Raw genomic sequence first — 54,563 nt, forward strand, 5'->3', positions numbered from 1 at the left:
GCCGCTGCCGCAAGGCGCCCCCCGGCTCGTTCTTCCCCGCGTGAACATACACCGCTCGCCACTCCGCCTTCAGCCGGTGCGCGATGCGAAAGCCGCGGCGGAGAAGCCGCTCCGCCCCCTCGCCGGCCGTCACCGCGACGAAGATGCTCTCCCGGCGTCCCCAGGATCCCCGCAGCGAAGCGTTGCGCTCCCAGGACTCGAGCCGTTCGTCCACGTCGTCCGCGATTTCCCGCAGCGCCAGCTCACGGAGCGCGATCAGATTCCCCGTCCGGAAAAAATGCCCCAGCGCCTGCTCGACCTTCTCCATCGCGTAGATTTTGCCGGCGCGCATCCGCTCCTGCAGCGCTTTGGGCGCGACGTCGATCAACTCGACCTCGTCGGCCAGGCGGAGCAGGGAGTCCGGCACGGTTTCCCGCACGCGCACACCGGTTATCTGCTCGACGGCGTCGTTCAGGCTCTCCAGATGCTGCACGTTGACGGTCGTGACGACCGAAATGCCGGCCTCGAGAATTTCCATGACATCCTCGTAGCGTTTGCGGTGGCGGCTGCCCGGCACGTTCGTATGCGCCAGCTCGTCGATGAGCGCGACTTCCGGATTGCGGGCGAGAATGGCCGGAACGTCCATTTCCTCGAGCGTCGCGCCCTGGTATGCGATCTTAGCCCGCTCTATCACCGGGAGCGATCCGAGCTGCGCGCGCGTCTCCGCCCGCCCGTGCGTCTCCAGCAGCCCCACGACCGCATCGATCCCTTTGGCCCGCATGTCGTTGCCCTCGCGCAGCATCGCGTACGTCTTGCCCACCCCCGGCGCGGCGCCGACGTAGACCTTGAAGCGGCCGCGCCGGATGCGGTCGATCTTGCGCTCGACCTCCTGCTCCGTGAGCCGCTTGTAAGGGGTCGCCGTCTGCTCGCTCCTCGACCGCGCGGGCAAAATCCGCTCCCCCTCCTGGTCGGCGCGGTCCGCGACGAAAAACACGTCGATGCCCCGGACCCGCCGCAGCACGCCGCTTGTGATCGAGCCCCTGAGCCGCTCCTGCCAGGGGCTCATCTTCGAATGCCCGAGCACGATGCGCGTCGCGCCTTGGCGGGCGGCATAGCCGACCAGGGCGGCGGCCAGCCTGCGGCGGCCCGGCAGCGGCAGCTCCTCGAAGCGCGCCCCGACTTTGTCCGCCAGCTTCCGTATGGAGCGCTTGAACGCGGCGGCTTCCTTGGAAAGCGGCTTCGCGGCGTTCGCAAAGGCGACGACGAGCAGCTCGCCGTTCAGCCTCCGGGCGATCTGCTGCCCTCTGCGGATGTAGATCGAGCCGTTCCAGTGATACTGGGCGGACACGAGGATGCGCTCCGTTGCGCCGGAAGGGCCGACAAGGCCTTCCGACTCGCGATGCCGCTCCAGGGAGCCGTTCACGTCTTCGGCCATCATGCGGAGCGCCAGCTCGCGCAGCTTGCCGAGCTGGCCGCGGCGCATGCGCTTCGCGTCGGCGTCCTTCAGATTGCAGAGCCGCCCTTCGTCGAGCCGCTGCAAGATCGTTTCCGGGGACACGTCGATGAGGCGGACTTCGTCCGCCCCCTCGATCGCTTCCGCCGGCACCGTCTCCCGCGTTTCGATGCCTGTCAGTTTTTGCGCCAGCTCGGTGACGCCTTCGATTTCGTAGACGTTCACCGTCGTGAGCACGCTGATGCCTCGCGCGAGCAGCTGCCGGATATCGTCCAGCCGGGTCTTCTGCTCCGCCTCCGGACGATTCCGATGGGCGAGGCCGTCGACGAGGACGACCTCCGGATTGCGGGCCAGGATCGCGGCCATGTCGAGATCCTTCCGCTCTTCGCCGTCCCGCTGCCAGCGAATGCTCGGAATGCGCTCCAGGCCTTCGAGCTGGGCGGCCGTTTCCGGGCGGCGTTTCGTCGATACGGCGCACGCGACGACATCGACGCCTTGCTCCCGGAGGGCATGGCCCTCGCGCAGCATGTGGTACGTTTTGCCGGCGCCGCCGATCGCGCCGATGAAGATTTTCAGCCGCCCCCGATGCAGCTGAAAGATGGCATGCAGCATCTCCTCCGGGGTTTTGCGCCGGTAGCTCTCCATTCGCATCCCTCCCGGGACCGGTCGATCGTCGTTATTTTCCCAACATCTCTTGCAGCGCGAGATTCAGCTTCAGCACGTTGACGCGCGGTTCGCCGAAGACGCCCAGGTCGCGTCCCTCGGTGTGATCCTCGATCAAGGCGCGAAGCCGTCCGGCGGGGATGCCCGTCAGCTTGCTGATTCGCGGAACCTGGACCTCGGCCGACGCCGGGGAGATCTGCGGATCGAGGCCCGAGGCGGAGTTCGTCAGCAGACCGATCGGCACCCGATCGACCGGCACGTCGGGATTGGCTGCCTTCCAGGCGTCGATGGAAGCCTGCGTGCGCTTCAGCAGCTCCGGATTGGACGGGGCGTAGTTGTTCGATCCCGACGCCTCCGCCTGATAAGAAATACTCGACACGCGTCCTTGAAAGTACTTCGGATCGGCGAAATTCTGGCCGATCAGCGCCGAGCCGACGACATGGCCGGATGCGTCCTTCACGAGACTACCGTTCGCCGTATGGGGCATGATCGCCTGCGAGATCCCCGTCGTGACGAGCGGATAAACGATGCCGCATACGAGCAGAAAGACGATGCCGGCTCGCAGCGCCACCCAGAATATCGAAGCGCCGGACGATCCGGACGCATGGTCAGCGTGATTCATGGCGATAACCTTCCTTTCGGGTTTAGACCCACAGATGAACGACGAGATCGATGAGCTTGATGCCGACGAACGGCGCGACGATGCCGCCCAGCCCGTAGACGAGCAAGTTGCGCGATAGCAGCTTGGCCGCGCCCATCGGGCGGTATGCGACGCCCTTCATCGCGATCGGAATGAGCAGCGGGATGATGACGGCGTTGAAGATGAGCGCGGACAGAATCGCCGACAAGGGCGAGCCGAGATGCATGACGTTCAGAGCGCGCATCTCCGGGATCGCCAGGATGAACATGGCGGGGATGATGGCGAAATATTTGGCGATGTCGTTGGCGACGCTGAACGTCGTCAGCGCGCCTCGCGTCATGAGCAGCTGCTTGCCGATCGAGACGACCTCGATGATCTTGGACGGATCGGAGTCGAGGTCGACCATGTTGGCCGCTTCCTTGGCCGCCGCCGTTCCGCTGTTCATCGCGAGGCCGACGTCGGCCTGCGCGAGCGCCGGCGCGTCGTTCGTCCCGTCGCCGGTCATCGCGACGAGCTTGCCTTCGGCTTGCTCCCGCCGGATGACCGCGATCTTGTCCTCGGGCTTGCTCTCCGCGATGAAGTCGTCGACGCCGGCTTGGCGGGCGATCGTCGCCGCGGTCAGCGGGTTGTCGCCGGTGCACATGATCGTCTTGATGCCCATTTTGCGCAGCTGCTCGAAGCGCTCGCGCATGCCGGGCTTCACCGTATCCTTCAAGTAGATGAGGCCGTAGACGACGCCGTCGACCGCGACGGCGAGCGGCGTGCCGCCCTCCGTCGCGATGGCGTTGCCTTTGGCGTCGAGATCGGCTGGAACGGAGCCGCCCTGCGCGACGACCCACTTCTTGACGGCGTCGACGGCGCCTTTGCGGACCTGGCGTCCGTCCTTCAGGTCGATGCCGCTCAAACGCGTCTCGGCCTTGAACTCGACGAACGTCCCGCCCTCGGCAAGGGCGTCGTCGTAGCGGATCGCGTCCCGCTTCATCAGCTCCAGCACCGAGCGCCCTTCGGGCGTCTCGTCGCGCAGCGATCCGATCGCGGCCCAAGCGGCCAGCGTCTGGACGTCGTGTGCGCCAACGGGGATGAACGCGCTCGCCATCCGGTTGCCGTACGTAATCGTCCCCGTCTTGTCGAGGATCATCGTGTTGATGTCGCCCGCAGCTTCGACGGCTTTGCCGGACATGGCCAGCACGTTGAACCGGGTGACCCGGTCCATCCCCGCGATGCCGATGGCAGACAGCAGGCCGCCGATCGTCGTCGGAATGAGGCAGACGAGCAGCGCGATCAGCACGGGCACCTGCAGCTCGATGCCGACGAACTTCGCCAGCGGAGCGAGCGTGACGACGACGATCAGGAAGATGATCGTCAGACTCGTCAGCAGCGTGTTCAGCGCGAGTTCGTTCGGAGTTTTCTGGCGCTTCGCGCCTTCTACGAGCGAGATCATCCGGTCAATAAACGATTCCCCCGGATCCGTGGTGATCCGGACGACGATGCGGTCGCTGACGACCCGCGTCCCCCCGGTGACGGAGCTGAAGTCGCCGCCCGCTTCCTTGATGACCGGCGCGGACTCGCCCGTAATGGCCGATTCGTCGACGGACGCGAGGCCCTCGATCACTTCGCCGTCGCCGGGGATCGTCTCGCCCTGGGCGACGACGACAACGTCGCCTTTGCGCAGCTCGGTGGACGAGACCGCCTTGATGCCGCTGCCGGCCACCTGATGGGCGGTGATTTCGTTTTTCGTCTTTTTCAGCGCGCCGGCCTGCGCCTTGCCGCGCCCTTCGGCCAGCGCCTCCGCGAAGTTGGCGAACAACAAGGTGAACAGCAGGACGACGAATACCGTCCCATTAAACCCCATGTCATTCCGAGTGCCGAAATAACCGGGGAATACCGTCATGAGCAGCACGACAAACGTGCCGAGCTCCACGACGAATAGGACGGGATTTTTCATCATCGTGACGGGGTTTAGCTTGACGAAGCTGGTCTTCAACGCTTGTTGGACCAGCGGCCTGGTCAGCATCGATTGACGTTTCGGATTCATATGGCATTCCTCTCTTCGTTAGCGGAGCGTCAAATGCTCGGCGATCGGTCCCAGAACGACGGCTGGCAGGAACGTGAGCGCTCCGATGATCAGAACGGTGCCGATCAGGATGCCCCAGAACAGCGCGTTGTCCGTCCGGAACGTGCCGACCGTTTCCGGCACCCACGTTTTGCGGACAAGCGAGCCGGCGACCGCCAGCATCGCGATCATCGAGACGTAGCGGCCGAGCAGCATCACGATACCGGTGGAAATGTTCCAAAACGGCGTGTTGTCGGCGAGCCCCTCGAAGCCCGACCCGTTGTTGGCGGCGGAGGACGTCATCTCGTACAGCGCCTGGGAGATGCCGTGGAAGCCCGGGTTCGTCACCCCGGCCCGGCCTGCGTCCGTCAGCAAGGCGATGGCCGTCGGCACAAGGATGATGAACGGGTGCGCCAAAATCGCGATGGCGATCAGCTTCATCTCCCTCGGCTCGATCTTGCGGCCGAGAAATTCCGGCGTACGGCCGACCATGAGCCCGGCCAGGAAGACACCCAGGATCGCGTACATGAGCATGTTCACGAGCCCGACGCCTTTGCCCCCGAACACGCAGTTCAGCATCATCTCGGCGAGCGGAGCGAGTCCGCCGAGCGGCGTCAACGTGTCGTGCATGTTGTTGACCGAGCCGGTCGTCGCTGCCGTCGTCACGGCCGTGAACAACACGGATTGGGCGATGCCGAAGCGCGTTTCTTTGCCCTCCATGCTGCCTTGGGAGGCGTCCATTCCGAGCGCGTTCAGCGCGGGGTTGCCCCGCAGCTCGGACGCGTAGATCAGCGCCAGGAACGCAAGGAACAGCGTCATCATCGCGCCGAAGACGACCCAGCCCTGCTTTTGGTTCTTGGCGAATTTCCCGTACACGAAAGGAAGCGAAGCCGGCAGCGTCCACATCGACCATATTTCGATGACGTTCGTGAGCGGGGTCGGATTCTCGAACGGATGCGACGAGTTGGTCCCGAAAAAGCCGCCGCCGTTCGTGCCCAGATGCTTGATCGATTCGAGCGCCGCGACCGGCCCGATCGCGATATGCTGGGCCGCGCCTTCGATCGTCGTAACGGTTAAGGTCGGATCCAGCGTTTGCGGAACGCCCAGCGCCACCAGGACGAGCGCAACGATCGTCGCCAGCGGAAGGAAAATCCGCGTGATCGCCTTGACGAAGTCTTCGAAAAAGTTGCCGATCGTCCGCCCCCGGCTCGTCAAGCCGCGGACGAAGGCGATCGCGACCGAAAAGCCGGTCGCCGCGGAAGTGAACATCATCATCATGATGACGGCCATCTGGGAAAAGTAAGAGAGTCCCGTTTCCCCGCTGTAATGCTGCAGGTTCGTGTTGGTGATGAAGCTGACGACCGTGTTGAAGCTCAGCGTTTCTTCCATGCCTTCGATCTTGTTCGGATTCAGCGGCAGCAGATTTTGCAAGCGCAGGATCAGATAGCTCAAGGCGACGAGCACGATATTCGTCAGCAGAAAGCTGAGCGCGTACCGCCGCCAGGTCATGCCGTCCCGCCGCTTCAGTCCGATCAGCCGGTAAACGGCCCGTTCGACCGGGCCGAACAGCCGGTCCGTCCGGTTCGGTTCGTTCGAGAATACGTGATACACATAGGTGCCCAGCGGCTTGACCAAAAGGACCAGCACCGCCAGGACGAGGACGATCTGCAAGACTCCCATTCGTCCGATTCCTCCTCCGTTCGTTTGAAGCGCGTTTCGCTAAAATTTTTCCGGATGAATCAAGGCGTAGATCAAATACAGAAACGCCAGCCCCGCGAAGATCAGGACGACCGTCATGGCCGATCGCCCTCCGATCCTTCCACGACCCGGTCGCACCAGACCGCAAAGCCGTAAAAGACGGCGAAAAGGGCGGCCAGCAAAAGTACCATATAAATGTCCGGCATGTCGTTTCCCTCCTAATGGCTTTTTAGGGGACTAGATCCTGAATGAGAAAGGCGACGTCGCCGCTGCTGGAATGAATGACGTGGTTCGCGCCGAGTCCTTTGTAGACCAGCCTGGGATTGGAGCTTCCCGTGATGACGTAGATCGGCTTGGACGTCCAGGCCCGGCAAATCTGGATATAGCGGCAGCAGAGATTGAGGCTCTTCTCGAATAGGAACACGCGGCCGATCTCGAGATCCGGAACCGCCCATGTCTGAATCTGGGTCGTATCGACCGAGATCCGGTGCGTGACGCCCAACTCGCCGAGCCGTTCGAAGTCGATCTTGTTGTTCGCGATCGCCGCGAACGGAATCCCGCGCCGGACGAGGTGCTTGATAAACTGCTCGCCTGCGACGTTGGGAGCGGAGACGAGTACAAATTCTTGCGCGTTCATGGGCCTGTTATCCTCCTGAAGGTCGGAGAAGGCAACAAAAAAAGAAGCCGCGGGCGAAGAGGAACTCTTCTCGCGGCTTCCAGGCACAGTCGGAAATAAACCGTGTCCGTTCACGATCGTCGTTGCCTCTCTCGGTACGCTTACGAGGTTAGCTGACGGATTCGGGCGTGAGAGTCGCCCTACCTCGGGGAAGCTTCCGCTTCCCCTTGGATTCACCCCATGGCCGCCGGATGAGGACGGCCGTTGGTTCCCCCGTTCCCTGCATGCGCAGGGACTCAGCGATAAAGAGCAATTTGGTTGTTGTGAGTGTTGCGGGTGTTGCGGGTGTTGCGGTGTTGCGGTGTTGCGGTGTTGCGGGTGTTGCGGTGTTGCGGTGTTGCGGGTGTTGCTGGTGTTGCGGTGTGTTGCGGTGTTGCGGGTGTTCCGGGTGTTCCGGGTGTTGCGGGTGTTGCGGACGGGTTCGGGCGGTGAGAGTCGCCCTACCCGATGGCGCGGCTCCTAGGTGCCGCGCCTCGGGATTCACCCTGCGGCGTCCGCCGGCTCTCACACCGGACGGCCGCGCGCGTTCGATTTCCTCGCTTCCCCGGCATTCCGGGGATTCGCCGATTGGCGAGTTGCCGAATGGCTGAATCGAATATTACGCCTCGGCTCCCGCTTTGTAAATGCAAGCCGAAAACCAGGTTCTGCCTAATTTCGCCGAGGGCGCCGTTCGTACCGCTTACAATCGGATCGAACTCGATCAAGCTCTTTGCCGCTCTCTCATTCTCGCATTTATGGAAGTTCCGCCACGCTTGAGAGCGACGCGTAAAGCCGTTGGAAAGCTGCCGGAAAGCTGGAATGCGATCGCGCGCGAATGAGCGAGCAACCCTTGTCGGACCGGGAGAAAAAGACGATTTTTCATCGCGAAAACGGCAATATTTGCCGATTTGGCGCTTAGGCGCGTCTTGCCGACGGCAGCACGATTTTACAAAAGCCGCGTTAGGCTTTATAGTCAAATATCATTGGTTGGGTCGTTTGGGAAGGAGTGCAGCAGGGGTGGTCGAGCTTCATTTGACGGGAATCGAGGTTTTCGCGTTTGCCGAACGCGGTGTGGAAGGACAAGCGCTCCCCGTCCGCCGGGGCGTGCTGAAGCTGAGCTGCGGGCGCGCGTCGGGATGGAGCGAGTGCACGCTCTGCGGCGCGGCGGCTGCCTTCGATCTGGTGCGGTGGAGCGCCTTTCTCGTGCGGCTGCGCCGGCTGACCGTCGAGCAGGCGTTCCTGCTCGCCGCGCTCGAACGGGCGCGGTGGGGCGCCCAGCGGGCGGCGCTCGTCGAGACCGCGCTGCGCTCGCTCGAGGCGAGCTTGGGGCTGCAAGCCGGCCAGCGGGCGGCGCTTGCGGAACCGGCGCTGCTGGCGCGTGAGGCGAGTGTGGGGCTGCGGGCCGGCGAGCGGGCGGCGCTCGGCGAGGCCGAGCTGCAAGCACGTGAGGCGAGTGTGGGGCTGCGGGCCGGCGAGCGGGCGGCGCTCGGCGAGGTCGAGCTGCGAGCGCGTGAGGCGAGTGTGGGGCTGCGGGCCGGCGAGCAGGTGGCGTTCGGTGAGGCGGAGCTGCGAGCGCGTGTGGCGAGTGTGCGGCAGCAGACGGGCATGCAGTTGGCGGCCGTGGGGACGGAGCCGTCTCATTCCGCCGGGCCGGGGCGGCGGGACGTGGCGGCCTATGCCCCCGCCCTCGGCATTCGGCTAGACGACGAGGCGGCGCTCTTCCGCGCGTGCGAAGCTTACTTTTCCGTCATCGGCTAGCGGTGACGGAAATGCAAAGAACCTTCCGTTCCTAAGGGACGGAAGGTTCTTTGGCATGCAGCAACATCAGCGAGCAGCCGGCTGTGAGTGAAGGCTGCAAGCCGAATTTTTTGGCCTAGCCATCCTTTGCCTCAGCCGTTCGCGGCCCGCGCCTCTTCCATCGGCCTTTCCATCGTCTGATGTCGATTGCCCCAGCTGCACATCGCTTCCATGACCGGAACGATCGTCATGCCATATTCGCTGAGCGAGTACTCTACCTTGGGCGGCACCGTCGGATAGACCGTACGCGTAACCACGCCGTCTGCTTCCAGCTCGCGCAGGTGCTGCGCCAGCATCTTTTGCGTGATGTCGGGGATCAGCTTCTCCAGCTCGCTGAATCTCCGGGTGGCATCCAGGAGATGCCACAGGATCGTGGGCTTCCATTTCCCGCCCAGGACGCGAATGACCGTTTCGATCGGACAATCCCTTGCTGCGAAATTAGCGGCTGCCATCTTCGTCCTCCTCCATCCTTACTTGGAAGTGCGTGCCTTACACGAAAGTGGGTTCTTAACAAGATTTTAGGTCGGGTGCTAACCTTAAGTCAATCCACCAAAACCAAAGGAAAGAGGGCATCGAAATGAAAATCGTCGTATTTGGAGCAACGGGAAACGTCGGTCGGCGGGTATTGGCAGCCGGGGTAGAGAGAGGACATGAGATGACCGCCTTCGTCCGCAATCCGGAAAAACTGCTCGAGCAGCAAGGAGCGAATGTCGTTTCGCAGATTAACGTCATGGAAGAGGATATGCTGAACCCGCAAAGCGTCCACCGGGCGCTGGCCCATCAGGACGCGGCCATCCTTGCGGCAGGAACGGCGGGGGATGGGGATACGTTCGTCCAACTCGTCGACAACATCGTCACCCAGGGCGAACGGCAGTCGCTGTTCTCCGGCCGTATCTGGGCGATGGGAGGCGCCGGACTCCTGACGGTCCCGCATACATCCATCCTCGGCAACGATCTGCCCGGCATGCCGCCCGCCTACAAGAATCACGACCGCAACCTCGACCGGCTGCGCCGGACCGAATTGGATTGGTCCATCATGTGTCCGGGCACGATGATCGACGCTTCCCCGGAAACCTCGGCGCGACAATTGGAGGTATCTACCGAGTTGCTGCCTCTTCCCTTCCCGGAGAGCACGCGGGAGTTGTCGCCGGAGCAGCTGACCGGTCTTATCTTCAGCCGGTTTGCAGAGTTAAACGTCGCTTACGAAGACGTGGCGGCTTTCATGCTGGATCACCTCGAGCGTTCGGGCCCGTATAAGGGCAAGTGCGTCGGCGTGGCATATCAAACGGCTTGACTTTTCCCTCCTAGTTCCGGCAAACCTCTTGAGCAGCTTCCTACCTTAGATGACGGTGAAAGGTGCGGGACAGCGCGGGTCGATTCGAAGTTTTAAGTAACCCTAATTGGTTTCTGGCCCGCGTGGCAGCGGGAACTGCGAATGTGTGGTCATGCTTTCCGCTCATCGTCCTCGCGACATCAGCTAATGCGGATGTATGGTATTTTTTACTTCTCTAAGTCGCTCTCGGCCTCGGTTCATGCGAATGTGTGGTAGTTTTTTCTGCACATGGTCCTCTTGGCGGCGGGGAATGTGAAGGTGTGGTAGTTTTTTCTGCACATGGTCCTCTTAGCGGCGGGGATTGTGAAGGTGTGGTATTTCCTTCCGATCCCTATCCTCGCTGCGTTCGCTCATGCGGACGTGCGGTAAATTTTACTGTACATGGTTCTCAAAATCCCGCGTCCACCCGAATGCGGGGAGAGTGTATCGTACATGGCCCAAATAAAGCAGTGTACCCCTCCTCTCGGAGAATTCGAAAGCCGGCAAAAAGCAGCTAGCTGCTCCTTGCCGGCTTTTGCTTTTGCAAGCCCTCATGCTCCGCCCCCAACCACTCGCCCCCTACGTCCCCTTCCGATCGATCACGCGGAACGAGGCGGTCGCGAGCGCGCAGAGCGAGCCGTCCGCGCGGGTTAGCCGGCCCTGGGTCGTGATCATCCGGCCGGACAGATGCGCGATCTCCGCGGCGGCGATAACCGGACCGAGCCCCGCGGGCGCGGTGAAGTGCAGGTTCAAATTCGACGTCACGACGTCGACGTCCGGCCGCGCCAGCATGGCGACGAGTCCCATCGCCGAATCCAGCAGCGTCGCGTGGACGCCGCCGTGCAGAATGCCGATCAGGTTCAGATGGTGCTCCTTCACGTCCAGCGAAACGACCACCTCGCGCTCGCCGATGCGCTCGATTTCGCAGCCGACGTACCCCCAGAATGTTCGCAGCGCCTGCTCCGACATCCGTTCGAACCGTTCCTGCCCGCGCGCGATATCCATTCGAGGTCCTCCCTTCTTCCTGCCACCCGGCCGCCGCGCTACTGGGTGACTTCCTCGGCCTCCGGAGGCGCGGTCTCCAGCAGCTTGCGGCGCAGCACCTTGCCCGCCATCGTCTTCGGCAGGCTGTCGCGGAATTCGTAGAGATGCGGCACCTTGTAGGCGGCCAGCCGCTGGCGGCACCACTGCTCGAACTCCTGCTCCGTCGCCTGCCTGCCTTCCTTGAATACGATGAACGCCTTGACCGTCTCGCCCCGGTAAGGATCAGGCACGCCAAGCACGGCTGCCTCCAGCACAGCTGGGTGTTCGAACAGCACCTCCTCGATCTCGCGCGGGTAAATGTTGAAGCCGCCGGCGATGATCATGTCCTTCATCCGGTCCATGATGTAGAAGTAGCCGTCTTCGTCCATCCGGGCCATGTCTCCCGTGCGCAGCCATCCGTCCCGCAGCGTCTTCGCCGTCTCCTCCGGCGCGTTCCAGTAGCCTTTCATAACCTGCGGCCCCCGAACCGCGAGCTCTCCCGTCTCGCCGACGGGCAGCTCCTCCCCCGTCTCCGGGTGGACGATCTTCGCCGCCGTATCGGGAAAAGGGATGCCGATCGAGCCGCTTTTTCGCTTTTCCCAGATGTTGTTCGCCATCGTCACGGGAGAAGCTTCGGTCAGGCCATAGCCCTCGATGAGCCTGCCGCCGGACAGCTTCTCGAACCTTTCCTGGACTTCGTTCGGCAGCGGCGCCGCGCCGCTGATGCACATGTTGATCGACGAGAGATCGTACTGGCTCAGGTTGCGATGATTCAAAAGGGCGATGTACATCGTCGGCGCGCCCGGGAAAATCGTAGGCTTGAGCTTGTGAATGACCTGCAGAATTTGGCCCGCTTCGAACTTCGGCACGAGGATGAGGCAGCCGCCCTGAAGCACGGCCTTGTTCATCAGCACCGTCAATCCGAACACGTGGAAAAAAGGAAGCGCTGCCAAATAACGTTCTTTGCCTGGCTTGCAGCGATAGGCCCAGAGGTTGGACTGAATGGTGTTGGCGATAACGTTGTAATGGGTAAGCATGACGCCTTTGGAGAGACCCGTCGTCCCTCCGGTGTACTGGAGGAGCGCGAGATCGTTCTCGGCGTCCACGTCGGTGTGGATCGGCGACGCGGGCGCGTCGTGCATGAGCCGGACGAAGGAGTGAATGCCGCGCTCGTAGGCGACGTCCAGATTCAAGCCGTCCTTTTTCGCTTTCAGGGGATAAAGCAGGTTTTTGGGGAAAGGCAGGTAATCCTTCACCGAAGTGACGATGACATCCTCAACGGGCGTTCTTGGCATGACTTCCTTCAGCTTGCGGTGCAGCAGGTCGAGCGTCACCGCCACCCGCGCGCCCGAGTCCCGGAGCTGGTGCTCCAGCTCGCGGGGCATGTAAAGCGGATTGGTCATCACGACAACGCCGCCTGCGAATAGGGTGCCGTAGTAAGCGATGACGAGCTGGGGGCAGTTGGGCAGCATGATCGCCACCCGGTCCCCCTTCGCCACGCCGAGGCCGCGGATCGCGTGGGCGAACCGGTAGGCGCCCTCCAGCAGATCCGCGTATTTCATTTCCTTGCCCATGAAGTGGAGCGCCGTATGCGCGGGATAATCCGCAGCGGATTGGATCAGAAAATCGGCGAGATTTTTTTTCGGATACGGGTAAGTCGGCGGCACTTCCTTCGGATAGTGACTGAGCCACGGTTTGAGCGACATGATCCTTCACCTCATTGGTTTGGAATCCGGCTTAACACACGTATTGTTCCGATTCAATCACGCTGGAAGCGATGTCGCGCTTTAACTGTATCGTACGAACGGGCGATTGGCGAGTCAACTTTTTGAGAACGGACAGCTGGGTGCGAAGGATGTCGCCTTCGGCGACGGATGCGAGAATTTCCTTCGCCAACGTTTCGATACCGGCGAACGCTTCGCGGACGAACACGCGCGTCATGGCGATCGGAACGGCGGCCTTCTCCTCGCCTTTGCTCGCGATCCGCTTGCGGGTCCGCAGCAGGGCGCTTTCCATCGCGTAGATCTGGATCATGATGTCCGCCAAATGGCTGAGCGTCTCCTGCTCCTGCTCGAGCTTCAACTGGTAGGTCTGCACGGCGGCCCCGCCGGCCATCAGGAACATCTTCTTCGCCATCGAGACGAGGTGCGCCTCCTCCTCCAGCGTCCCTTCGAACGTCTGGCCGGGAACGAGCTGAAGCAGCTCGGACTGAAGCGCTTGCGCCTTTTGGAGCAGCGGCAGCTCGCCTTTCATCGCGCGTTTGACGAGGGTGCCGGGAATGAGCAGGCGGTTGATTTCGTTCGTGCCTTCGAAAATGCGGTTGATCCGCGAATCCCGGTAAATACGCTCGACCTTGTACTCTTGGATGAAGCCGTAGCCCCCGTGAAGCTGGACGCCTTCGTCGGCGACGAAGTCGAGCGCCTCCGAGCCGAACACCTTGTTGATCGAGCATTCGATCGCGTACTCGGCGATCGCCTTGGCGGATTGGACGCCCGCGTCCGGACTTGCATGGTCGATGCCGCCGAGCCCGGCGTCCATCATGCCCGCCGTCCGGTATACCATGCTCTCGAGCACGTACGTACGGATGTTCATTTCGGCGAGCTTCTTGGCGACAAGCGGGAAGGACGAGATCGGACGGCCGAACTGGGTCCGCTCGTTCGCGTATTTCGCGCTGATGCCGATCGTCTCCTTGGCGGCCCCGAGGCAGCCGACGGCGAGCTTGAAGCGCCCGATGTTGAGGATGTTAAAGGCGATCAGATGGCCTTTGCCGACCTGCCACAGCAGGTTTTCCGCCGGTACGCGGACATCCTCGAGGATGAGCGGGCGGGTGGACGAGCCTTTGATGCCCATCTTCTTTTCCTCCGGTCCGACGCTCACGCCCTCCATCGTCCGCTCGACGATAAACGTGCTGAAGTCTTTGCCGTCCACCTTGGCATACACGATGAACAGATCCGCGAAGCCGGCGTTCGTGATGAACTGCTTGGTCCCGTTCAGCACGTAGTGCCGGCCGTCCTCCGACAGGCGGGCCGTCGTCTTCGCGCCCAGCGCGTCCGAGCCCGAAGACGGCTCGGTCAGGCAGTAGGCGGCGATTTTGGCGCCGGTGGCGAGGTCCGGCAAATACTTCTTCTTCTGCGCCTCCGACCCGAAGTAGACGATCGGGAGCGTGCCGATGCCGACGTGCGCGCCGATCGAAAGCGCGAACGAGGACGCCCGGGACAAATGTTCGCTGATCAGCGTGGAGCTGACCTTGTCGAGGCCGAGACCGTCGTATGCCTCCGGCACGTCCGCGCCGAGCAGCCCAAGCTCGCCGGCTTTGCGCATAAGCTTGACGGTCAGCTCGTAGTTCAGCTTCTCCAGCTCTTCGTCGACCGGCAGCACCTCGCCGTCGACGAAGTCGGACGTCGTCTCGGCGATCATCCGCTGCTCCTCGGTCAAATCCTCGGGCGTCATGATCCGCTCGAAATCCGTATCCGAAATGACAAAGCTCCCGCCTACCGCTTGATCGATCACTTGATCCGCCATATCCGTCTCTCCTCCGTTTTCGTGAGTTGGTTTGCGAACATGCTAGGCTAGCTAGTGGGACTTCTACGCCCGTCAGTTTCCGGGATACACTTCGAACACGCCCGCCGCGCCCATGCCGCCGCCGATGCACATCGAGACGACGCCGAAGCCGCCGCCGCGCCTGCGCAGCTCGTAAATCAGGCTTGTCGCCAGCTTCGTGCCGGTACAGCCAAGCGGATGCCCGAGGGCGATCGCGCCTCCGTTGACGTTGACTTTGTCTTCCGGGAGGGCCAGCGCCCGGACGATATGCAGACATTGGGAGGCAAAGGCTTCGTTGATCTCGAACAGATCGATGTCGGCCAGATCCAGCCCGGCGAGCCGGACGGCCTTGGGGATTGCCTCCACGGGTCCGACGCCCATGATGTCGGGATCGACGCCGGCGAGCGCGAACGACCGGAAGGCGGCGAGCGGCGCGAGACCGAGCGCCTCCGCCTTCTCGCGGCTCATGACGAGCACGGCCGCGGCGCCGTCGCTCATCTGCGACGCGTTGCCGGCCGTCACGGTGCCTCCCTCCTTGAACGCCGGCTTCAGCTTCGCCAGCACGTCGGGCGTCGTATCCGGGCGGACGCCTTCGTCCGTCTCGACGACGAGCGGCTTCGTCCACGGCTTGCCGTCGTCGCCGAAGCCCCGAAGCGCCGTCGCGACGGGGACGATCTCCTCGCGGAACGCGCCGGATCGCAGGGCCTCGGCCGCCTTGCGGTGGCTGTCCGCGGCGAACCGGTCCTGGTCCTCGCGCGACACGCCGAACCGCTCGGCGACGTTCTCGGCCGTGTGGCCCATGGCGATGTACACGTCCGGCATTTGCGCCACGATGTCCGGATGGGGTGCCGGCTTGAACCCGGCCATCGGGACGTGGCTCATGCTCTCCACCCCGCCGGCGATGATCGCGTCGGCGCCGCCGGTCATGATGCGTTCGGCCGCGAACGCAATGGACTGAAGCCCGGACGAGCAAAACCGGTTGATCGTCAGCGCCGGAACGGCGGACGGAAAGCCCGCGTACAGCGACATGATGCGGGCGAAGTTCAGCCCTTGCTCTCCTTCGGGCATGGCGCAGCCGATGATGATGTCCTCGATGTCCGCTTTGGCGACGCCCGGCGCCCGGTCGATGACCGCCTGCAGCGCCGTTTTGCCGAGATCCTCCGCCCGGGTGTGGACAAAGCTGCCCTTCTTAGCCCGGCCGACCGGGGTGCGAGCGGCGGAAACGATGACGGCTTCTCTCATGTCGTTCACCTCTCTTCAAGATTGGATTAGTTCCGCAGCGCCTTGCCCTTGCCGAGCATGTGCTGCATGCGCAACTGCGTCTTCGGTTCCCCGCACAGGCTGAGGAACGCCTCCCGCTCCAGATCGAGCAGGTACTGCTCCGTGACCAGCGCCCCGGCCGGCACGTCGCCTCCCGCGAGAACGTGGGCCAGCTTGCCGGCGATCAGCAGATCATGGTCGGTAATGTAGCCTCCGCGCCGCATGTCGAGCGCGCCGAGCTTCATGACGGCCGCGCCGTCCCGTCCGACGACGCGGACCTTCTCTTCCTGTGGCGGCTCATAGCCGGCTCGGACGAGGCGCAGCGCGGATTGCTTGACCTCGAAGACGAGGTGGTCCGGATGGGCGACGACCCGGTCCTGCTCGCGCAGATAGCCGAGCCGCTTGGCGTCGTGCGCGCTCGTCGACACTTTGGCCATGCCGATGTTCAGGAACGCCGCGTTCACATGCGGCTGAAGATCGACCTCGGGGTTCGGGTTCGCCCGGCTGATCCGGCGCGCCATTTCCTTGCAGCCGCCGCCGGCGGGGATGAGGCCGACGCCGACTTCGACGAGCCCGTAGTACGTCTCCGCGTGCGCGACCACCTCGTCGGCCGGCAGGCACGCCTCGACGCCGCCGCCGAGCGTCATCCGGTGCGGCGCGGCCACGACCGGCTTTTCCAAGCGCTTCAGCTTCATCATCGAATCCTGGAACAGCCGGATGATCGCGTCGACTTCGTCCCACTCTTCGTCCTGCGCCTCCATGAGCAGCAGCATCAAATTCGCGCCGACGCAGAAATGGCGCCCTTCGTTCGCGAGGATCAGCGCGTCGTAATTCGCCCTCACCTCGTCCACGCTTTTCTGGATCATCGTCAGGATATCGGCGCCGATCGCGTTGTTCGGCGAGTGAAACTCGAGGCACGCGACGCCGTCCCCGACGTCAATGAGACTTGCGCCGCTGTTGCCGACGATCGTCTTTCCTTGCTCCTTGAGACCGCGCAGGGAGATGATCTCCGGCGGCTGCACCGCCGCGCGATAGCTTCCCTGATAGACATAGGAGGTGCCGCCTGCGGATCCTTCGTAGAACGACGCGTGGCCGGCCGCGATCCATTCCTTGACCCAGGCCGGTACGGCGCGTCCCTCGGCCTCCATTTGCCGGGCCGACTTGGCGAGGCCGATCGCGTCCCACAGCTCGAACGGGCCGAGCTCCCAATTGAAGCCCCAGCGCATCGCGCGGTCGATGTCGTAAACCGAATCGGCGATTTCGCCGACCTTCTCCGCCGCATAGATCAGCGTAGCGCTTAGCACCTCCCACGCGAGCTGCGCGTAGCGGTCGTTTGCGCCGAGCAGCGCCTTCGTCTTCGCCCGCGCGCCTTTGGCGGCTTTGGCCGCCTCGAGCGAAGCGCCCGCGGGTTTTTTGCCTTTCGCGTATTCCATCGTCTTCAGATCAAGGGACAAAATCTCGCTGCCCTGCTCGCCGCGCACTTTTTTGTAGAATCCCTGCCCCGCCTTCTCCCCGATCCAGCCGCGCGACACCATCTCCTGCAGCAAGGTCGACGGCGCGAACACGGCCTTCTCCGCCTCGTCCGCGACTTTTTCGTAGACGTTGTTCGCGACGTGAACGAAGGTGTCGAGACCGACCAGGTCGAGCGTGCGGAACGTCGCGCTCTTCGGCCGGCCGAGCGCCGGCCCCGTCGCGGCGTCCACCTCTTCGACCGTATAGCCGTGCCGCTCCATCGCCTGCAGCGTGACGAGGAGGCCGTAGGTGCCGATCCGGTTGGCGATGAAGTTCGGGGTGTCCTTGGCCACGACGACGCCTTTGCCGAGCTTCTTCTCGCCGAAAGCCGCCATCCGCCGCACGATCGCCGGGTCGGTCCCCTCGCCCGGAATGATCTCGAGCAGCTGCATGTAACGCGGCGGATTGAAAAAGTGCGTGCCGAGGAAATGCGACTTGAACGCGTCGCCGCGGCCTGCAGCCATCTCGTCGATGGAGATGCCGGACGTATTCGAGCTGACGACGGTGCCGGGCTTCCAGTGCGCTTCGATCTGGCGGAGCAGCTCCCGCTTGGCGTCCAGGTTCTCGACGATGACCTCGACGACCCAGTCGACTTCGGCGATGCGCGCCAGATCGTCCTCCAGGTTGCCCGGCACGATCCGGCTTGCGAACGCGTCGTCGTACAGCGGCGCGGGCTTGATCTTCGCGAGGCGCGAGATCGCCTGCGTCGCCAGCCGGTTGCGCACGGCCGGATGGCGCGTCGTCAGCCCTTGGGCCTCCTCCTCCGGCGTCGGCTGCGCCGGGACGAGGTCGAGCAGCAGCGTGGAAATGCCGACGTTGGCCAGATGCGCGGCGATGCTCGCGCCCATGACGCCGGAGCCGATTACGGCGGCTTTGGTGATGGATGCGGTCATAAGCTGGATCCCTCCTGTACGGTTGGCTCAGCGGCAGGCGCTGGCGGTGCTTGGGCCGCCGTCCGACCGAAGACGGCCCATTCCAAAATTTCCGCGATATCGCGGGCTTTCACGCGATCGTCGACTTCCTTCAGCTTGGCGCCGTCCTCCATCATCGTCAGGCAGAACGGGCAGGCGCTGCTGATGACGGACGGATTCGTCCGCAGCGCCTGCTCGGTCCGGGCGACGTTCACGCGTTTGCCGGACGTTTCCTCCATCCACATCATGCCGCCGCCGGCGCCGCAGCACATGCCGTTCTCGCGGCTGCGCGCCATTTCGACCAGCTCGACGCCTTCGATGGCGCGAAGCACGTTTCGCGGCTCGTCGTAGACGTCGTTGTAGCGGCCGAGGTAGCAGGAATCGTGGTAGGTGATGCGCTCGTTCACGGCATGGCGCGGGCGAAGCTTGCCGTCCCGGAGCAACGCGTCAAGCAGCTGCGTGTGATGCAGCACCTCCACCCCCTCAAGCCCGAAATCGGGATATTCGTTTTTCAGCGTGTTGAAGGTATGGGGGCAGGCGGTGACGATGCGCTTTACGCCGTAGCGCCGGAACGTCTCGATGTTTTCCGCGCACAGCTGCTGGAACAGCATCTCGTTGCCCATCCGTCGCGGCGTGTCGCCCGAATTCCGCTCCTCGTTGCCGAGAATGGCGAAGTTCACGCCCGCTTCGTTCAGGAGCCGGACGAAGGCGCGGGACACCTTGCGGCTGCGGTTGTCGTACGAGCCCATCGAGCCGACGAAAAAGAGGATGTCGAACGCCGGATTGTCTTTCACCGTCGGCACCGGAATGCCATCGATCTCCTCCGTCCACTTGGCGCGATCGTTGCGGTTGATCCCCCACGGATTGCCTTGGCGCTCGATGTTCTGCATCGCGCGCTGTCCCTCGTGCGGCACGCTGCCCTGCATCAGGACGAGATGGCGGCGAAGATCGACGATCTTGTCGACGTGCTCGTTGCCGACCGGGCATTGATCCTCGCAGTTGCGGCAGGTTGTGCACGCCCAGATCTCCTCCTCCGTCATGACGTCGCCGATGAGCGCCAGCTCCTCCGCCTTTTTGTCCGCGGGCTGCCAGGTCGCTTTTTGCCAGGCGAGGGTAGGATTGATGTCGGTGATGCCGTCCGGCTGCCAATCGGGCGCCTCCGGCCCGGCGGCGAGCGCATGCGCGCCTCCCCCGGAGAAGGCGAACGCCGGCGCCCACGGCGACTTGGCCGTGACGGCCGCGCCCTTTTCCGTAAGATGGTCTCGGAGCTTTACGATCAGATGCATCGGAGACAGCGCTTTGCCCGTATTGGAGGCCGGGCATACGTTCGTGCAGCGGCCGCATTCCACGCAGGCGTAAAAATCGAGCATCTGCTTGCGCGTGAAGTCCTCGATTTGGCCGACGCCGAAGCTCTCCGCCTCCTCGTCTTCGAGATCGAGCTTGCGCAGCTTGCCGACCGGCTCGCTCCGGCCGAGGAACAAATTGAGCGGCGCTGTGAGCAAATGAAAGTGCTTGGACTGCGGAATGTAGACGAGAAAGGCGAGCAGGATCGCGAGATGCGCCCACCAGCAAACGTAGAATAATGCCCGGGCCGCGCCCGCCGAGAGACCGGCGAAAGCCGACGCGAGAAGCGAAGAAATCGGCGCATAGCCGGAAGAGGGCAACCCTTCGACAACGCGGTGGAAGCCCAGAGAGAGCAGAACCGATAACATGAGGAAGAAAATGAAATAGAGGACGAGGCTCGGCTTCCAGCCTTTTTTGAGCCGCTTCAGGCGCTCGCCGTAGCGGCGATAGGCGGCGTAGCCGGTCGCGAGCAGCACGAGCAGCACCGCGATCTCCTGCGTCAGGCCGAAGACGCGGTAGCCGGGGATCGGCAGCGGGTGCCCGCCCGACAAACCCGTGTAGATCAGATCCAGCGCGCCGAACTGAAGGACGATGAAGCCGTAAAAGAGGACGAGGTGCATGACGCCGCTTTTGCGGTCCTTGAGCAGCTTGCGGTGGCCGAGCGCCTGGCCGAGCAAATCCCGGACGCGCTGCCGCCAGTCCAGCGGATGCGGCGCCGGCTGCCCGAGCTTGACGTAGAGGTAGCGGTGATAGACGGCTTTGTAGAACAAGGAGAGCGCATATCCGACGACCAGCAGGAATAAGACGTAATGAATCCATTGCCCGAGCATGAGCACCCGTCCTTTCGAGGAAGTTTGCTGTAAGCCCTTACATTGATTCAAATTAACGAACGGTCCGGTGAGAAGTTTTCGGATTGGAGTCAGGCGTTTTTCTTTCCTGCATTGACAACGCCTTCCGGTTTTCCTAAGATGGGGATAGAAAAATGAATGACCATTCATTCAGTTTCGATTCGAATTCTACCACCGAGGTGGCGCGATGACAAGTAAAAAAAGCCTAAAATACAATTTAATTCTAGACGCCGCCGTCAAAGTATTCGCCGAAACGGGTTACCACGGGTCCCAGGTTTCCAAGATCGCGCGGGAAGCAGGCGTCGCGGACGGGACGATTTACTTATACTTTAAAAACAAAGAAGATATTCTCATCTCCCTCTTCCGCGAACGGCTGGGAGAGCTGGTCGACAAATTTAAAGCCCGCGTGGCGGACGCCCGAACCGCCGACGAAGCGCTGCGCGAGGTTTGCACGATCCACTACGCCGAGCTGGAGGGCAATCCCGAGTTGGCCTACGTAACGCAGATCGAGCTGCGCCAGAGCTCGCTGGAGCTGCGTGTTGCCATCGGTCAGGCCGTGAAGCCCTATATACAATTAATCGAGTCGCTGCTCGTCCAAGGAATGGAGGAAGGCACGTTCCGACAGGATCTCGATGTGAAGCTCGTTCGGCTGCTGATTTTCGGGGCGATGGACGAGGCGGTCACGTCTTGGCTCATCTCCGGGCGGAAATACTCGCTCACCGCGCAGACCGACGCAACCGCGGCTTTTTTCCTCAGGGCTCTCAGGCCCTGAGTCACTTATTCCACCTGCGAACGAAAGGGGATATCGGCATGAACGTCTATGTGCTGCTGAAGCAAACCTTCGATACGGAGGAAAAAATCGTCCTGCGGGACGGCCGCGTGTCCGAGGACGGCGTCAAGTTCGTCATGAATCCGTACGACGAGTACGCGGTGGAGGAGGCGATCCGCATCAAGGAGGCGGAGGGCGGCCAAGTCGTCGTCGTCTCCGTCGGTCCCGAGCGGACGGGCGAAGCGCTGCGGACGGCGCTCGCCATGGGCGCGGACGAAGCCGTCCTCGTGACGGACGACCGCATCCCGTCCGACGAATATGCGGTATCGCGCGTGCTGGCCGCCGTATTCGAGGATCAGTCGTACGACCTGCTCATCGGCGGCAACTTTTCGGTGGACAACGGGGCGGGCCAGGTCGCGGTGCGCGTGGCGGAGCAGCTTGGCATCCCCCATGTCTCGTCCGTCACCAAGCTGACGGTCTCGGGCGGAAGCGCCGCCGTCGAACGGGACGCCGAAGGCGATCTGGAGAAGCTCGAGGTCCGGCTCCCCGCCCTGTTCACCGCCCAGCAAGGCTTGAACGAGCCGCGCTACCCATCACTGCCCGGTATCATGAAGGCGAAGAAAAAGCCGTTCCGGCTCCTTACGTTGGACGATCTGAAGCTGAATCCCGACGATCTGGCCGCCAAGACCGACCGGACCGACCTCTTCCTGCCGCCGCCCCGCCAAGCCGGACAGCTCCTGCAAGGCGACCCGGCGGCGCAGGCCGCCGCGCTTGTGGAGAAGCTGCGCACCGTATCGAAAATCATTTGACCGCACTTCGACGAGAGATCGAGGAGGAATCGTGATCATGAGCCCAACTTATCTGGTTATCGCGGAACATCGGGACGGAAAGCTGCGCCAGGTGGCGCTGGAAGCGCTGCAGGCGGCCCTTCTCGCGGCGTCGGAGGGCGACGCGGTGTCGGCCGTCATCCTGGGCGGCGAAGGGACGGCGGCGCTGGCGGAGGAGCTGGCCGTATACCCGCTCGCGCAGGTCTATCTGCTGGAGGACGCGGCGCTCGGCACCTACAACCCGGAAGCGTATGCGTCCGCCCTCGCGCCGCTGCTCGACGACGCGCGACCGGATGCCGTATTTCTTGGCCATACAGCGGTCGGCCGGGATCTCGGGCCGACGCTCGCCGCGCGGCTGCAGGCCGGGCAAATTTCCGACGTCGTCGCCATCGAGCGCGACGGGGAGCGGATCGCCTTTACGCGCCCCCTCTATGCCGGCAAAGCGTTCGAGAAGCGGACGTTCGCCGCTTACCCCTGGGTCGTCACCGTCCGGCCGAACAACCTTCCCGCCGCAACACCGGCGGAAGGCGGCCGGAAGGCCGATATCGTCCGGCGGCAGGCGGAAGCGCCCGCTTCCCTGCGGACGGTCGTGCAGGAGGTCGTCCGCAAGACGACGGGCAAGGTTGATCTCGCCGAAGCCAAGATCGTCGTCTCCGGCGGCCGCGGCGTGAAGAGCGCCGAAGGCTTCAAGCCGCTCGAGGAGCTCGCGGGCGTCCTGAACGGCGCGGTCGGCGCCTCCCGCGGCGCCTGCGACGCCGGCTACTGCGACTACGGCTTGCAGATCGGCCAGACGGGCAAGGTCGTGACGCCCGAAATCTATATCGCCTGCGGCATCAGCGGGGCGATCCAGCACTTGGCCGGGATGAGCGGGTCCCGCGTCATCATCGCGATCAACAAAGACCCCGAGGCGCCGATCTTCAAAGTCGCCGACTACGGCATCGTAGGCGATCTGTTCGAAGTCGTCCCTCTGCTCACCCAGGAATTCCGACGCGCGCTGGCCTGACCGGCCGCCGCATGCGACAGAGCCCGCAGGCATTCCGCCTGCGGGCTGATTTCGTTTCGGACGCTGGGCGCCTACATATTCATCAGCAAAAGAAACAAAATCACGAGCACGATAATCGCGACGAGATAGTAGGCGGACAGCTTCGTCCAATTGCGAACCGGCCGATTCGCGTACTCCGGGTTTTCCTCCCGATTTTTGCGCGAGACCCCGACCAGGATCGTCCCCACGAAGGCGGCGACCATCACGATGATGACCAGTGCGATGCTGATATCCGTATTCATACGTTCACCCGGTTTGTCTGATAACAAGCTCTTGCTTCAACATACCGGGATTGCGGCGCAAAATCAAGTAACAACCCTCGCCTGCCCGCGCGGTTCGAACTGAAAACCCTTGATTCAATCGAAATCATAGCGCTGTTCCCGAAAAGGATCCCCGTACATGTGATACCCATTCCGCTCCCAGAAACCCGGCTTGTCGGTGGCGCGGAACTCGATCGCCCGCAGCCATTTCGCGCTTTTCCAGAAATAGAGGTGCGGAACGACCATCCGTACCGGAAAGCCGTGCTCGGGCGCTAACGGCTGCCCCCCGTGCTTCAGCGCGAAAAACGACGTTTCCTTCAGGAAATCCGCCAGCGGAAGATTGGTCGTCCACCCTTGCTCGGCGTGGAGCATGACGTACTTCGCCTCCGGCTTCAGCTTCACCCGCTCCATGACGTCGGACACCGCCACGCCTTCCCAGACGTTGTCCAACTTGGACCACGTCGTGACGCAATGGATGTCGTTCGCGAATTCGCGCCGGGGAAGCTGCATGAACGCTTCGTATGTGAATTCCACGTCCTCCTCGACGAGTCCGAAGATCTTCAAGGTCCATCGCCCCAGATCGCCGTAGCGGGGCACATCTCCGTGATGGAGCACCGGGAAGCCGGTCGTTACGCGCTGCCCGGGCGGCACGCGGTCCCGGATGCCGGTTAATTCGCTCATGAAGTCGTCCTCCTTTTTTCTATACGTTGCCCTTTTTATCCCTGCGGAACACAAGCGGCGCGACGGCGACCGACAGCAGCAGGAGAACGGCGCCCGCCAAGCCGGTCACCCCGTAGTCCTGGATCCATGCCGGCGCGTCCCCGGCCGCTTTGTACACCCAGCCGCCGACGATCGGTCCGACGAAGCCGGCGATCCCCGTGAGCGCGGAAAAGACGGCGACGTACATCGGCCGCTCCGCCTTCGGCGTGTCGCCGATGAGAAAGTTGAAGACGAGCAGGTTGTATCCGCCGAGTCCGATACCGAGCAAGATGTGCACGGCGCCCAAGACGAGCAGCACGGGCAGCGCGGCCAAGCCGAACCAGGCGAGGCACGCCAGCGCGATGATTGGAAACGTCCACAGCAGCAGCGTCCGCGCCGGGTATCTGGCATTCAGATTGCCCCAATAGATATAGCTGACCATCATGACGATATTTTGCAGCATCGTGATCAGCGTTACGCTGCTGTAGCTCAGATGAAGGCGATGCAGCATGACGAAGGAAAAAAGCGGAACGACGATATTTTGCGCCAAAATGTAGATCGTGATGAACAGCGTTGCCGTGACGAAGCCCCGGTCCCGCAGCGGCTTGAACAGCCGAACGCCGGCTGAGCCGCCATCCTGCGAAGGCTGGAAGGGCGGATTGGCGTACCGCGACAGCTCGATGCCGTTCCAGACGACGCAGAGGGCGCTCACGGCAAACAGGATCGTGAAGCCGCGGCCGCCCGGAATCCACTCCATCAATTGGCCGCCGAGCAAGAGCGTCAGGCTGACGACCGCCCAGTGTGTCGTATTGCGGATGCCGAAATAGCGTCCCCGCAGCGACGGCGGCACGATATCCGCCATGAGCGACGTCCAAATGACCCCGCCCGCCTGGCCGAAGGAAAACGACAGTAAAAAGACGATCAAATAGAGGGGCGCCCAGGAAGCCTCGGGAAACAGCAGCGGAATGAGTCCCGTGGCTACCCAGAGCGTACGGTGCGTCGTCCCGAAGATCGTTACGAGCCGACGGCGATTGCGCCATCGCTGCATGCCGAGCGCGATGAAGATCTGGATGAGCAGCGTGAACGACGGAATCGCCGCCACGAGGCCGATCTGCTCGGAGCTGAACCCGAGATAGAGCAAAAAAGCCGTCTGCAGCGGACCGCCGAGCAAATTGCCGACGATATTCGCCGGGATGCCCTCCCGCAGCGAAGCCCGCATACCTCTGCGGATCTCCGAGTCGTTCGTTCGACTGCGGCTGCCCAAGTATCTCCGGAAGTCTTTTGCCGCTTGCGGTTGTCGGCTTATCATCTGGTCGCGCTCCCTCATGATGATGCATCTCGTATGACGCTCTTGCTAGCGATATATTCGGCTGAAAGCGCAACCAGAACAGCCCCGCAACATCTTCGTCGCGGAGCTGATCATCCTTTTTTAATAGGCGGCCCGTCGGCCGTTCGTCGGAGCGTCATCTGGTCGGTTCCCACCCGTTATACGTTTGCTAACCAGGCTGTCAACCCGATTCTACTCTCTCTCTTCTATCAATGGCAAGTAAATCATGAATTCGGTCCCTTCGCCGACCTGGCTGTCCACGTGCACCGTCCCGCCGTGATTGCGAATGATCCGATAGCTGACGGACAAGCCGAGCCCGGTGCCGTCTTCCTTCGTCGTAAAAAACGGGTCGAACAGCCGGTTCAGCGTCGAGCGGTCCATGCCGCGTCCGTTGTCGCTGATGCTGATGACGGCAAAGCGCTTTTCCCGCCTTGCGGTCAGCTTGATGAGTCCCCGGCGCTGATCCGGCGCGGAGAGGATCGCGTCCATCGCGTTTTTGACCATGTTGAGGACGACTTGCTTGATCTGCTTCACGTCGATCGAGATCATGATATACGGATCGAAAATTTCGCAGCTCAGCTCGATGCCGCTCATGTGCGCCTCGCTCTCCGTCAGCAGGATCGTCTCCTTCAGCAGGAGGCCGACCAGCACCGTCTGCGTCATCGGAGCCGACGGCTTGGAGGAGTTGAGAAACTCGTATATGATGTCGTTCGCCCGGTCGATCTCCGAGAGAATGATCCGGGCGTACTCCTGCTTGCCGATCGTGTCCAGGTAAGGCCTCAGCAACTGGATGAAACCCCGGATCGACGTCAGCGGATTGCGAATCTCGTGGGCGATCGCGGCGGCGATTTTGCCGAGCATGGCGAGCTTGTCGTTTTGGAATGCGGTCTGCTCGATCTGCTTGTACTCGGAGACATCCTTCACACTGACTAAATAGTCGCCGTCCAGCTCGTCGATCTGCGAAATGGTAACAAGGAGGAATCGCCCGTTCGCATCCTGGAACTCTCCGTGGAAACGACGATAATATACCATTTCCTTGAGCATGCGGATAAAGATCCGCCGCGTCTGGCGCCGCAGGTTCGGGTGGAACATGAGCTGACGCAGCGAGTTGCCGATGAGCACCCGCCGCGGCGCCTGGAGCACCCTGGACATCTGCACGTTCAGAAACCGAAGCGTCCCCTGCGCGTCGAACAGCGCGATGCCGCTGTCCATATGCTGCAGCACCGTCTCGAACTTGCTCGGCCGCTCCTCGTCGATCGGAACGGACTTGACGGCCGCTTCCTTCAGCCGTTCCCGCTCCGATGGTTCCCGCGCGGCCGCCCCTTCGGGAAGATGCAAAGAGGCGAGCAGCTCCATCAAAAACAAAAGAGACCGGTGCATCAATGTCATCCGGTCTTCCGATTCGGCATTGGAGAGCAGAAAACGTACGCTCTCTTCATGGTGTTTGAGGATATCGTCGGTCGGTACGCCCTGCAAAGAAGATCTGAGCTCTGCGAGCTGCCTGCTCTGGTCTTCTCCGGTCGCCAGGGCGAACTCAGCCAATAACGGAAAATAGCGCGTTCTCCATCTCTCCATGATCTTCTCCCCCCTGCCGACAAAAATTCACATTAATCATAGACAAGGTATCGAAGGACTGTCAATCGGAGATCGTGTCGAAATGTAGGGGGCTCGGGCGATTCCGGATTATCGCTTTTCCGCTTTTCCATTCTGTTGGTTTTGGCCCTGGGATTGGCTGCTATTTTCCGTTTGCTTGCGCGACCCGTCCTTCCCTTTTTCCGAGTCGTTCAGGCTCTCGCCATTTCCTTTGCCGCGGTCGCCGTCGCCGGACGATTTGTTCCCGGCGCCGCTCTGGCCTTTGTTGTTATTGTTTTTGTTATTTTCGTCGCGGGAATCCTTCTGATTGCCGTTTCCATTGCTGCCGTTCTTCCCGACGCTTTCGTTCTTTTTATTTTTTTCGTTCTTATTGTTGTTTTCGTTCTTTTTGCCATTTTCGTTCTTATTGTTGTTTCCATTCTTGTTACTTCCGTTTTTTCCGCTGCCGCCGCCAGTTCCGCTTTTGCCGGTATGCCGGCCCGCGTCTTTGCCGGAGGAGCGGCCGTTCTCGCCGCCCTTGGCGTTTTGGCCGCTTCCAACTTTTTGGTCGCCGCCCGGCGTCTTCACCGCAAGGGTCGCGGCGTTTCCGAAGGAAAAGGGGGAGCGGATGATCTCGGACCAGTCCTGCTGCGCCCACAGACCGGACTGGCGGCTCCAGCCGTTCAGCCATCTCCGGACGTCTTCCTCGTTCCACTGGGTCTTGTCCTTGCCGTGCGAACCTTTATTCTTGCCGTCATGCCGCTTGTCACGGTTGTCGCGGTCGCGCTTGTCGCGTTTGCCGTCTTTGCCGTGCGTCCGATCCTTCGTCTGCGCCTGCACTTCGCGGCTTGGCGAAGGGGTCGCCTGGGCGCCGGACTTGCCGTTTCCTTTGCCGTTCGCCTGACTCGATGCCGGAACCTTGGTCTCCTTGAGCTTGTCGGCTTTCGTCTCTTGCGCCTGCTCGAGCAGCGTTTTCCAGGCTTCCTTGCTCGTCGAGCCGTTCGACGCCCCGTCTTCCATGACGGCTTTGACGCCGCCCCAGGACGATGCGATATCCTTCAGCGCCGTCTGCCGCAGCGTCTCCAGCGACAGATCGTGCCCCTGGCTCTCCGCCTTCAGCCAGAACGCCATTTTGCCCGCGGAAAGTCCGTGCGCCTCCGCCTCTTCCCGCACCTCGCGAGGGACGGAAACGGCCGTCACGAGAGCGCCGGACGCGGGCGAACCGGCCGCTTCCTCGATCGCCTGCGTCATCTTCGCCGTCACGTCATCCTCCCAGGACGTCGCGACGGAGCGGACGGGCACGCTCGCGAGGACAATCTCCGTGCCGTTCGCCGCGAGGAGATCCCGCTCCGCAAGCGCGCTCGCGAGGGCGGCCGCGACCTCCTCGATCTTCTCTCCTTTGTAGCTTACGGCCTGGACGATCGGGACGGCATCGGCATTCAGCGCGCGAAGCTCGCGAACCCGTTCCTTGCTGTCCAGCCCCATCTCCACGCTCGGATTGACATCCATGGATACATACGCGACGACGGGCGGCGTCCGGAACGTCCAGATCGCGAAAATTGTGAGTACGACGATCGCCGCCGATGTGGCGGATGCGATCCAGCCGCTCCGCGCGAACGACCGCCGCCGGGCCGGCGACGCGAGCTCGGAAGGATCGATCTCCACCTCGTCGCCGACGGCATAGCCGATTTTCTCGCTCACGCGAAGGAAACGTCCGTCCGGGGTAAGGACGACGGCCTTTCCCGCTTCTACCGACATGATGATGGCCCGGCTCATACGTCTCCCCCCTTCTCGCTGCTCGACAGACCGATGTATTCCTGCAAAAACGGATAACCGCCGGACGCGATGAGGGCGACGGCGATCAAATATTTCCGGTGGCGCTCGATCGTTTTTCTGGACACTTTCTCCGCTTCGCAAAGCTCCTTGACCGGCAGCTGCCGCTTGTGCCGCAGCGTCTCGAACAAGGCCGCATTGTCCGCCAGCCTGCGTCCGATGCCGAGCAGCGCCTCGCGCGAATCCTGATGCTTGGGCGATTGGCCGGCGAGGTCGCCGAAGGAGACGCCATACGCCTTGAGCGCTTCGGTCAGCGCGGCGATCTCTTCCCGCCGGTCCTCCGCGAGCCGTTCTTTCTCGTAGACGGTCACCGCTTCCCGAATTTCGACGCGCGTTAACAAGGAGCTCTGTTCCTCGTCGTCTCCCTGAAGCGCGCTATAAGGGACGGTCTGCCGATGGCGCTGGTCTTTGCGGACGTAGTCGATCAGCCTGCGCACGATCACCTTTTCGGCGAAGCCGAGAAAGCGGCTGCCCGCTTCGGGCGAGTAGCGCGCGATCGCTTCGTCGAACGCGGTCATGGCAATGCTGAACTCGTCGTCCCGCGCAGGGTCGATATACCGTTTGCAAAAACGGCTCACCGTCTTCGCGATGAACGGCCGATACTGGCGGATCAAATGGTCCCGCGCTTCGGCGTCCCCTTGTTGGGCGGCGAGCACCGATTGCTCCAGTGCCTCGCCCGGATTTTCTATCGTTGCGGACGACGAAGATCGTCCGAACCATCTTTCCCACAATAAGAGCAGCAAATGCTCACCCCGCAATTACAACCATTCGGTCAGGCGATATCAAATGAGGGGGTCCGCCTGCCAAAATATGCGTACCCCAAAAATCATCGGTTGAGATGGGTACCAAGTAAAAACGGCTTTGCCGTCTTTCCGGACGGCGACACGTTTTTATCGGAGGTCATACAGAAATGGATAGGGATAAAACTTATCCATTCTGTATGACCGAAAAAGGAACGCAAAAATACCCCTCCCTGCAACGCTAACATCCGCCGCGCGCTGCTGGAAGGGGCATCGTAACTATCCGCATGGGACTGGTCCTAGGTCTAAAGGCTCAGTGCGCGCCGCCGGAGGTGCGTTTGGCGCGCAATTTGTGCCGCCTTTGGCTTAGGACGCCAAGCCGACGCTTTAGCTGCTTTTCCCATTCGGCGTCCCCGATCTGCTTGGCAAAGGACAGCAGGTCGAGACCCATGTCGATCTGGCTCTGCACCATCAAAAGCGGATCTTCGTCCTCGTTGCTTACGCAGTTCTCGTTCAGGTCTTTGTCCGACTCGTCTACGTAGTCGTGGAAGTCGACTTCGGACGCCCCGTCGCCGTGCGCATACTCCGCCAATATCTCGTACTCGTTTTCCACCAGATAATGAACCTCGACCCGATGACAGACCGGACAGAACAGGATCGGCACGTTGTGTATCCGCGTCCGGTAATGCTTCAGCGTCCCCTTGGTTCCGATCATGCTGGCGCCGCAGCAGAATCCCATCTTCTTCCCCTCCTCGACGAAACGGATGGTTTTGGTTTGGCAAAGTTGATATACACTATATTCTCTTCGCTTCCGACGAATTCCTGCCATCCGCCAAAACGAAAACGATTGGACCGACGCCCAGAGGATGGCAAAGGACGCATGCCTAAGCATGCGTCCCTCGATCCGATTCGATTGCTTATTTCGCTACCAGATGCTTGTCGCCCGGTTTCCAGTTGATCGGGCACAGGCCGCCGGATTGCAGAGCTTGAAGGACGCGAAGCGTCTCTTCTACGCTGCGGCCGACGTCGTTGTGGTTAACGACTTGGTATTTGAGCACGCCGTCCGGGTCGATGATGAACAAGCCGCGCAGCGCGATGCCTTCTTCTTCGATCAGAACGCCGTAGTCGCGAGCGACTTGCTTGGTGATGTCGGCTGCCAGCGGGAAGTTCAGTTGGCCGAGGCCGTTATCGTTCTTCGGCGTGTTGATCCAAGCGCGGTGGCTGTGGATGCTGTCTACGCTGACGCCGAGAACTTCGGTGTTCAATGCCTTGAATTGGTCATAAGCATCGGACAGCGCGACGATCTCCGTCGGGCAAACGAACGTGAAGTCCAGCGGGTAGAAGAAGAATACCAGCCATTTGCCTTTGTAGTCGGACAAGGAAGCTTTGCCGAATTCTTTACCGTCGCCGTTCACGGTCTCCATCGTGAATTCCGGAGCCGGGCGGCCTACCAAACGCTCTGCCATTGTACGATTACCTCCCAAGTAAATCCGACTTCAGAGCCGGGCTTGTTTTGCTTCATGGAGATCGTACCACAGTTTGAGAATCAAAATCAATATTGAATCGTTATTTGTTTAGAATAATTCTAATGTAACTTTTTCCCGAAAGGACGAGAACGCAGGATTAGCGCGTCATGGCAGCGACGATCAGATCGCCCATCGCCTCGGTGCCGATCGCCTTGCTCTTGTCGACCGCGATGTCGCCCGTGCGGTGGCCGGCGTCGAGGACGCTCTTGACCGCTTTTTCGATGACGGCGCCCGCTTCGGCGTAGCCGAACGTCAATTGGAACATGAGCGCCACGGACAGGATCGTCGCGATCGGGTTCGCGATGCCTTGGCCCGCGATGTCGGGGGCCGAGCCGTGCACGGGTTCGTACAGACCGAAGCTGCCTTCGCCGAGGGAAGCCGAGGACAGCATGCCGATCGAGCCGGTCAGCATCGCCGCTTCGTCGCTCAGGATATCGCCGAACATATTCTCGGTGACGATGACGTCGAAGCTCGACGGACGGCGCAGCAGCTGCATCGCGCAGTTGTCGACCAGCACGTGCTCCAGCTCCACGTCCGGATACTCCGGCGCAATGCGGTTCACCGTCTCGCGCCACAGGCGGGACGTCTCGAGGACATTCGCCTTGTCGACCGAGGCGAGGCGCTTGCTGCGCTTTTGCGCGATTTCGAACGCCTGGCGCACGATGCGCTCCACTTCATGGACGTTGTAGACGCAGGTGTCGACGGCTTCCTGGCCGTTTGCGCCTTCGCGGCGGAACTTCTCGCCGAAGTAGATGCCGCCCGTCAGCTCGCGCACGACGATCAAGTCGGTACCCTCGAGCACCTCGGGCTTCAGCGTGGAGGCGTCCTTCAGGCAGTCGAAGACGACGGCCGGCCGGATGTTGGAGAACAGGCCGAGCGCCTTGCGGATGCCGAGCAGGCCGGTCTCCGGACGGAGCTCCTTCGAATTGTTGTCCCACTTCGGTCCGCCGACGGCGCCGAGCAGCACGGCGTCCGCGCGCTGGCAGATCTCGAGCGTCTCCTGCGGCAGCGGGGTTCCTTTCTCGTCAATCGCGATGCCGCCGAACAGGCCGTGTTCGAGCTCGAACCGGTACCCAAACAATTGTTCCGTTTTCTTCAATACTTTAATCGCTTCGCCAACGACCTCGGGGCCGATGCCGTCGCCGGCGATAACGGCGATCTTTTTCACTTCCGACATAATTGCGTTTCACTCCCGTAAGTTAGTAGTCCTTCTTCTGTTGTAGCACACCGGGCGGTCGTAGGCAAAATACATAAAAGCTATTTAATTTATAGTTCGGGACTATAGACGATCCGGGCAAGGGAGGGAAGTCGGACCTACGGGCGACTAGGGCAGGCTATTTTGGGGGCACAATCCGGGAAAAGTCCGGTGTCGGGCGGGGAGTACGGAAATAGGGAGCGGTTTGTTCCTTATTTCGGGTAGCCGGCGGGGGGACCGCGGGAATAGGGAGCGATTTGTTCCTTATTTCGGGCATCCAGCTGGGGAATGCAGAAATAGGGAGCGATTTGTTCCTTATTTCGGGCATCCAGCTGGGGAATGCGGAAATAAGGAGCGATTTGTTCCTTATTTCGAGCGTCAGGCGGGGGAGTGCGGAAATAGGGAGCGGTTTGTTCCTTATTTCGGGTAGCCGGCGGGGGGACCGCGGGAATAGGGAGCGATTTGTTCCCTATTTGGGGCGCCGGGCGGAGGTTGCACCTCCCCCTTGTCGTCCCCTCCCCCTTCCCCCCGCTCATCTCCCCCGCAGGATCGCCTCCCGCACCGCTTGCGCGATCCCGTCGTAATCGGCCAGCGGGCGCACGGGCAGCGATGGGTGCGCATAGTCGAACCAAGCCGAGACGCCGACGACCTGCGTCACCTGGGCGATCAGCGGCACGTCCGATTCGTCGCGCAGCAGCACCCACTTGGGGTAATCCGCCGTTTTGAAACCCTCGGCGATGACGAGGTCGCACGGCGGCATGCGGTCGACCAGCTCCGCCAGGCTCAGCTCCCTCGACTCCCAGACGGCGGAGAGGCCGAGCGATGCGATCGCGACGGCGCAGGCGCCGGCCGCGCGGTGAAGCGCCGTGTCCGTCTCCGGCACGTCCAGGTCGTCCGCATGGCCGTGATGCTTCGCCGTCCCGACGCGCAGACCGTCGGCGGCGAACCTCGCCACCAGCTCGCGCACGAGCCGCGTCTTGCCGCTGTTCTTGTAGCCGACGACTTGCACGATCGGCGGGCGCAGCCCCGTGCTCACGACAATCGCTCCTTCACCGCCGCATAATCCTCCGGCTCGTTCATGTTGACGTACTCGGCCTCCTCCTCGTCCTCCATCCGCCGGAACACCGTGCTCATGCGATCGACCGTTCGTCGTACGCGCAGCTCCCCGGCGGCGAGAGCGGCCTCCCAGAGCGGCAAGGTCCGCGCCCGGTAGACGGCGCACAGCGGATGCTCCTTGCCAAACGCCACCGGGACGACCGCGTCGGCGTTCGGATTCGCCTCCAATTGCCGCAAAAGACGGAACCATGCCTGCTCGGAGACGAGCGGATAGTCGCATCCCGCCACCAGTTGGAGCGGCGCGTCGCTGACGCCCATTCCCGTGCAGATGCCGCCCACGGGACCGCGGTCCGGCACCCGGTCTCGCACGACCGCGATGTCCTCCGGCAAAAAAGAGTAAGTCTCCCGAGCATCCGTCACGACCGTTACCCGGTCCGCCATCCCATGGAGCAGGCGGCACAAGCGCAGCAAATTCGGCTCTCCATTCAAGTCGAGCCGTTCTTTGCGCGTCCCCATCCGGCGGCTCGCTCCTCCCGCCAGCACGATCGCATGACACCGCGTTCGCAGCGGAGATTCGCTCATCTCATCATCGCCTCCCTATCGGAACCCGTCCATCGGGCGCAGCTACTCACTCCCGCCACGGCCCTAGCGGGATCGCTTCGACGATCGTTCCCGCCGGCAACCCATCCGGGCAAGGCGGAATCGCGATCAGACAGTCGGCTTCCCGGATGGAGCGGATATCGGACGAGCGATTGCCGCGGCAGGGCATTACGCGGACCGTCGCATTCTCCATCGCGGTCCACCCGCGGAGATAACGCCAGAATGCGCCGCCCTTCGGAAAATCCTCGCCCAGCTGCGCGGCGTAGGACGGCAGGTCGAAGTCGGGTCTTCCGCCCATCCGCGCCAGCGCCGGGCGGACCAGGAGCGCAAAGCCGACGAAGCAGGCGCTCGGATTGCCGGACAGCCCGAAGATCAGCCTGCCGTCCTGGGCGGCGGCGCTTGTCACGCTGCCGGGCCGCATGGATATTTTATTGAACAGCAGCGTTCGACCCTCGCGGCGCAGCACGTGGCCTGTCACATCGAAGTCTCCGACCGATACGCCCCCGGACGTCAGTACCACGTCTGCGCCTGCGTTCAAGCCGGCGCCGATCTCGCGCTCGATGCCCGCCTCGTCGTCGACGATATGCGCCGTATGCACGACTTCGGCGCCGGCCTCTTCGGCCAACGCGCGCAGCATGACCAGGTTGCTGTTGCGGATTTGCCCGTATGCCGGCGTCTCCTCCGGCGCGATCACTTCGCTGCCGGTCGTCACGATCGCGACTCGCGGCCGCGCGTACGTCAGCGGCCGCGTCCGCCCGAACGAGGCAAGCAGCGCCGCCTCGCCCGGACCGATGCGCGCGCCGGCCGCCAGCAGCGGCTCGCCGGGAGATATTTCGCCGCCGACCGGCGTCACATTCAACCCCGCCCGAACCGGCCCAGCAAAGACCGCCCGAGGGTCGCCGCCCTCGACTTCCATCCGCACCGCCTCGAGCATGACGACGGCGTCCGCGCCCGGCGGCAGCGGAGCGCCCGTCATGATGCGGGACGCTTCGCCGGGCGCAATTGGCGGCGGCTCTTCCGCGACGCCGCTCGCGATCGTCTCCCCTGCGACGACGAGACGCGCGGGCCGCGCAGGGCTGGCTCCGGCCAGATCGGCCGCGCGCACCGCATAGCCGTCCATTCCGGAGCGCGCAAAGGCCGGCACGGGCGCATCCGCGACGAGCGGCTCCGCCAGCCGGCGCCCGAAAGCGGCCGCCAGCGGCACGCGCTCGGTCCGCAGCGGCCTCGCCAGCGCCGCTACAAGCGACTGCGCCTGGTCCAGCGCTATCGCCCGTCTCTCTTCCGTTTTCATGCCGCGCTCACCGGCCGTCCGCGTGTTTTGCCCATATCCGCGCTCCTTGTCTGCTCGACTGATGTCCGTACTTCTACGCGCCGATTCCCTTCCCCGCCGTCGGCTCCCGCCCGCTTCGGCCGAGGCTTGTCCCGCGCGCACCCGTCCTGCTCAAAGGGCGGGCAGTGTCTTTCTGCATCATGCCCTTGGCGACGATCATTGTCAACCCCGGAAGCATCCCTTATATTGTAGACAAACCAGTGAGATTGCGCAGGGAGGATGGCGCATGCCGAGCAAAGAATCCGCTTTCAACGATATCGTCCGCCGCGTCCGCAAAGAGCTGTTCGGCAAAGGGCCGGAGCGGATCCGCACCGTGTTCGCGGAAAATATGGCGATCTCGACGATGCACGGCAACCTGACCGCCACGGAAAAATTCATCGCGCGCACGCCGGAAGGCCGCGACACCGTCCATGAGACGCGGACCAAACGCATTCAGCAGGTGTATGCGGAGGCGGTGCCCGCCGGCATGGAGGAACTGGTCGGAGCGAAGCTGCTTCACCTGTTTTCCGACATCCATCTCGAAGCGGACATGGCGGTGTCCGTGTTCGTGTTCGATCGCGACGTCGCGGGCAGGAGGGATTCCGATGACTGACCCGATCGTCACCGGCCGACGGCTGATCCGATACGCCCAGGGGGCGTTCTCGGAGGCGGACGACGTCGTCGTCACCGAGCATCCCGTCACCCTCCTGCTGAACGGGGAGGAGTTCGCGACGCTCGTCTGCACGCCCGAATACGTGGAGGACTTGGCCATCGGCTTCCTTGCGTCCGAAGGGGCCATCGCGACATACGGCGATCTGAAGGAAATCGGCTACGACGCGCAGACCGGCTATGTCTACGCGGACACTCACCGCCCGACGGCGTTCGCCGCGGAGATGCACTCCAAGCGCTATGTCGCCTCCTGCTGCGGCAAGAGCCGACAGGGCTTTTACTTCTGGAGCGACGCGCGCACGGCGAAGCGCATCGACACCCGCGAAGCGATGCTCGCGCCCGAAGACTGCATCCGCCTGATGGGCGAGCTGCAGCGCGCCGCCGAGACGTTCCGCTCGACGGGCGGCGTGCACAACGCGGCGCTGTGCGATCGGGGCGGCATTCGGCTCATGCGGTCGGACATCGGCCGCCACAACGCCCTCGACAAGCTTTACGGACACGTGCTTCGCGTTAGCGACGGCATTCTGCCCGGTCGAATCGTCGCCTTCAGCGGCAGAATTTCGTCGGAGATCCTGCTCAAGGTCGCCAAGCTCGGCGGCGAGATCGTCCTCTCCAAGTCCGCCCCGACGGCGCTGGCACTCGATCTGGCGGAAGATCTGGGCATCACCGCCGTCGGCTTCATCCGCGGAGCGTCGTTTAACGTCTACACCCATCCCGAACGGATCTCGTTCCCCGGGACGCGTTGACAGCGCTTCCCATTACAGGCACAATAGAGCTAGAGATCGAAGCGTACCCCTGTGCGTCCCGGTTTCGTCCTTATTCGATGCGAACATGAACGTTCTTCACGGCGAGCGCTTCGGCTGCCCGTCTTGTCGGACCTTTATCCAGCACCCCGCCCTTGTACGCGATCCCGACAAGCAGGCGGCTGCTGGTTTTTTATTTTCCGCCAATCGAGGTGATCCCATGGGCAGAACCAAGCACACCGGCCCGATCCCGCTTCCCGGCAAGCCCGATCCGTCGCTCTGGGTAAGCAAGGTGCCGTTCGGCCTCGGCAAAGTCAAGCCGAAGCACATCCGCGACATGATGAAGACGGCCTGGGACAACCGGGACAATCTCGGTTACGCCGCCCGCATTCTGACGCAGGGCGTCTGCGACGGCTGCGCCCTCGGCGTTTCGGGCCTCCGCGACCAGACGCTCGCCGGCCCCCATTTGTGCACGACGCGTCTCAACGTGCTGCGTCTCAATACGATGCCCGCGATCAAGCCGGAGGTGCTCCACGCCGACATTTCGGAGCTCCGGAAGCGGAGCAGCGCAGAGCTGCGGGAGCTCGGCCGCATCCCGTACCCGCTCATCCGGCGACGCGGGGAGTCCCGCTTCGCCCGGATCGGCTGGGACGAGGCGCTGGACCGGATCGCCGCCAAATTCCTCGCCGTGCATCCCAAGCAGTCGGCCTTCTATTTGACGTCCCGCGGCATCACCAACGAGAGCTACTACGCCGCCGCGAAGGTCGCCCGCTTTCTCGGCACGAACAACATCGACAACGCCTCCCGCATCTGCCATTCTCCTTCCAAGACGGCGCTGAAGCGGTCCGTGGGCATCGGGGCGTCGAGCTGCAACTACAAGGATTGGATCGGCACGGATGTCCTCGTCTTCTGGGGCAGCGTCGCGGCGGGCAACCAGCCTGTGTCCACCAAATACATGTACGCGGCCAAACGCCGGGGAACGAAAATCGTCGTCATCAACCCGTATCGCGAGCCCGCGATGGACGGCTACTGGATCCCGTCGATTCCGGAATCCGCCTTGTTCGGGACGAAGCTGGCGGACGACTTTTACCAGGTGAACATCGGCGGAGACATCGCATTCATGCACGGAATCATGAAAACCTGGTTCGAGATGGAGGAGAAAGCGCCGGGCTCGGCGATCGATCATGATTTCGTCGCGGCCCATGCGAACGGGTACGAGGAGCTTCGCGCCAAAGTGCTGGAGCAGTCGTGGGACCGGCTCGAGCGCTCGTCCGGGCTGTCGAGGGCCCGCATCGAAGAGCTGGCCCTGTTGCTCGCCCGGGCGCGCTCGGGCGTCTTCGTCTGGTCGATGGGGCTCACGCAGCACCGTTTCGGCACCGACAACATTTCGCAGGTCGCGAACCTCGCCCTTTTGCGGGGGTTTCTTGGACGAGAGCACTGCGGGTTGATGCCGATCCGCGGACATTCCGGGGTGCAAGGGGCGGGAGAAATGGGAGCCGACCCGTTCAGCTTGCCGGGCGGCGACTTCGACGAAGCGGCCGAGCGAATCGAGCGGCAGTGGGGATTCGACATTCCCCGCTGGCAAGGCGACATCGTCGGCGTGACGCTGGAGAACGCGCTGCTCCCGGACGATCACGAGCGGAAGCTGAAGCTGTACTACCTGTCGGGCGGCAACTTCCTCGAGACCATGCCCGACCCGCCGTTCGTGCAGCGGTGCCTGGAGGCGGTGGAGCTGCGCGTGCACCAGGACATCATCCTGAATACGTCGACCCTCGCCGACGCGCGGGAAGAAGTCATCGTCCTCCCGGCCATGACACGGTACGAGCAGCCCGGCGGCGGCACGTCCACCTCGACCGAGCGGATGGTCTACTTCAACCCGGAAATACGAGGCCCCCGCATCGGGGAAGCACGCGCCGAGTGGCAGATCTACGTCGATCTCGCTCGCCGCGTCCGTCCGTCGGATGCAGAGCTCGTCTCCTTCGCGGATGCCGCCGCGATCCGGCGGGAAATCGCAGTGACGGCGCCGAACTATGACGGCATTCAGCATTTGCAGAACCAAGGCGACGTGTTCCAGTGGGGCGGCGCCTGGCTGTGCGAAGGCGGGATCTGCCCGACGCCGGACGGCCGCGCGCGGCTGATCCCCGTCGATTTGCCGGAGCTTCGCAAGCCGGAGGGGCGATTCACCGTGACGACCCGGCGGGGCAAGCAGTTCAACTCCATGGTGTACAAGGACGTCGATCCGTTCAACGGCGCGGACCGCTACGACATCCTGATGGCGTCGGTCGACGGCGCCAAACTCGGCATGCGCGAAGGAGAAGCGATCGTCGCGTACAATCGTCACGGCATCTTCCACGGCCGGGCCCGCTACGTCGATATCGCGCCGGGTAATATCGAGGTCCATTTTCCCGAAGGCAACGTGCTCGTGCCCCGAAGCGTCTACGAGCCGCACGCCGGCATCCCCGAATACAATTTCGGCGTCGTCCTGGAAAAAGCGGAAACGTTCCATGCGCACAAAGACACCCATTACGCGGAAAAACGCATCGTCGAGCTGGAGCTGGATGCGGAATAGAGATTTGCCGACCTATGACTTTAGGCCAAATAGGCTGCCGATTCCTCGGCAGCCCGGTGTCGTTACGTTATCTTGCCGTTCGCGGAGCAGAGGAGGTCAGGATCTCGTTTGAACGGCTAAGCCGCTGAACGATATCGGTCCGACAACATCCACTCTTGTATTTGCAGTTTGGTTTTCTGCTGTGACCGTGTAACCATGGGTACCTGCTTTTACATTTCGATCTTCAGCCTGGAAGGTAACGATATAATTTTGTTCCGACCCCGTAGATTCAATCCCTTGCAGCGTGTTGAATATTTCTTTTCCGTCGCGGAAAATTCGAAAGCGAATTTGCCCAATGCCCGTGATGCCTCTGACGCCAACGGATGCTACCAAATCTACCCGATTCGGCTGAGAACGAACCGGTATCCGTATCGCGATCGCTGCAATGCCGGATTTCGAAGGAGAGCGTCGAATCGTGAACGATCTGGCCAAGTTGAAGCTGCGGCGCGGCTGAACGGCTGCTTTATCAAGAATACGCACCAAAAATATCACCTCCTCCTTTACGCACTCCAAGATATGTAAGGGAGGAAGGGAATGTTTGGATAAACATTGATTTTCATTACTTTTAAGAAAATCACCTAAAAGGGCTGCAAGAGACTCGGACTTTGGAAGAGGCACGGGCGAAACGACTCGATCTGTTCCTTTTTTGCCATGAAGGACGACTGCGGAGAAATCAAAAAAACTGATGAGACTATTCATTCACGGTTACCGTCTACGATACGGGTATGGTTCAGGTTCAAGGGGAGCATGACGGCTTCCCGAATTTCGAGATTTTTAAGAAAAAAGACTTCGGCGCCTGGGAACCTGTATATACTTTTGACGCGCCTGCCAATGGCAAAGGCATCCTTTCCTTGTTCCCGCCGATGGATGTGACCGGGATCAATCATGCCATCTAACGACAAATAGGGTATCCTATGAAAAGAACCCTTTCGACACAGCTCACAAGCTAGTCAAGGAGGATCCAGCGATGATTACCATCCAGATCCGAACAGTCATATACGCGGATATAGAAACCTGCTTCGATCTGGCGCGCGATACGGATTTACATGGACAAACCGTGTGGCCGCACACAAAAGAAAAAGTCGTCGAAGGCGGAGGCAAGGTGGCGTTAGGCGACGTCGTCACCTTTCGGGCGACCCATCTCGGCGTACGGCAGAACTTGACGTCTCAGGTCCTCGAATACGATCGGCCGACTAAGTTCGTCGACCAGATGACGCAAGGAGCCTTCAAGCGTCTGATCCACACGCACGAATTCCGCCCTTGCCAGAAAGGGACGGTCATGACGGACACGCTCCGGTTCGAAGCGCCTTTCGGCCTCATCGGCCGGGCGGTCGAACGGCTTCTGCTGAAACCGTACATGCGCCGGTTCATCGAATATCGTTGTACGCGTCTCAAGCAACTGGCAGAGGCGGCAGTCTGCTCTTGGCGCTAGATGCCGCAAACGCAAACAACCCCCTAACCGAATCCGGGTTAGGGGGTTGTCGTTTTGCTATACGGTAAAGCCACGAAGTCGAATAAGCTCACACTAGCGCGCCGAACTGCTCCAACGCGCGGGACAGCCGGTTCATGCCTTCGACCGTGCCGGCCTCGTCCGCAAACGTGAAGTTCATCCGCGCCGTGTTCAGCTGCGGATCTTCGGCGAAGAACGAGACGCCCGGTACGAACGCGACACCCTGCTGGACGGCCGTCTTCAGCAGTTCGCCCGAATCGATGCCGGGAGCGAATTCGACCCAGATGAACATGCCGCCCTTCGGCTCTTCGAACGTGACGCCCGGCCACGCGTGATCGCGGAGCAGGCCGACCATCTGGCGCATCCGCGCTTCGTATTCCTTGCGGACAAACTCGATATGGCCGTCAAGGTCGAAGTGCGCGAGCAGCTGATACAGCGTCTGTTGGTCCAGCGTGCTGGACTGTAGGTCGGCTGCTTGCTTGGCGCGGGCGAGATTGCGGATCACGTCCGCGTCTCCCATGACCCAGCCGGTGCGCAGGCCGGGCGCGACCGTCTTGGAGAAGGTGCTCGTGTAGACGACGCAAGAGCCCGACACCTCGGGAGCCAGCGAGAAAATCGACGGATACGTCAGCGAAGCGTCGCCGAATTTCAGCTCGCCGTACGGATCGTCCTCGAGGATCAGCGTGTCGGTCCGGCGGCAGAGCTCCAGCACGGCGCGGCGGCGTTCCGTGCTCCACGACTTGCCTGTCGGGTTCGAGAATGTCGGAATGACGTACAGCATCTTCGGTTTGTATTGCAGCAGCTTGGCTTCGAGATCGGCCAGATCGAGCCCGTCGCTGTCGGCCGCGACCGACACCGTCTTCGCGCCGTACGAGCGGAACACCTGAAGCGCGGACAGATAGGTCGGACGCTCCACCAGGATAACGTCGCCCGGATCGATATAGATGCGCGTCAACAGGTCGATCGCCTGCTGCGAGCCCGTCGTCAGCAGCATCTCGTCAGGCGTGACGCGAATGCCCTTCTTCGCCATACGTCCGCAGAGCGCCTCGCGCAGCGGCAGATACCCTTCGGTCAGGCCATACTGCAACGCCTTGTTGCCCTGCGCCATCACCCGCTGGAACGCCTCGGACACGGCCGCGACCGGGAAATGCTCCTCGGCGGGCAGCCCGCCCGCGAAGGAGATGATGGCATCGCCTTGGGTCAGCTTCAAAATTTCCCGGACCGCGGAGGAGGAGAAGCTCCCCAGCCTGGAGGAATATCGGTAGTTCATTACGGGGTTCCCCATTTCTTGGTTAGCGTAAGGTCCGATGCCGACATGCTGCGGGCCCCCGCTACTGCTGTAAAATATGTGACGACTAGATTAATGTGACGTTGTCCCGGTCCCGCTTCGTGCGCGCCGGCTCCTTGCGCTTTTCGACCAGGCGGTTGAGCGCGTCCACGTATGCGCGCGCGCTCGCCTCGAGGATGTCGGTGCTGACGCCGCGCCCCTGCGCGCTGTACTCGCCCTGCTTCAGCACGACGTGCACTTCGCCGAGCGCGTCGGTGCCGTCGGTGACCGACTTGATCGAGTAGTCGTCCAGCTCCACCGTCTCGCCGGAAATCGCGTCGATCGCCTGATAAATGGCGTCAACTGAGCCGTTGCCTTCAGCCTTATGCGAAGCGACGACGCCTTCCTTCTTCAGCTTGACCGTCGCATTAGGCACGGCATGGCTGTCGAAGGCGACGACGAGCTGCTCGAGCGCGAACACTTCCGGCGTTTCGATGAGTTTCTCTTCGAGCAGCGCCAGGATATCTTCGTTGCCGACATCCTTCTTGCGGTCGGCGAGGTCCTTGAACTTGCCGAAAGCGGCGTTCACCTGCTCTTCGGTCAAATTCTCGAAGCCGAGGTCGACCAGCTTCTCGCGGAACGCATGGCGGCCGGAGTGCTTGCCGAGCACGAGCTTGCTGTCCTTGAGCCCGATCGTCGCCGGGGAGATGATCTCGTAGGTGGTCTTCTCCTTCAGGACGCCGTCCTGATGGATGCCGGATTCGTGGGCGAACGCGTTGGCGCCGACGATCGCCTTGTTGCCGGGAACCGGCATCCCCGTCAGCTTGCTGACGAGGCGGCTCGTGCGGGCGATCTCCTGCAGGTGCAGCGTCGTCGTCGCGTCGAAAAATTCGGCGCGGGTCATGAGCGCGAGCGCCACTTCCTCGAGGGCGGTGTTGCCGGCGCGCTCGCCGATCCCGTTGATCGTCCCTTCGATCTGGTCGGCCCCGTTCAGGATGGCTGCGAGCGAGTTGGCCGTCGCCATGCCGAGATCGTCGTGGCAGTGCGCGGACAACTGGATTTTTTCGATATCCGGCACGTTTTCCTTTAAGGTTTTGAAAATGTTGCCGTACTCATACGGCGTCATATATCCGACCGTGTCCGGAATGTTGACGACGTCCGCCCCGGCCTTGATCGCGAGCGCCGTGACTTCGCACAGGAAGTCGAGCTCCGTCCGTCCGGCGTCTTCCGCGGAAAATTCGACCTGGGCGAAGCGCGCCTTGGCGTACTTGATCATCCGTTCGGCCGTCTCGAGCACCTCGGCTTTTTCCATGCGGAGCTTGTGCTTCCGGTGAATCGGCGAGGTCGCGAGGAAAATGTGGATCCGCGGGTCCTGGGCACCCTTCAGCGCTTCGACGACCGCGTCGATGTCCTTTTCGCGCGAGCGCGCGAGGCCGACGACCGATGCGTTCTTTACGGCACGCGCAACCGCATTCACCGCGGCCAGGTCGCCAGGCGAAGCGATCGGAAATCCGGCTTCGATCCGGTCGACGCCGAGCTTCTCGAGCTGGAGCGCGATCTCCACCTTTTCTTGGGTGTTCAGGTTGACGCCCGGAGATTGCTCGCCGTCGCGGAGCGTCGTGTCGAAAATATATATTTTGCGCATGCTGTTCACCGCACCTCCTGGCATTACACATATGAGAGAAGAGAAGGCCGACGGGATCGGACCTTCTCCTCCATTATAGCACGTTATTGCCTACGCTCAGGGCGCGATTACTTGTTGATCCAGTGCATCAGACCGCGCAGCTGGCTGCCGACGACTTCGATCGGATGCTCGGCTTCGTTGCGGCGGGTAGCCGTGAGGAAGGCGCGTCCGGATTGGTTTTCGAGGATGAAATCGCGGGCGAATTTGCCTTGCTGGATGTCGGACAGAACCGCTTTCATCGCTTTCTTCGTCTCGTCGGTCACGATGCGCGGGCCGGTGACGTAATCGCCGTATTCGGCCGTGTTGGAGATCGAGTTGCGCATGGAAGCGAGGCCGCCTTCGTACATCAGGTCGACGATCAGCTTCAGCTCGTGCAAGCACTCGAAGTAAGCCATTTCAGGGGCATAGCCCGCTTCGACCAGCGTCTCGAAGCCCGCCTTGACCAGCGCGCTCGCGCCGCCGCAGAGGACGGCTTGTTCGCCGAACAGGTCGGTTTCGGTTTCTTCGCGGAACGACGTCTCGATGACGCCCGCGCGGGTGCAGCCGATGCCTTTGGCGTAAGCCATGCCGATCTCGAACGCTTTGCCCGTGCCGTTCTGATGGATGGCGATCAGACCCGGGACGCCGAAGCCTTCGACGTACGTGCGGCGAACCATGTGGCCCGGAGACTTCGGAGCGACCAGGAGGACGTCCGCGTCGGCCGGCGCGACGATTTGGCCGAAGTGAACGTTAAAGCCGTGGGAGAACATGAGGGCTGCACCTTTTTTGAGGTTCGGCTCGATCTCGTTCTTGTAGACGGCGGCTTGGGTTTCGTCCGGCATCAGGATTTGCACGACGTCCGCTTTGCGGGTCGCATCCGCGACGGACAGCACTTCGAAGCCGTCGTTGCGCGCCGCTTCGGCGGATTTGCCTTCGCGCAGACCGATGATGACGGAGAGGCCGCTGTCGCGCAGGTTTTGCGCTTGGGCGTGGCCTTGGCTGCCGTATCCGATCACCGCGATGGTTTTGCCTTTCAGAACGCTCAAGTCCGCGTCTTTCTCATGGAACAAGTTGACTGCCATTGTTTGTAATCCTCCTTATAAATGAAAGCTGAAATAGGGCAACCCTCATGAAACGGGCGTCCCAAGAGAGAACGGCGGCGCGGCCCGGACAAGCTCCGGCCGGTACCGGTTCTCTCCTCGAACACCCGCTCCTTGCGGGAGGCGGATGATAGGGATCTCTGGATGGCGGGTTCGGCGGATCAGCGCGCGCCGCGCGTAAGGGCGGTGACGCCCGTGCGGGACAGCTCGCGGATGCCGTACGGCTTCAACAGCTCGATCATCGCGTCGATCTTGTCTGTGTCGCCGACGACCTGAACGATAAGGCTCGACGGGCCGATGTCGACGACCGCCGCGCGGAACGTCTCGACGACGCCGAGAATTTCCGGCCGGGCGGACGGCTCGGCGTTGACCTTGATCAGGCCGAGCTCCCGCGCCACCATCGGATTGGAACCGACGTCGATGACCTTGATGACGTCTACGATTTTGTACAGCTGCTTTTGAATTTGCTCGAGCGTACGCTCGTCGCCGGTCGTCACGATGACCATGCGGGACAGGCCGGGCTCTTCCGAAGCGCCGACGGTGATGCTCTCGATGTTGAAGGCACGGCGGCCGAACAGGCCGGAAACGCGCTGCAGGACGCCGGGCTGGTCATTCACGAGAATGGCGATGGTATGTTTATAATTCATTCGGCATCCCCCATTATCATTTCATCGATCGCGCTGCCCTGGGCGACCATCGGATAGACGTTCTCGCCCTTGCGAACGACGAACTCGACGACGGCCGGACCCGGATGCTTCAGCGCCGCTTCCCAGGCCTGGCGCGCTTCTTCCTTGTTCGAGGCGCGGAACGCCTTGACGCCGTACGCCTCGGCCAGCTTCACGAAGTCGGGACTGCCGGCCAGGTCGATGTGGCTGTAGCGGTTGTCGTAGATCAATTCCTGCCACTGGCGCACCATGCCGAGCACTTGGTTGTTCAGGATGGCGACCTTGACCGGGATGTTGTTGATCGCGCAGATGGCGAGTTCCTGCGCGCACATCTGCATGCCGCCGTCGCCGTTGATCGAGACGACCGTGCGGTCCGGGTTGCCCATTTGCGCGCCGATCGCGGACGGGAAGCCGAAGCCCATCGTGCCGAGGCCGCCGGAGGTGACCCAGGAGCGCGGCTTGTTGAACGGATAGTACTGCGCCGCCCACATTTGGTGCTGGCCGACGTCGGTCGTAACGATCGCGTCGCCGTTCGTCGTCTCGTGAATCATCGAGACGACCCACTGCGGCTTCAACTCCGTCTCGGAGTCCGTATAGCTGAACGGCTTGCTCGCCTTCCATTCCTGGATCTGCGCGCGCCAGGCGTCGGCTTTGTCCGTGCGCTTCGCGCCCGCGATCGCCTGTTGGAGCACCGCCTTGACGTCCCCGACGATCGGGATGTCGGTCGGGACGTTCTTGCCGATCTCGGCCGGATCGATGTCGATATGGACGATTTTCGCCTTTGGCGCGAAGCCGGACAGCTTGCCCGTGACGCGGTCGTCGAAGCGGGCGCCGATACTGATGAGCAGATCGGCGTTCTGGATGGCGGTGTTCGCCGTCCACGTGCCGTGCATGCCCGGGAAGCCCATGTGCAGCTCGTGGCCGCTCGGGAAAGCGCCGATGCCGAGCAGCGTCGTCGTGACCGGGATCTGCGTCTTCGTGACGAATTCGTACACTTCTTCATGCGCCCCGGAGTAGACGGCGCCGCCGCCGACCAGCAGGATCGGGCGTTCGGACTGCTCGATCGCGCGCAGCATCTTGTCGACCTGCTGCTTGTTCGGTTGGACCGTCGGGTTGTAGCCGCGGAGTTTCACTTCCTTCACCGGCTGGAACAACCCCTTGTCCGCGGAAACGTCCTTCGGAATGTCGATCAGGACCGGACCTTTGCGGCCCGTGTTCGCGATATGGAACGCCTCGTGGATGATGCGGGGGAGATCCTCCGCCTTTTTCACCATGTAGCTGTGCTTGGTGATCGGCATCGTAATGCCGACGATGTCCGCTTCCTGGAAGGCGTCGGTGCCGATCAGGCTCGAAACGACGTTGCCGGTGATGACGACGAGCGGCACCGAGTCCATGTAAGCCGTCGCGATGCCGGTGACGAGATTGGTCGCCCCCGGGCCCGAAGTTGCGATGCAGACGCCGACCTTGCCCGTGCTGCGGGCGTAACCGTCGGCCGCGTGGATGGCGCCTTGCTCGTGGCGGGTCAGCAGGTGATTGAAATCCTCGAACCCGTACATGGCGTCGTAGATGTACAGCACTGCGCCGCCCGGATAGCCGAATACGCAGTCGACGCCCTCCAACAACAAGCTACGGAGCAGCATTTCGGAGCCGGTGATGACTTCTTCCTTGCCCCATTTTTCAATCAATTCTTCTTTGGACTTCAGTGTGGCACTATGCGCGCTCATCCGTCATCCTCCTTTCGAAAAGTTCAAATGGAAAACAAAAAACCCTTCGTCGCAAAACGCCTGCAAAGACGTTCTGGGACGAAAGGTTGTGTCCTTCCGCGGTACCACCCGGGTTCGCCGGCCACCTCGCGGTGGACGACCTCGTCAAGTACGGATGCGCGGGCAAAAAGCATCGGCATCGGTACTTGGGGCGCGATAACGTGCGCGACGCGATTCCCCCTACTGCGCCGCGGGCGGCGGTTCAGGAGAACAGCTCCGAGGAGACCTTGCGTAAAGGGGTTCTGGCATCGGTCGCAGCAATCCCGACGCTCTCTGAGCAAAAGAGCCCTCGCGCTTCTTCCTCTTCACGGCTGTTCAAGTTGCATCAAGTTGTACTCATTATATGCCTCGCCGAACCGTTCGTCAATACGCGTATGAAGATTCGCGGAGGCATCCTGCCGGGCATGTTCATACGATACATCATGCCTTCTCCGACGCCTTGCGGCGGAGAACCCGCCATGATGCAGGAGGTGCCGTTATGATTCGATGGAGGCGACGCGGCGATTTGAGTAGCATCGTCCGGCTCGTCCGCAAGGAGCTTATCCCCCTCTCTCCCCACCAGCACCCGCGCGACCGCCGGCTGACGGACGACATCAAGCGGCGCTTGACCCGCGGCGTCACGCTCGTCGTCGCGAACGCCCGCGGCGGCGATCCGATCGCCTTCCTTCACCTGGAAGTCCAACAGGAGACGCTGTTCATCGACTTGCTCGCCGTGGACGCCGGCTACCAGGGCCGGCACTTGGGCTCGGAGCTGATGCGCCAAGCGGAAGCCTACGGACGCAATCACGGCTGCACCCGGGCTAGGCTTTTCGTCGACGAGGGAAACGACAAAGGCCAGGCCTTTTACCGGCGTCTCGGCTACACCGTAAAAGAATATTGGGCCGCTTACAATTGCTACGAGTTGGTCAAACCGCTGAATGCGAACCACCCCCTCTTTACTCTCGGCGTTCCGTTCGAAGCGGCTTGGCATCAGTCGGGATTCGTCCTGGAGGCATGGACGTAAACGTCGCCCGGAAGGCGCCTTCATAGCCGAAGACCGGGCCTGCGACCGGACTGCGTACCGCGACCGATATCCGATAGCATGCCGCATCGTCGTCATACCATTCGCAGACGTCCGCCACGCCGGTGAGCGGGGTCGGAAAGCGGAAGCCGAGCGGCCCTTCGTAAAAGCGCTGCTCCCCGGAGACGATCCGGATTCCGCCCCTCTCCGACACGGTCAAGGCCAGATCGACCGCCAGATGCTGACGGTTGCCCAGGTAGTCGACGATGCGGTGCCGCTCGCCGCTGTAGATCATCGTCGCTTCGAATCGATGGACGGCATTCGGAAAACGAAAGCTGCGATTCCAGGTGACCGTCTCCCTTCCCCACTCGTCAAGGTACGCATAGTTGTCGATCGTAAAAGGAATGCGGCTGCCGCTTCTCGGAAACATGATCCGTCGCGTCGCTCCGAGCATGAGCGGCAGCTTCGCCCACTTGGCATACCAGATCCGGTCCATCGTCCCTTCGCCTAAGCTGGCAACGCGGTCGTCGCTCGAGAAGCCGAAGTGTTCACGAATTTTCGGGTGCAAACGCCGGAAGTCGTCGCCGAGCGCCAATTCATAAATGGATGCCATCGTTCGTCCTTCCTTTCTTTTCATCGGTTGCGGCTGGTCTGCGCCGGCAGCGCGCCGCGCTGGGCAGATCCTTCGCCGTCCACGCGGCGACTGCGCCCAGCGCCAGCATAGCCGCTGCGAGCGGGAGCGGCCCGAACGGCTCACTCAGCAGCTCCGGGCCGGCCGTGGCGCCCGCGGCGGTCAACAGCACGAGCAGCGCGGCTTGAGCCGCGTATATCCATGTCAGGCGATGCCAACGGACGATCGCCGCCGCCATGAGCAGCTCCGCGGCGCCGAGCGTCCAGATCGCTGACGCCTCCCGGGCCGGGAACCATCCGGCGGCCCGCAGCATCGCGAGCTCACCGGATGCCGGACCGAGCAGCTTCGGAACCAGCCCCTCGTAAAGCCAGCAAAGCGCGAGCCCGAACACGCCCGCCAGGTGCGCCAGGGCCTGCCTCAAGCTGGCCGCGGGCGCCTTCCCACGCTCAAGCCACAGTCGCAGCGCATCGAAGCTCCAGGCGGTCGCCCATCCGAACAGCGGGCGGAACGCCGCCCGGTCGAACAGCCGGCCCGCCGGCCCGAAGCGCGTCACGTAATCGTACCGCGTCGCGAATCGGATGCGGCCGTCCGGCAGCGGGACGTACCGCCAGTATCCGGCGCCGCTGCGAATGAGCGACAGCGGTTCGTCTGAGCCGAAGCGCAGGACGGACATGCGCATGCCGTCCCGAGTCTCTCGCGCCGCCGCGGAGCGCCCCGTTCCGGCGATGCAGAGGCCGAACCCGATGCGCGTCAGATAGCGAAATTCCTGAACCCGCGCCCCGGGCGGCTGCGGCAAATACGCGATTTCCGAAAAGCGCAAATCCCACTGCTCGTGCAGCTCCGGCGACTGCGTATGCCGCCAGAGCGCATCCATATCTGCGTCGATCTCCGTCTCTACGTAGATCGGCTTTGGCTTCTTCATCGTCCTTCCTCCTCTTGCCCGGAAACCTTATCGTTCAACCTCCGGCGCGTCTCTTCGTCCGGCAGCGGACAAGCTTCCGCCCGCCTGAACGCGGACCAGCGGTACCGGCGCGCTGCGATCCAGTCGTACGCCCGATCTCGCAGCTGGACAGGAACGAGAATGCCGGCGTACAGCAGCGGCCAACCCCCTCCCAGGTGGCGAAAAACGCGCAGCGCCGCTTCGGACTTCACGAAGGGCCGCCCATGCTGGATCAGCACGAACGTGCCGTTCCCTTCGCCATGATTTTTTGCAAGACCCGCGCTTTTCAACGCTAGCCGCCCATATTCCGAGTCCAACGCCGCGAACCGGAACCGGTCCGCGCTGTCCCGCCGGGCGACGAAGCGCGTCAGCGTCCGGCACAGCGGACAATCGCCGTCGATCAGCAATAGGATGGACGCTCGTCTCGGAATCTGCCGTCTTTGTTGTCGTCCCACCTCCATCGCCTCCTCTCCGTCTTACCGTCATTGTAGACGAGCCGCGGACAGCTGCTCAGTTCCAACTTCCGTAGGCGGACAGCAAAAAGAGGTACTACGCTTCGTAGTACCTCGTGCTTGCTCGGAGACCGTTCCATGTCCGCTCCCGGGCTATTCCTCGCCGTTCTGCCGCGTTTCGAAATGCGCCTCCGGTTCCCTTTGCGACAGCAGCCCTTTTCGCCGCACCTTGTCGACCGCTTCCTTGCCGCTGCGCACGCGGAGCTTTTTCAAAATTTTGTTCACCTGGTTCTTGAGCGTACTCTCGGCCTTGTACAGCCGCTTTTCGATCTGGGGGTGGGTGTACCCCTGCTCGATCAGGTCGTATACCTCCCGCTCGGCCGGGGTCAGGGATTGGAGCTGCTCTTCCCGTTTCAGTCTCGCGAATTCCTTCAGCAGCGCTTCCATCGCGCCGGGATGATGGTAGGCCGCTCGAATCGATTGCGGCAGCTCCGCAAAGCGGGATTTCTCCAGGTATTGGACGGCGCCGGCCGTGAACGCGTCGGTCATCGTCCGCTCATCGGTGTCCGAGGTTAGCATGATGACCCGAACGGGACGGATTTCCTGCATCTCCATGGCGGTATAGATGCCGTCGCGTCCCGTCTCGGACAGATGCACGTCCATGAGGACGACGTCGAAGTCGAGCGTGCGGGCCAGCCGGATCGCCTCGTCCGCGCTCGCAGCCGCGCCCACGACCAGTAGGTCCTCCTCCCGGTTCAAAAAGGCGCTTATCGCTTTGATCCAATCGGGGTCGTCTTCGACGAGCAGCAGCCGGATCCGGTTCATGCCTTTCTCCTCCTTAGCGGCCAGCGCAGCGTAACAACGGTACCCGTCCCGGGCGAGCTCGCGATGTTCGCCTCGCCGCCGCTTTTTTCCATCACCTGATAGACGTAGGACAAGCCTAATCCGTAATTGGCTTTGCCTTGCTTGGTGCTGTAAAAGGGCTCCCACACGCGGCGCAGCTCCTCTTGCGGAATCCCGGAGCCCGTATCCCGGACGCGCAGAACCGCCGCCTTTCTTTCCTGTTCCACGGCGATCTCGATCGTCCCGCCGCAGGGCATCGCTTCGGCCGCGTTGGCCAGGAGATTGCCGATCGCCTCGCGCAGGTGGACCGGGTCCGCCAGAATTTCCGGCTGCGCCGCATACGTTCCGCCGACCCGAACGCCGCGCTCCTCCAGCCAGCCCCGTCGGCCGTCAAGACAAGCCGCTGCCGCAAGATCCAGCCGGCACGGCTCCGCCTGCCAGGCAAGCTCCCTCGTTCGGCTGTGCACGCGGCCTGCCATCTCCATCAGATGCGACGCCGCGCTCGCGATCATGTCCAAATGCTCGCCCGCGTCCGTATCGCCGGGCCCGATGGACCGCTTCGCGTTTTCGACGCCGATCGCGATTTTGCCGACTTCATTTTTGACCGCATGGTTCAGCACGCCGCTGCTCATCCGGGCCGTCTTCAAGGCGCCTTGCAGGGAGTCCCGCTCGATCCGCACCTTGACGCCAAGCACGCCGTAGACGAACACGCAAAGCCCCGCAAGCGCAAAGGAATATACGATAAATACAGATATGTAACGAAAAAAATCGAATGCCGGGGAGATGGCTTTGGCCACGTTGATGAAGGCGATCACGCCGAGAAGCGTCGGGACGGTGATCAAAACCGTGATCAGGCGGTTTCGCTTCATCCGCGGCTGCGTCTCTCGCGCATAGGACTGCACCAGCAGATAGCAAGCCGCCAAATAGTACGTCACCGTCCAGATCAGCAGCGCCTTGAAGTTCAGCGCCATCCCCGGCTGCGGCAGCGTCGCCAGAATCGTCGCCGCAGCCGGCAGAAAGACCGCAGCCTTCCCGTAAGGCCCGATCCGGGGGCGGAAAGCCGTCTCCGCGTAAACGATGGCGAAGAGGAGGACGCCGCAGGGCGTGAGCGTATGGTTGAGCAGCTCGGACAGGTGCGCCCAGTAGGCCAAGTCCGGCGTCCGGAAAACGGTCCTGGGCAGACCGCCGAGCGCCGCGCTAAGCAGAAAGAAAGCCGCCCAGCGGTTGATCTCGCTGCGGGAATGGACGGCGAGCAGCACCGCGGCCGCCGTCGCAAGCACAATCAGGTAGATGAGCATCGCATGCACCTTGGCTCCGTCTTTGTCGGACATTATACCATATTTGCTGTTCGGCGGGGTCGGCGCCGCTAAAGAGCGGAGCGGCTTTTGCCGTCGGGCGGAGTCGGAGCACCAAAAGAACGGAGCGGCGCCATGCGCCGCTCCTTGGCCCGGATGCGAAGCACTTACTCCGCACAATCCGGTTCGTTTACCACCAACCGCCGAAGCCGTATCCCCAGCCGCCGCCGAAGCCCCAGAACGGAGTCGTGCCGATAGCCAGCACATCGAACAACACAAGCGGCAAAATCGCTTTGGTTTGCACTTTTTTGCCTTTCGGTTGCTGCAAAACGAGGACGTTGCCGCGAATTTGCACGAGCTTCCCGCTCACTACCGAACCGTCCTTGCGCAAAGCGTAGACTTGGCGACCGACAAGCGGCTTCGCTTGCTTATGAGTCACGCGAGACATTCGCAACCACTCCCTTCACGTTTGTCCTCTACCATATGCCGCACATGGCTCCTTCGCCTGTACCCCTGTCTCGAGGCAATCACGGATAGGGGTAGATGCGGGGGCGGCGGATGAAGTTGGGTATCATTTTGGCACCCTTCGGCGCTCCCAAAGGGATCGTCCCCAGTGCCGCTAGGATGGTGCGTGCTCCGTATGCTGGAAGAATGGCGGGTTCTCATGCTGCGACGATAGAGAGGCAGTCGTGCACGTCAGGTTGCGGAGGAGGCTTTTCGTGAACGAGGAAGGAATGAGGGGCGGCGTTTGGTTACGGTCCCGCAGTCAGCGAAGCGCTTCGCCAGGTTGGGGCGGAGGCTATTCGTGGACGAGCAGATCTTAAGGTGTGGCTTTCTGCCATGGTCCCGTAGTACGCGCAGCGTCTGCTTGGGTTGCGGAGGAGGCTTTATCGCGGACGAGGAAGGAATGAGTTTACGGCGTTCGGTCACGGTCCCGCAGTCAGCGAAGCGCTTCGCCAGGTTGCGGCGGAGGCTATTCGTGGACATTTCCCGCGCGTATCGTTGCCAAAAATCCCCTTCTGCGCTATCCTAGTAACTACAAATACAGCCAGCTCTATCGGCCGTGAAGCACACGCCGTTCTCCCGGACATCCGGGAGGATGGCGTTTTTATTTTGCTGAGGAAGGGTGGATGGGAAGTGACCCAAGCATTCGAAAGCGCCTACTCGCGCTTTATCGAGGAACAATGGAAGCGCAGCAAAGGCGAGCGCAGAAGAAGGCTGGAAAAGCACGGGCACGCGGAGAAAAAACTGCTGTCGGAGGTATGGTGGCCGGCGCTGGGTCACTTTGACGGATTGGTGGCGGAGTATGAGGTCAGGGATTTCAAAGACGGCTCGCGATTTCTCGACTACGCCGTCCGCCCGGACAGTCTGCGCATCAACCTGGAGACGGACGGATACGGTCCGCACTGCCGCGACTTAGACCGCCGCAAGTTTGCCGATCACCTCATGCGCCAGAACCACCTGCTGCTGGACGGCTGGCGGATGCTGCGCTTTTCGCACGACGACGTAGTGGAAAAGCCGCGTCAATGCCAGCAACTGCTGCTGCAGGCTCTGGGGACATGGGGGTACTCGGGCGGAAACCACTGTGCTGCCGTTGATTTAAATTCGGTTGAGCTGGCTATTATGCGTGCGGCTCGTAATCACTCAGGGCCGCTTTCCGCGCAGCAGGTTGCCGCCGACATTCAAATTCATCCCAAGACCGCGTCGCGCTATCTTCGCACGTTGATGGGACGCGGACTCCTCGTTGCTTCGCGTCCGGATGCCGCCAGAATAACCGGCTATATGCTGAACCCGAAAGAGACAACTCGAAGCCGAATGTGGTAGTTGGGCGGCCGGGCGAATAAGGTACAATTTGTTACTTATTTGGCGTGACGTTCGGTACGGTGTGCGAATAAGGAGTAATTTGTTACCTATTTGGCGAGACACTCGGTGGGGGGCTCGAATAAGGAACAATTTGTTACCTATTTGGCGAGACATGCAGATAGACTAGAAAGTGGACACACCGTAGTAGCGACCTGTTACAATAAATCC

Annotated in this window: 50 protein-coding genes and 1 riboswitch (1 of these 51 cut by a window edge); of the genes, 13 read left to right on the forward strand and 37 right to left on the reverse strand. The window is 62.1% G+C overall.

Annotation, left to right across the window (positions count from 1 at the left end):
- The 6 genes from LKX83_RS17775 to LKX83_RS17800 form a co-directional block, all read right to left on the reverse strand.
- Nucleotides 1-2,077: the 5' portion of a histidine kinase gene (locus LKX83_RS17775; RefSeq protein WP_227883635.1), read on the reverse strand. The gene continues 263 nt to the left of window position 1, outside the view; the window shows 2,077 of its 2,340 coding nt (coding positions 1-2,077); the start codon lies at nt 2,075-2,077; its stop codon lies off the left edge, out of view.
- Nucleotides 2,078-2,108: 31 nt separating this feature from the next.
- A complete protein-coding gene (kdpC, locus tag LKX83_RS17780) occupies nt 2,109-2,717 on the reverse strand; it encodes a potassium-transporting ATPase subunit KdpC (protein ID WP_227883636.1) in 609 nt (202 codons plus the stop codon).
- 22 nt (nt 2,718-2,739) lie between these two features.
- The gene (kdpB, locus tag LKX83_RS17785; protein WP_227883637.1) at nt 2,740-4,770 is read right to left on the reverse strand and encodes a potassium-transporting ATPase subunit KdpB; all 2,031 of its coding nucleotides are present in this window, start codon (nt 4,768-4,770) and stop codon (nt 2,740-2,742) included.
- 18 nt (nt 4,771-4,788) lie between these two features.
- Nucleotides 4,789-6,468, reverse strand: a complete 1,680-nt coding sequence (gene kdpA, locus LKX83_RS17790; protein WP_227883638.1) for a potassium-transporting ATPase subunit KdpA — start codon at nt 6,466-6,468, stop codon at nt 4,789-4,791.
- 39 nt (nt 6,469-6,507) lie between these two features.
- The gene (locus tag LKX83_RS34430) at nt 6,508-6,585 is read right to left on the reverse strand and encodes a potassium-transporting ATPase subunit F (protein WP_227883685.1); all 78 of its coding nucleotides are present in this window, start codon (nt 6,583-6,585) and stop codon (nt 6,508-6,510) included.
- 130 nt (nt 6,586-6,715) lie between these two features.
- A complete protein-coding gene (locus LKX83_RS17800) occupies nt 6,716-7,123 on the reverse strand; it encodes a phospholipase D-like domain-containing protein (protein WP_227883639.1) in 408 nt (135 codons plus the stop codon).
- Nucleotides 7,124-7,244: 121 nt separating this feature from the next.
- A riboswitch (cyclic di-AMP (ydaO/yuaA leader) is annotated at nt 7,245-7,414 on the reverse strand.
- 627 nt (nt 7,415-8,041) lie between these two features.
- Between LKX83_RS17800 and LKX83_RS17805 the strand changes: the two genes are divergently transcribed.
- Nucleotides 8,042-8,899, forward strand: coding sequence for a hypothetical protein (locus tag LKX83_RS17805; RefSeq protein WP_227883640.1), 858 nt, complete (start codon nt 8,042-8,044; stop codon nt 8,897-8,899).
- 131 nt (nt 8,900-9,030) lie between these two features.
- Here LKX83_RS17805 and LKX83_RS17810 read toward each other — a convergent pair whose 3' ends face one another.
- Entirely contained in the window at nt 9,031-9,390 is a 360-nt protein-coding gene (locus LKX83_RS17810) for a winged helix-turn-helix transcriptional regulator (protein WP_227883641.1), read from the reverse strand.
- Between the two features lie 125 nt (nt 9,391-9,515).
- Here LKX83_RS17810 and LKX83_RS17815 point away from each other — a divergent pair, with 125 nt between their 5' ends.
- On the forward strand, nt 9,516-10,232 hold the full coding sequence (locus tag LKX83_RS17815; protein ID WP_227883642.1) for an NAD(P)-dependent oxidoreductase: 717 nt from the start codon (nt 9,516-9,518) through the stop codon (nt 10,230-10,232).
- Nucleotides 10,233-10,829: 597 nt separating this feature from the next.
- Here the strand turns inward: LKX83_RS17815 and LKX83_RS17820 are convergent.
- From LKX83_RS17820 to LKX83_RS17845, 6 genes are all read right to left on the reverse strand, one after another.
- Entirely contained in the window at nt 10,830-11,255 is a 426-nt protein-coding gene (locus tag LKX83_RS17820; RefSeq protein ID WP_227883643.1) for a PaaI family thioesterase, read from the reverse strand.
- 38 nt (nt 11,256-11,293) lie between these two features.
- Nucleotides 11,294-12,979 carry an AMP-binding protein gene (locus LKX83_RS17825; RefSeq protein ID WP_255654645.1) on the reverse strand — a complete coding sequence of 562 codons (1,686 nt, stop codon included), beginning with the start codon at nt 12,977-12,979 and terminating at the stop codon, nt 11,294-11,296.
- Between the two features lie 31 nt (nt 12,980-13,010).
- The gene (locus tag LKX83_RS17830; protein ID WP_227883644.1) at nt 13,011-14,795 is read right to left on the reverse strand and encodes an acyl-CoA dehydrogenase family protein; all 1,785 of its coding nucleotides are present in this window, start codon (nt 14,793-14,795) and stop codon (nt 13,011-13,013) included.
- Nucleotides 14,796-14,867: 72 nt separating this feature from the next.
- Entirely contained in the window at nt 14,868-16,055 is a 1,188-nt protein-coding gene (locus tag LKX83_RS17835) for an acetyl-CoA C-acyltransferase (protein WP_227883645.1), read from the reverse strand.
- A 26-nt stretch (nt 16,056-16,081) separates the two neighbouring features.
- Nucleotides 16,082-18,478: a 3-hydroxyacyl-CoA dehydrogenase/enoyl-CoA hydratase family protein gene (locus LKX83_RS17840; RefSeq protein ID WP_227883646.1), complete on the reverse strand. Its 2,397-nt coding sequence runs from the start codon at nt 18,476-18,478 to the stop codon at nt 16,082-16,084.
- Nucleotides 18,475-20,670, reverse strand: a complete 2,196-nt coding sequence (locus LKX83_RS17845; protein ID WP_227883647.1) for a (Fe-S)-binding protein — start codon at nt 20,668-20,670, stop codon at nt 18,475-18,477. The genes LKX83_RS17840 and LKX83_RS17845 overlap by 4 nt, the downstream gene beginning before the upstream one ends.
- Nucleotides 20,671-20,875: 205 nt before the next feature.
- On the opposite strand from LKX83_RS17845, the gene LKX83_RS17850 reads away from it, so the two are divergent.
- Genes LKX83_RS17850 through LKX83_RS17860 form a run of 3 tightly spaced genes read left to right on the forward strand, consistent with a single transcriptional unit; the run spans nt 20,876 to nt 23,287 of the window.
- Nucleotides 20,876-21,460 carry a TetR/AcrR family transcriptional regulator gene (locus LKX83_RS17850; protein WP_227883648.1) on the forward strand — a complete coding sequence of 195 codons (585 nt, stop codon included), beginning with the start codon at nt 20,876-20,878 and terminating at the stop codon, nt 21,458-21,460.
- A 38-nt stretch (nt 21,461-21,498) separates the two neighbouring features.
- Complete coding sequence (locus tag LKX83_RS17855; RefSeq protein WP_227883649.1) at nt 21,499-22,266, forward strand: electron transfer flavoprotein subunit beta/FixA family protein; 768 nt, start codon at nt 21,499-21,501, stop codon at nt 22,264-22,266.
- A gap of 37 nt (nt 22,267-22,303) precedes the next feature.
- Entirely contained in the window at nt 22,304-23,287 is a 984-nt protein-coding gene (locus LKX83_RS17860) for an electron transfer flavoprotein subunit alpha/FixB family protein (protein ID WP_227883650.1), read from the forward strand.
- Between the two features lie 71 nt (nt 23,288-23,358).
- Here the strand turns inward: LKX83_RS17860 and LKX83_RS17865 are convergent, their stop codons facing one another.
- From LKX83_RS17865 to LKX83_RS17920, 12 genes are all read right to left on the reverse strand, one after another.
- On the reverse strand, nt 23,359-23,568 hold the full coding sequence (locus LKX83_RS17865) for a hypothetical protein (RefSeq protein ID WP_227883651.1): 210 nt from the start codon (nt 23,566-23,568) through the stop codon (nt 23,359-23,361).
- 114 nt (nt 23,569-23,682) lie between these two features.
- Nucleotides 23,683-24,267, reverse strand: coding sequence for a sulfite oxidase-like oxidoreductase (locus LKX83_RS17870; protein WP_227883652.1), 585 nt, complete (start codon nt 24,265-24,267; stop codon nt 23,683-23,685).
- 19 nt (nt 24,268-24,286) lie between these two features.
- A complete protein-coding gene (locus tag LKX83_RS17875; protein ID WP_227883653.1) occupies nt 24,287-25,594 on the reverse strand; it encodes an MFS transporter in 1,308 nt (435 codons plus the stop codon).
- A 210-nt stretch (nt 25,595-25,804) separates the two neighbouring features.
- Entirely contained in the window at nt 25,805-27,187 is a 1,383-nt protein-coding gene (locus tag LKX83_RS17880; RefSeq protein WP_227883654.1) for an ATP-binding protein, read from the reverse strand.
- A 108-nt stretch (nt 27,188-27,295) separates the two neighbouring features.
- Nucleotides 27,296-28,960, reverse strand: coding sequence for an anti-sigma factor domain-containing protein (locus LKX83_RS17885; RefSeq protein WP_227883655.1), 1,665 nt, complete (start codon nt 28,958-28,960; stop codon nt 27,296-27,298).
- On the reverse strand, nt 28,957-29,760 hold the full coding sequence (sigI, locus tag LKX83_RS17890) for an RNA polymerase sigma factor SigI (RefSeq protein ID WP_227883656.1): 804 nt from the start codon (nt 29,758-29,760) through the stop codon (nt 28,957-28,959). Before sigI ends, LKX83_RS17885 begins: the two co-directional genes overlap by 4 nt.
- A gap of 310 nt (nt 29,761-30,070) precedes the next feature.
- The gene (locus tag LKX83_RS17895) at nt 30,071-30,496 is read right to left on the reverse strand and encodes a hypothetical protein (protein WP_227883657.1); all 426 of its coding nucleotides are present in this window, start codon (nt 30,494-30,496) and stop codon (nt 30,071-30,073) included.
- Between the two features lie 178 nt (nt 30,497-30,674).
- On the reverse strand, nt 30,675-31,223 hold the full coding sequence (locus tag LKX83_RS17900; protein ID WP_227883658.1) for a peroxiredoxin: 549 nt from the start codon (nt 31,221-31,223) through the stop codon (nt 30,675-30,677).
- 157 nt (nt 31,224-31,380) lie between these two features.
- Nucleotides 31,381-32,460, reverse strand: coding sequence for a 3-isopropylmalate dehydrogenase (gene leuB, locus LKX83_RS17905; RefSeq protein WP_227883659.1), 1,080 nt, complete (start codon nt 32,458-32,460; stop codon nt 31,381-31,383).
- 550 nt (nt 32,461-33,010) lie between these two features.
- Nucleotides 33,011-33,514 (reverse strand): molybdopterin-guanine dinucleotide biosynthesis protein B, encoded by a 504-nt coding sequence (gene mobB / locus LKX83_RS17910; protein WP_227883660.1) that lies wholly within the window; start codon nt 33,512-33,514, stop codon nt 33,011-33,013.
- Entirely contained in the window at nt 33,511-34,116 is a 606-nt protein-coding gene (gene mobA / locus LKX83_RS17915; RefSeq protein WP_227883661.1) for a molybdenum cofactor guanylyltransferase, read from the reverse strand. The genes mobB and mobA overlap by 4 nt, the downstream gene beginning before the upstream one ends.
- A 46-nt stretch (nt 34,117-34,162) precedes the next feature.
- Nucleotides 34,163-35,425 carry a molybdopterin molybdotransferase MoeA gene (locus tag LKX83_RS17920; RefSeq protein WP_227883662.1) on the reverse strand — a complete coding sequence of 421 codons (1,263 nt, stop codon included), beginning with the start codon at nt 35,423-35,425 and terminating at the stop codon, nt 34,163-34,165.
- 265 nt (nt 35,426-35,690) lie between these two features.
- On the opposite strand from LKX83_RS17920, the gene LKX83_RS17925 reads away from it, so the two are divergent.
- The 3 genes from LKX83_RS17925 to LKX83_RS17935 all read left to right on the forward strand — a co-directional run bounded on the left by LKX83_RS17925 (nt 35,691) and on the right by LKX83_RS17935 (nt 39,424).
- Nucleotides 35,691-36,056, forward strand: a complete 366-nt coding sequence (locus tag LKX83_RS17925) for a Na-translocating system protein MpsC family protein (protein ID WP_227883663.1) — start codon at nt 35,691-35,693, stop codon at nt 36,054-36,056.
- The gene (fdhD, locus tag LKX83_RS17930; protein WP_227883664.1) at nt 36,049-36,858 is read left to right on the forward strand and encodes a formate dehydrogenase accessory sulfurtransferase FdhD; all 810 of its coding nucleotides are present in this window, start codon (nt 36,049-36,051) and stop codon (nt 36,856-36,858) included. Before LKX83_RS17925 ends, fdhD begins: the two co-directional genes overlap by 8 nt.
- Nucleotides 36,859-37,075: 217 nt before the next feature.
- Nucleotides 37,076-39,424 carry an FdhF/YdeP family oxidoreductase gene (locus LKX83_RS17935; RefSeq protein WP_227883665.1) on the forward strand — a complete coding sequence of 783 codons (2,349 nt, stop codon included), beginning with the start codon at nt 37,076-37,078 and terminating at the stop codon, nt 39,422-39,424.
- A gap of 96 nt (nt 39,425-39,520) precedes the next feature.
- Here the strand turns inward: LKX83_RS17935 and LKX83_RS17940 are convergent, their stop codons facing one another.
- Entirely contained in the window at nt 39,521-39,946 is a 426-nt protein-coding gene (locus LKX83_RS17940; RefSeq protein ID WP_227883687.1) for an exosporium protein C, read from the reverse strand.
- Between the two features lie 242 nt (nt 39,947-40,188).
- On the opposite strand from LKX83_RS17940, the gene LKX83_RS17945 reads away from it, so the two are divergent.
- Together LKX83_RS17945 and LKX83_RS17950 are read left to right on the forward strand one after the other, a co-directional pair.
- On the forward strand, nt 40,189-40,359 hold the full coding sequence (locus LKX83_RS17945) for a DUF3238 domain-containing protein (RefSeq protein ID WP_227883666.1): 171 nt from the start codon (nt 40,189-40,191) through the stop codon (nt 40,357-40,359).
- 71 nt (nt 40,360-40,430) lie between these two features.
- A complete protein-coding gene (locus tag LKX83_RS17950) occupies nt 40,431-40,895 on the forward strand; it encodes an SRPBCC family protein (protein ID WP_227883667.1) in 465 nt (154 codons plus the stop codon).
- Between the two features lie 88 nt (nt 40,896-40,983).
- Here the strand turns inward: LKX83_RS17950 and LKX83_RS17955 are convergent, their stop codons facing one another.
- The 5 genes from LKX83_RS17955 to ilvB form a co-directional block, all read right to left on the reverse strand.
- A complete protein-coding gene (locus LKX83_RS17955) occupies nt 40,984-42,183 on the reverse strand; it encodes an aminotransferase-like domain-containing protein (RefSeq protein WP_227883668.1) in 1,200 nt (399 codons plus the stop codon).
- Nucleotides 42,184-42,268: 85 nt separating this feature from the next.
- On the reverse strand, nt 42,269-43,825 hold the full coding sequence (locus tag LKX83_RS17960) for a 2-isopropylmalate synthase (protein ID WP_227883669.1): 1,557 nt from the start codon (nt 43,823-43,825) through the stop codon (nt 42,269-42,271).
- Nucleotides 43,826-43,932: 107 nt separating this feature from the next.
- Nucleotides 43,933-44,925, reverse strand: coding sequence for a ketol-acid reductoisomerase (gene ilvC / locus LKX83_RS17965; protein WP_227883670.1), 993 nt, complete (start codon nt 44,923-44,925; stop codon nt 43,933-43,935).
- A gap of 179 nt (nt 44,926-45,104) precedes the next feature.
- Entirely contained in the window at nt 45,105-45,590 is a 486-nt protein-coding gene (gene ilvN, locus LKX83_RS17970) for an acetolactate synthase small subunit (RefSeq protein ID WP_227883671.1), read from the reverse strand.
- On the reverse strand, nt 45,587-47,332 hold the full coding sequence (ilvB, locus tag LKX83_RS17975; RefSeq protein WP_227883672.1) for a biosynthetic-type acetolactate synthase large subunit: 1,746 nt from the start codon (nt 47,330-47,332) through the stop codon (nt 45,587-45,589). The genes ilvN and ilvB overlap by 4 nt, the downstream gene beginning before the upstream one ends.
- A 200-nt stretch (nt 47,333-47,532) precedes the next feature.
- Between ilvB and LKX83_RS17980 the strand changes: the two genes are divergently transcribed.
- Complete coding sequence (locus tag LKX83_RS17980; protein WP_227883673.1) at nt 47,533-47,853, forward strand: hypothetical protein; 321 nt, start codon at nt 47,533-47,535, stop codon at nt 47,851-47,853.
- Nucleotides 47,850-48,374 (forward strand): GNAT family N-acetyltransferase, encoded by a 525-nt coding sequence (locus tag LKX83_RS17985; RefSeq protein WP_227883674.1) that lies wholly within the window; start codon nt 47,850-47,852, stop codon nt 48,372-48,374. Before LKX83_RS17980 ends, LKX83_RS17985 begins: the two co-directional genes overlap by 4 nt.
- On the opposite strand, the gene LKX83_RS17990 is transcribed toward LKX83_RS17985, so the two are convergent.
- The 6 genes from LKX83_RS17990 to LKX83_RS18015 form a co-directional block, all read right to left on the reverse strand.
- The gene (locus tag LKX83_RS17990) at nt 48,307-48,984 is read right to left on the reverse strand and encodes a DUF4166 domain-containing protein (protein ID WP_227883675.1); all 678 of its coding nucleotides are present in this window, start codon (nt 48,982-48,984) and stop codon (nt 48,307-48,309) included. The two genes, LKX83_RS17985 and LKX83_RS17990, sit on opposite strands and share 68 nt — an antisense overlap.
- Nucleotides 48,968-49,924, reverse strand: coding sequence for a DoxX-like family protein (locus tag LKX83_RS17995; protein WP_227883676.1), 957 nt, complete (start codon nt 49,922-49,924; stop codon nt 48,968-48,970). Before LKX83_RS17995 ends, LKX83_RS17990 begins: the two co-directional genes overlap by 17 nt.
- Nucleotides 49,921-50,397 carry a thiol-disulfide oxidoreductase DCC family protein gene (locus LKX83_RS18000; protein WP_227883677.1) on the reverse strand — a complete coding sequence of 159 codons (477 nt, stop codon included), beginning with the start codon at nt 50,395-50,397 and terminating at the stop codon, nt 49,921-49,923. Before LKX83_RS18000 ends, LKX83_RS17995 begins: the two co-directional genes overlap by 4 nt.
- A 150-nt stretch (nt 50,398-50,547) precedes the next feature.
- Nucleotides 50,548-51,219 (reverse strand): response regulator, encoded by a 672-nt coding sequence (locus LKX83_RS18005; protein WP_227883678.1) that lies wholly within the window; start codon nt 51,217-51,219, stop codon nt 50,548-50,550.
- Nucleotides 51,216-52,568, reverse strand: a complete 1,353-nt coding sequence (locus LKX83_RS18010) for a sensor histidine kinase (RefSeq protein ID WP_227883679.1) — start codon at nt 52,566-52,568, stop codon at nt 51,216-51,218. The genes LKX83_RS18005 and LKX83_RS18010 overlap by 4 nt, the downstream gene beginning before the upstream one ends.
- Before the next feature lie 154 nt (nt 52,569-52,722).
- Nucleotides 52,723-52,980, reverse strand: coding sequence for a hypothetical protein (locus LKX83_RS18015; protein WP_227883680.1), 258 nt, complete (start codon nt 52,978-52,980; stop codon nt 52,723-52,725).
- A gap of 689 nt (nt 52,981-53,669) precedes the next feature.
- Here LKX83_RS18015 and LKX83_RS18020 point away from each other — a divergent pair.
- On the forward strand, nt 53,670-54,356 hold the full coding sequence (locus tag LKX83_RS18020) for a methyltransferase family protein (protein ID WP_227883681.1): 687 nt from the start codon (nt 53,670-53,672) through the stop codon (nt 54,354-54,356).
- The last annotated feature ends 207 nt before the right edge of the window (nt 54,357-54,563 follow it).

Source organism: Cohnella baijiui (assembly GCF_020731285.1).
In the GTDB taxonomy this organism is placed as follows: Bacteria; Bacillota; Bacilli; order Paenibacillales; family Paenibacillaceae; genus Cohnella.

What these genes read in the sequence shown, in the direction of transcription:
- LKX83_RS17875 (WP_227883653.1), bottom strand. Translation starts at nt 25,594, where the DNA reads ATGATAAGCCGACAACCGCAAGCGGCAAAAGACTTCCGGAGATACTTG.
- ilvN (WP_227883671.1), bottom strand. Translation starts at nt 45,590, where the DNA reads ATGAATTATAAACATACCATCGCCATTCTCGTGAATGACCAGCCCGGC.
- LKX83_RS18010 (WP_227883679.1), bottom strand. Translation starts at nt 52,568, where the DNA reads ATGTCCGACAAAGACGGAGCCAAGGTGCATGCGATGCTCATCTACCTG.
- LKX83_RS17985 (WP_227883674.1), top strand. Translation starts at nt 47,850, where the DNA reads ATGATTCGATGGAGGCGACGCGGCGATTTGAGTAGCATCGTCCGGCTC.
- LKX83_RS17815 (WP_227883642.1), top strand. Translation starts at nt 9,516, where the DNA reads ATGAAAATCGTCGTATTTGGAGCAACGGGAAACGTCGGTCGGCGGGTA.
- ilvC (WP_227883670.1), bottom strand. Translation starts at nt 44,925, where the DNA reads ATGGCAGTCAACTTGTTCCATGAGAAAGACGCGGACTTGAGCGTTCTG.
- LKX83_RS17945 (WP_227883666.1), top strand. Translation starts at nt 40,189, where the DNA reads ATGGTTCAGGTTCAAGGGGAGCATGACGGCTTCCCGAATTTCGAGATT.
- LKX83_RS17950 (WP_227883667.1), top strand. Translation starts at nt 40,431, where the DNA reads ATGATTACCATCCAGATCCGAACAGTCATATACGCGGATATAGAAACC.
- LKX83_RS17895 (WP_227883657.1), bottom strand. Translation starts at nt 30,496, where the DNA reads ATGGGATTCTGCTGCGGCGCCAGCATGATCGGAACCAAGGGGACGCTG.
- LKX83_RS17960 (WP_227883669.1), bottom strand. Translation starts at nt 43,825, where the DNA reads ATGCGCAAAATATATATTTTCGACACGACGCTCCGCGACGGCGAGCAA.
- LKX83_RS17850 (WP_227883648.1), top strand. Translation starts at nt 20,876, where the DNA reads ATGACAAGTAAAAAAAGCCTAAAATACAATTTAATTCTAGACGCCGCC.
- LKX83_RS17855 (WP_227883649.1), top strand. Translation starts at nt 21,499, where the DNA reads ATGAACGTCTATGTGCTGCTGAAGCAAACCTTCGATACGGAGGAAAAA.
- LKX83_RS17840 (WP_227883646.1), bottom strand. Translation starts at nt 18,478, where the DNA reads ATGACCGCATCCATCACCAAAGCCGCCGTAATCGGCTCCGGCGTCATG.
- LKX83_RS18005 (WP_227883678.1), bottom strand. Translation starts at nt 51,219, where the DNA reads ATGAACCGGATCCGGCTGCTGCTCGTCGAAGACGACCCCGATTGGATC.
- LKX83_RS17820 (WP_227883643.1), bottom strand. Translation starts at nt 11,255, where the DNA reads ATGGATATCGCGCGCGGGCAGGAACGGTTCGAACGGATGTCGGAGCAG.
- LKX83_RS17995 (WP_227883676.1), bottom strand. Translation starts at nt 49,924, where the DNA reads ATGAAGAAGCCAAAGCCGATCTACGTAGAGACGGAGATCGACGCAGAT.
- kdpA (WP_227883638.1), bottom strand. Translation starts at nt 6,468, where the DNA reads ATGGGAGTCTTGCAGATCGTCCTCGTCCTGGCGGTGCTGGTCCTTTTG.
- leuB (WP_227883659.1), bottom strand. Translation starts at nt 32,460, where the DNA reads ATGTCGGAAGTGAAAAAGATCGCCGTTATCGCCGGCGACGGCATCGGC.
- LKX83_RS17920 (WP_227883662.1), bottom strand. Translation starts at nt 35,425, where the DNA reads ATGAAAACGGAAGAGAGACGGGCGATAGCGCTGGACCAGGCGCAGTCG.
- LKX83_RS17935 (WP_227883665.1), top strand. Translation starts at nt 37,076, where the DNA reads ATGGGCAGAACCAAGCACACCGGCCCGATCCCGCTTCCCGGCAAGCCC.
- LKX83_RS34430 (WP_227883685.1), bottom strand. Translation starts at nt 6,585, where the DNA reads ATGACGGTCGTCCTGATCTTCGCGGGGCTGGCGTTTCTGTATTTGATC.
- LKX83_RS17845 (WP_227883647.1), bottom strand. Translation starts at nt 20,670, where the DNA reads ATGCTCGGGCAATGGATTCATTACGTCTTATTCCTGCTGGTCGTCGGA.
- LKX83_RS17865 (WP_227883651.1), bottom strand. Translation starts at nt 23,568, where the DNA reads ATGAATACGGATATCAGCATCGCACTGGTCATCATCGTGATGGTCGCC.
- LKX83_RS17810 (WP_227883641.1), bottom strand. Translation starts at nt 9,390, where the DNA reads ATGGCAGCCGCTAATTTCGCAGCAAGGGATTGTCCGATCGAAACGGTC.
- LKX83_RS17885 (WP_227883655.1), bottom strand. Translation starts at nt 28,960, where the DNA reads ATGAGCCGGGCCATCATCATGTCGGTAGAAGCGGGAAAGGCCGTCGTC.
- LKX83_RS17835 (WP_227883645.1), bottom strand. Translation starts at nt 16,055, where the DNA reads ATGAGAGAAGCCGTCATCGTTTCCGCCGCTCGCACCCCGGTCGGCCGG.
- LKX83_RS17860 (WP_227883650.1), top strand. Translation starts at nt 22,304, where the DNA reads ATGAGCCCAACTTATCTGGTTATCGCGGAACATCGGGACGGAAAGCTG.
- kdpB (WP_227883637.1), bottom strand. Translation starts at nt 4,770, where the DNA reads ATGAATCCGAAACGTCAATCGATGCTGACCAGGCCGCTGGTCCAACAA.
- LKX83_RS17830 (WP_227883644.1), bottom strand. Translation starts at nt 14,795, where the DNA reads ATGGCGGATCAAGTGATCGATCAAGCGGTAGGCGGGAGCTTTGTCATT.
- LKX83_RS17990 (WP_227883675.1), bottom strand. Translation starts at nt 48,984, where the DNA reads ATGGCATCCATTTATGAATTGGCGCTCGGCGACGACTTCCGGCGTTTG.
- kdpC (WP_227883636.1), bottom strand. Translation starts at nt 2,717, where the DNA reads ATGAATCACGCTGACCATGCGTCCGGATCGTCCGGCGCTTCGATATTC.
- fdhD (WP_227883664.1), top strand. Translation starts at nt 36,049, where the DNA reads ATGACTGACCCGATCGTCACCGGCCGACGGCTGATCCGATACGCCCAG.
- LKX83_RS17925 (WP_227883663.1), top strand. Translation starts at nt 35,691, where the DNA reads ATGCCGAGCAAAGAATCCGCTTTCAACGATATCGTCCGCCGCGTCCGC.
- LKX83_RS17870 (WP_227883652.1), bottom strand. Translation starts at nt 24,267, where the DNA reads ATGAGCGAATTAACCGGCATCCGGGACCGCGTGCCGCCCGGGCAGCGC.
- ilvB (WP_227883672.1), bottom strand. Translation starts at nt 47,332, where the DNA reads ATGAGCGCGCATAGTGCCACACTGAAGTCCAAAGAAGAATTGATTGAA.
- LKX83_RS17880 (WP_227883654.1), bottom strand. Translation starts at nt 27,187, where the DNA reads ATGGAGAGATGGAGAACGCGCTATTTTCCGTTATTGGCTGAGTTCGCC.
- LKX83_RS17825 (WP_255654645.1), bottom strand. Translation starts at nt 12,979, where the DNA reads ATGTCGCTCAAACCGTGGCTCAGTCACTATCCGAAGGAAGTGCCGCCG.
- LKX83_RS17955 (WP_227883668.1), bottom strand. Translation starts at nt 42,183, where the DNA reads ATGAACTACCGATATTCCTCCAGGCTGGGGAGCTTCTCCTCCTCCGCG.
- mobA (WP_227883661.1), bottom strand. Translation starts at nt 34,116, where the DNA reads ATGAGCGAATCTCCGCTGCGAACGCGGTGTCATGCGATCGTGCTGGCG.
- LKX83_RS18015 (WP_227883680.1), bottom strand. Translation starts at nt 52,980, where the DNA reads ATGTCTCGCGTGACTCATAAGCAAGCGAAGCCGCTTGTCGGTCGCCAA.
- LKX83_RS17900 (WP_227883658.1), bottom strand. Translation starts at nt 31,223, where the DNA reads ATGGCAGAGCGTTTGGTAGGCCGCCCGGCTCCGGAATTCACGATGGAG.
- LKX83_RS17800 (WP_227883639.1), bottom strand. Translation starts at nt 7,123, where the DNA reads ATGAACGCGCAAGAATTTGTACTCGTCTCCGCTCCCAACGTCGCAGGC.